The following is a 48,689-nucleotide window of genomic DNA, read 5'->3' as shown; positions in this document are numbered from 1 at the left end:
AGAGATGACCTCAGATCCTCCGGGCAGTGATGATCCGGACTCCGACAGAGACACGATGGTTGATGAGGTCGAGGAATACGTCATCGACACCGGGATGACGTTCTGTGCGATGGTGACGCGGGAAAACGAAAGTGGTGACAACATCAGTTACAAGGTGACGTTTCCGGACGATCTTGAGTTGGCAGGGATCGTCCACAGAGACGATTCCGTGTACTGGTGGTGTGACATGGCGCAGGGACAGGTCTTGATCTCGGATACGAAAGACCCGTGGCGAGACGAGAAATGGCGGGGTGACGACCGATTCGATCAGGTGCAACACACGAATGTCACCGAGCAGCGGGTGACGACTATCCCGAAGCAGTTGTTCGGCAACTATACCAGTCCGTTCACCGACGAGGAAATGAAAGCGGCCGATCGGGTGGATGATCGCCGGTTCTATCTGCGGAATCGGCATCTGTATTACGCGGTCTCGCCGTGGGACTGTCTCGCCGAGCATGCCGCGTTCTTCGTTCCGATCGAAGAGTTCATCGATATGTTCGACGAGGCAGCCCGGGAAGCGGGGATGGATGGTGGCCGAGACCTGGCCGAACGCTTTGTTGACGAGGACGATCTCCAGGAAGACCACGAGACAGATATCGACGAGATCCTTACGAATGCGAAGACGGATCCGCCGTACTGGCCGGATCCGGATGATGATAGTGATCCGGACGATGATCCCGGTGAGCTGGAGGAGGATCTCGGAGGTGAACCGGCATGACGCCGGACACCGAGTTTGATCATGAGCAGGTCAGGCGTCCAGAAGACGTGGATGTGGACCGGGATAAGACGGTGTTTGACCCGGAGACCGGGGAATGGATGACGATTGAGCAGGTCAACGAAATGGCGGAAACATATGCTGAGGATCGCTTCATGGAGCGTTTAGCGACCAGTCCGGTATCGGTCGATCGCAGCCCATCCACTGATTCGACTGACGAACGCAGCGACCCGTTTTGGAAACGGTTCCTGGACCGTCTCAATTGGGACGACGAAAAGGAAGGGACGGACGAAGAGGTGGAAACAGTGTTTGACCCGGAGACCGGCGAATGGATGACGATCGAGGACACGCGACGTCGGGCAGCACTATACGCTTCAGAGGGTGACACAGATACAGGCGTGGGACTTCTCGAAGATGATGTGGGAAAAAAGGTGATCGCGGCCATCCATGATGGGAGAATGATCGGCAGGGTTGTCCGTGTCGAGGAGGGACAGGCGTACGTCAAGATTCGAATGGGTTCACCGAGCATGCGCTTCGGCGATCTTCCGGTGGGAGAACTTCTTTTAGACGATCCTCGAGGCGAGGCGCTTTCCTCTCGTCATTTCCCCGACCATGAAATCTACCGGATTTCACCAGCGTTTGTTTCCCACATTACCGACAACGTGATCCACTTGAAGTCCTTCGAGGCGGATGTCGAGACGTCTCGGAATTAGTCTCGTTCCGAGTCACTGACGGAATTCACACCTCTATTTTAAATAATCTCTGTCACTGTCTGCACATATCTCGATGAATTTTTCACAGGTGACGCCCCCGACGATGACACAGCAGCTCTATACATTTGATGGTCTCGACGAACTCTACGAAACCGCGGAAGATCTGCCGGAGGCGGAGCGGTTCGATGTGTATGCGCACCGCCCGGCAGACGGTGATCCGGACGATGATTCTGGTGACTGGGCGCATCTCGGCTTCCGTGATTCACTGTGGCTTGAGGACAGTGCGGTCGGCGATGTCTCTTCGAAACGTGATTTTTACCGTGTGTTTCAGTACGGTGATATCATGGAGGCGATCGGCTCCGCGTTAGAACCGTACGATGATACGGTGCATCCGAAGGGCCATGTCCGGTTCTCGGACTCTGGGCACAAGATGAGTGCGTACGTCGATTTTGACGGTGTGGAAGCGGAACCTATCGACGGAGATGTAATCGATCTTGGATTGAAGGTCCGCAGTGGTCACACCGGGTACCACGGGTTGAAGTACGATACGGTCGGTGAACGCCAGATCTGTAGCAACGGGGTGATGGCTCCGGTCTCTGAACTCCAGTTTGAGCAAACGCACAGTGAGCCGCTGAACTACGGGTTGGCACAGCACGCGGTGGAGTCGATCATCGACGGGACCGATGTCGTCGAGGAGCGGCTGGAACAGGCGACCGAGTACGAGTTTCTGAGTGATGAGGAGGCACTGCTGGTCCTGTTCGATCTCGGATTGGACGCGTACCTCGATAATCCGACCGATCTCGCTGAGGATGCACTCGAAACAGAGAAAGACCCGGAACAGGATGTGCCGACGCTGTACGATACGTACAATGCGGCCACCCGATTGATCACGCACGAAGCGGATGTTTCGGCGGACGAACGTGATTACGTCCTTGAGCAGGCATCGACGCTGCTCGATCAGTACGGTGCACTACCGGATACGACCGACCTTGGGCAGTCAGCAGTCGAGAATCGGATTGATGATCACGCCCGTGACGATTCGGTGGAGCTGTATTGGGATGGGGAAGAAGAAACACTGCACGATCTCCTACAGCAGTACGGCGACCGGTGAACATGGATCCCGTCGATGACCGTGATCTCCTCGATCGGCTGGCCGACGATGAGGAGCGCAATCCGGACACATACCAGTGTGCACAGTGCGACGGCCCAGTCCAATTCATCCGGAACGATATCTACAACCACATCGAGGTGGAGTATTACCGGTGCCAAGACCAGTACGGATGTCGTGATGGTGGCGAACGCGTCTACGATCGCACAGGCGAGTTGATCCGAACAGCTGGACCGGTGTTCGAGGACCTAGACTGACGATGTTGTAAACGCGACGGTACCGGGGAGCGGAAGGTGAGCCAATAATCGTTGGACGCGATCGTGACTCGAGGATGCCGGACGTGACGCGGTTACGACGGCTCGCGGAGCAGGCGGGGATTGCGGACAATGACCAGGTGCAGAACCTGCTGGCAGTGGCCGCAGCGTCACCGAACGATACCGTTGTGGAGCAGGTGCATAAGGTGCTGCAGGTGGCCGCATCGAAGCACAGGCAACATCCGTTCGAAACTCCGAACATTCAGAGTTTGGCGACGGTGCCGGGCGATCGTCCGGCCGATCTCGATCTCGGGACTGTCCTCGGCTCATCGGCAGCGTTCACCCTCCCCGAAACCGTACTCACCCGGCACGTGCTCGTCGCCGGAGAGACCGGTGCCGGCAAAACCACCTTGTTCTACTCGATCGTCGACCAAGTGCGTGTCCCCGTCTGGCTGTTCGATCTGAAAACGGATTATCGCCACCTGCTCCGTGAAAATCCGGACCTCGTTGTCGTACCGTGGACCACGCTGCGGCTGAATCCGTTACAGCCACCGCCAGGCGTGACGCCACGACGCTGGGCGCAGTCCTTCCACGAACTGTTTGGGGACGCCTACGATTTGCTCGGTCCATCCCAGCACTACCTCCTCCCGAATCTGCTTGATCTCTACGCGGAGCAGGGCCTGCCACTTGACGAATCGGTCTCCACAGCCGAAACCTTCCCGACGCTGCTGGAGCTCGCAACGCAGATCGCGACCAGCGACGCAAAAGGCTACTCCCAATCCGGGTACAAGGAACGGATCACCAGCCGGTTACGGGCGATGACCGCGGCCACCGCCAACCTGTTCGACTGCCGTACCGGGTATCCGCTCGCTGATCTCCTCGAACAGGACGTGGTGTTCGAGTTCGACGGGTTGGCCTCGGACCACCAGGATTTCCTGATGGAGTGGCTGCTGACCTGGACGTACCGATACCGGAGTACGCACCAGCAGCGTGGCGACCAGCTCCGGCACGTCTTCCTCTGCGACGAAGGCAAACGCTTGTTCTCCGCGTACAAGGAACAGAGCGATGCCAAGGGATTACCGAAGATTGACGAGTTGACCGACAAGATGCGAGAGTTCGGTGAGGCACTCATCGTCGGCGATCAGGAGCCGAAGAAACTGACCGACTCATTGCTGGCGAACACCGGGACGAAGATCCTGTTCCCGATCGGTGATGCCGACCAGTTTCGCCGGGTGGCGCGGTCGATGGCACTCAGTGAGCGGCAGCGCCGGTACGCGAACCAGCTCGATGTCGGCCAAGCCACTGTCCAGGTCGCCGGCAGTGATCCGATGGTAGTCCAGTTCCACAACTACGACCTCGAGAAATCAGTGACCGATACCGAACTCCAGCGCGTAATGCAGGAGACGTGGACCCGTCTCTCAAATCACTCTTCTTCGACAGAGTTACCACGGACCGATGAAGCCGACGAACCCGGTGAACCCGGCGAATCCGTGGGTGACACTGCCGACGAAGATCATGCGCTATCCGAAGCGGCGGAACGATTACTCCATGACGTAGCGGACCAGCCATACACGAATCTCTCCGACCGGTACAGCCGATTATTCGCCAGCCGGTACAAGGGCAACAAGGCGAAGAAGGCATTACTGGCCCGAGGTCTCGTTCAGGAACGCGATGTGGAGAAGAAGTTTGGACGACCGATGCTGCTGGAGTTAACCGAGGATGGCCGTCGCCGGCTAGCGGACGACGGTGTCGCTGTACAGCGGACCGGTCGCGGCGGTATCGTCCATCGATACTGGCAGCAGCTGCTCAAGGACCGGTTCAACGAGGCGGGCTATACGGCGGTCCGAGAACAGGATGACGCGGATGTGGCGGTCGAGCTCGGTGATAGCCGGATCGCCGTCGAGGTCGCGATGGAAGCGGTTCCTCGAGAACTAGAACACGTTGAGCGGCGGCTACAGGATGGGTTCGACTCGGTGTGGATCGGGTGCCGGAATACGGCGGTCAAAGCTGACCTCGAGGAGATGCTGGTCGAGACGGATCTCCCTACAGACTGTGTGCATATTCGGCTTCTTCAGGAGCTGCAGACGGCTTCACTGGACCGTTTGTAGCATCGTCGGCTTAGTCGGTTCTGTCGGAATACACACCTTGGCACAGGGCTGTGCCCTAGAGCGTGACTATTCCAGCAGGTATCCAAACACTCGAACACTACTGTCGGTACGTCTCCTCAATCTCATCGACATCCTCGAAAATACGTTGCGACGGTACCATCCGGTATCCGTCCCCGCCGGTGTCCTGCTCCTGTTCCCGTGCAGATAGCTGTTCCTGTTCGGGGTCACGGTTGCGATCACCGCCGGCGACCGGGAGATATACTGTGATGACTGCCGGGAACAACGCAAGATGCGGCACTATCAGCAACAGATGCATCGTGTACACAAACAGGAATACAGCAGGCACCAGCGTCAAAAACCAGGTAGCGACGTACAGCCGTCGCAGTACCTGAAACCGACCGGTTATCAAAACTACCGCGTTCACAGCCAACAAGACTGTTGCAACGTCAACCATGGTTACTGCCGGTACTGGTCCTCGATAGCATCCACATCGCCGAACAGCTCCTCATCCGGCACGACCTCATAGTCGTCTGGCGCCATCTGTTCCGGCCGCGGATCCTGTCCAGCATCTTGGGGCGGTGGACCGTGATTCCGCGGCCCCTGCTGGCGCTGATCGTGTTGTGGGCCGCCGCCGAGGATGGCATCCAGCAAGCCCAGGCGGCCCTGCGAATCCGGGTTCCGTCCGGGCTCTGACTCCGGTTCCGGACCGCCTTGACCGGCATCCTCGATCTCGAGACCGGTCGTCGGCACTGCGAGGAAGACGACCTGTTTCAGCCAGTGCGGCCGATCTCCTTTCTCGACTCCTAGACGGAACATGACGATACACAGCCCGATACTGACCAGTATCAGCCATCCACTCAGCGGTCCACCGACTATCAGCCAGGGCATGCCCAATACCGCCACCGTGGACACGAACATCCACATAAAGACGTGATCCGGGGCGATCAGTGTCAGAACAAGGCAGATCATGACAAACAACGGTATTGATTCCATGCGTTGTCACCTCAGATGTTCCGTGAAGAACGCGGTCACAGCGTCCGGGATGCTGTACGTCGATCCGTCGTCTCTGCTGTGACCGGGCCGGGTATCGGCCAGTGCGTCCACCGTTGCCTCCAGATCGAGGTCATCGATGGTATCGATCGGTCCAGATTCTCCAGTTCCGACAAATCGGCTGCACGTCTCACAGTTCTCACGTTCATGGGTTGGTCCGGCGTCCATCCGTTTCTCGACCGCGTCATACCCGACCGTTGGTTCCGGCGGCCGGTACCCAGTCACGATCCGGCTAAGTGCGTCGACGGCTTCTGCGGCGGCTACCGAGTTCAACGGGTTCACGGCCGGTTCCGGCGTCAACGCAGTGTCAGGGATGTACCCACGGGCAACCTCTTCTTCAAGGACAGGCTGCGGCAGGTTCTCCCGGCGGAGTGCTTCCGTGTTGTCACGGCCGATGCACTCAAAACAGCCGGTACTGGTACCAGGGGCGATGACCTGGACCTCCGTCTGCATCGTAGTGATGCGGCCGTCCTCGTCCACGTCGACGATACTACCGGCATCGATGTACGGGATGAGGTGGCGGGCAGCGAACTCATTGAGCCAGACGCGGGGAGTGATCCGGTCCAGTCCGGCCAGAATCACGTCGACACCAAGGTCGAGCAGGTACTCTGCGGTCTCCTCGACCGGCAGCGAGATGATCGTGGTCTCCGCCCCGGGCACCTGCTGACCATACCATTGTTGCATCACCGCCACTTTGTAGCGGCCGACATCGCTCTCTGAGGCCTGCGGAAGCCGCGGCAGATTACTCTGTTCGACGCGGTCCGGATCGACGAATGTGACCTGCTGGACGCCCTGCCCCGCCAGTTCTTTCACCAGGTCGGCACCGATCCCGCCGCAGCCGACGACCGCGACATGCGTTTCCGCCAGCTGCTGTTGGCCGTGTTCGCCGATCGCACGGATAGCGCGGTCATATCGCTCTGTGTCCACGTCGACCGGTGGAGCCGCTGAAGACGGGACCGGTGTCACCGTGGCGTCGTCTTCGAGCGTCCAGTCACCGATGATCTCTGGTTCGACAGGGGTTCGTGTCCCGTCGCTGTCTACCTCGTCAATCCGGAGTTCATCCTGGCTGAGGACACCGAACAGGACCCGGCAGTCTTTCAATGCATGGATCCATCCGGCCTCGCCTCGCATCTTGGAATCGTCACGACTCGAGAACCATGCCTCGTCGGCGAACGGATGCGAGTGCACAATCAACGGGTGCCGGTCGTTGCCCGTACACCGGTCAACGAAGTCGACATCGTAGTCATCATCCGGCTGGCACTCAGTCGCCCCGATCGTGGTCATCGCCGCATCCGGAACGATTTCGCAGTCCGCGACAACGAGGTCATCACCGCTGTCAGCCAGGTCAAGGACCGCTGCACGTTCCAACCCGTCATCCTGCAGCAGTGCGGTGGTCAACTGGTCGATCGTTGTCGCCGGGATACGAAGTGTACCTGACATGGTTGTGATCGTGGTCGTGGTGAGCGCCGTGGTTAGCCGTGGGTTCGGGCATAGCGCAGTGGCCGGTCTTTATCCGGGTAGCTGAACGATGCCATCATCCACTGCAGGAATTTCGGTAACGTGTACTCCGGGCTGTTCGGCTCCCAGTCAAGGTCGTGGACACACCAGAGCAGCCAGTCGTTGTCCGGCCAGTCCGCCATACTGAACGGGATCTCCCCCTGTTCGGTGGCTTCTTTCGGGTCGATAACGTGTTCCACCCGGTCCTTGGTGTAGTGGAGACCGCGTGGAAGGCAGGCGTACGGCTGGCCGTGCGGATATGTTTTCGGGATCCGGACGAGTAAGGGTGCGACGTACGCTGGTCCCGGCGGTGTATCCGATTTCTGCCTCCATTTCTCCCGGTTCTGCAGTGTCCAGCCGTCCGGGTACCGCCAGTCCCGGAGTTCGACACCGTGCATCGTGTCGTTCCAGGCGACGGTGTACCGTTTCTCGAGCGCACTGATTTCGCTGGAGAGGCGTTGCGTATTCATACTTGATCAGCCGAAGACGGCGTCCGGTTTCAGGGCGAGTGTGTCACCGTCGTCGAGGTAGTCAGCGATCAGGTCGTCGTCGTTCAGCCGCAACGTTTTCCCGGAGCTGGCGGTGTAAAGTGCCCGCGCGTCCGGCATCCCGACGTCACCTTTGATGGGTTTGACTTGGGTGCTGGACGTGACTCGGTACTGGTGTTCGTCGCCGTTGGCGTCAACGATGATCTGGGTGATGTCGCTTTCCGGGTGATCCGCTGGAATCGGCTTCGCTGAACTTGTCTTGTCTTTCGCTTCAACAATGATCTCGTCCTCGCTGTCGTGACCAAACCCCATGTTAGTCCGTAACAGCCGGGAACGGTTAAACTTTTTCCTCCACTTGAGTTCAGAGTTGTGGTTGATGGTCACGGGTATCAACAACCGTCACGGTCCTGACCAGCCTTTGGTTACCGAATGAGTCGGGATGAACCTTTCACTAATCTTAACCAGTTTGCGTCCTTACCGTCAGGCTATGGATGAAGGCAGCGAGGAAGATGCAGATGATCTGGACCGTTGGGAGCGACTGGCCGAGCTGTTCACAGCGGTCTCGCATAAGGTCCGGATAGCGATCCTCGCGTCGTTGTATGCGGATGAGGAGCGGCCGTTGACCGAGGTCGGTGATGCGTTCGATTATTCGCGGTCGGCTATCCAGAAGCATGTCGACACACTGGTTGAAGTGGATGCAGTGTACCGGCCGCAGGATGATGACCGGGCGTATGCGTTGACGCCGCTGGGCCGGTACTTGGCGAAGCTAGTTGTAGAGGACGGTGACGAGCTGTATACTGCGATACGACGTGTCTCCGAGGCAGCGGATGATGCGGTGGAGGAGTTTTCGGATGTGCCGCTCGACGAGTCGTCGATGGAGAAGGCGGTAAACAATCGGAAGTGGGAACTGGTCGGTACCGAGTTGGAGGCGGAGTTATCTGCGTTGTTCCCGGCTTCCGGTGAGTCTGACGACAGACCCTAACCGTACCGCCACTGTCGATATCGCTGCGCGAGCTGTGGTTTGAGGTCTTGCTGCCAGCGAATGCCGAGATAGATCAACGAGACATAGATGAGGAAGCAGAAACTGAGGAGGACTGTGCGAACGGCGTTCTCGTAACCTGGGTTCGGCATCGTCACAGCCTCTACCTCGTGTGTACTCGCAGCGTATTATAAAGATATCAGCGTATTTGGGCTAGTTCCTCCCTCGGTTATATAAACTGGCGTTATTATCAACCATTTTAGGTGATTTATTTGGAACTACGCTCGCAGATGGCTGATGGAGATCTGGGTGAGAGCGTGAAACCGATTCTCGCCCTTCTATTCGGACTTTCCAGCCTTGCCTACCTGGAAATCGGAAACCTGGAAATTGAGGGCTTTTCTCTGACGGATACTATGTTCACTGTAGCTGAACTGGACGTGTCAAATGCGACCGTGATCGCGCTTTCGTCGATCATCATGGGATATGCAGTCTCGAATCGCGATCTCGGTGACTTCACCGATGCACAGAGCTTTTTGGCGTACGCTCTCGGTGGGTCAGTTCTTTTGCTGACAGTCTCACCACCGATCCATGAGGCTGTCGTGTCCCACACGGAACTGGCGTACACGGTGCTGCTGGTTCAGCTGCTCGGGTTCGGTGTCGTGGCCGGAACCCTGGACGTAGGTGCTGATGGTCGGAGTACTGCGGGGTGGTTCAATTGAGATCCCCGCTGAAATCCGGAATGGCCGCCTTTGCGGCCATTTTTCTTCTCATGGTGACGATGGCGCCCGCAGCCGTTGCGGAGACAGATGTAGACCTTAGTCTCGATCAGACCCTCGATGACATGACAGATGAAGCCACAGCCTTTGACTGGAATGAAGATTCCAGTTACTATGCTGTCGGCTCCAGCGACGGTTCAGTGTACGTCTACGACACTTCTGACTGGTCTCTCGATGAAGAAATCACCGAGGAGCACGGCAGTTTCGACGTGGAATTCAGCCCTGACTCTGACTACCTCTATTCATCAGACTCGTTCGGTGCACAAGTAGGGAACCTCAATGTCTACGACACCGAAACCTGGGAGACTGAATTTACGTATGATGGAATCGCCCAGGTAGCGACGTTCAGCCCAGACGGTGACGAATTCGCGTTCGTCAACGAGACCGGAACAGACGAATACACGGTCTACATCTACGACACAGGTGACTGGGAAGAACAGGGCTCATTCGTCTCAAGCTCTACTTCATCTGTCAACGCCATTCAGTACAGTCCTGAAGGAGACCACATTGCGTTGGCTAGCAACGACGACAACACCTACATCCACGGCACGGACGATGGGACAGAAGTCGCCACTCTTGACGAACCAGCGGATGATGTATGGGATGTGTCATGGAACCCATACACTGATGAGCTCGCTGTGGGAACACAGGAAGGCCATTTCCGGGTCTACGACACTGAAGACTGGGTAGAACAGGAAAATATCGATGTAGCGTCCGCCGCAGGTGCAGATATCTCGGTTGACTACAGTAACAGCGGAGATTACCTCGCAGTCGGCTACACAGATGACAGCTGGGAGGAAACCCGACTCTCTGTCTACGGCACAGGAGATTATGAAGTAGAAGACAGCTACTACAGTGACGATGGGTCGTGGGCAGAACGAGTCGGATGGAGTGACGACGATGAAATGGTCGGCATCGCGGACTTCAATAGTTCGTCCTTTGTCCTGTCTACAGGTGTAGAGTACGCCCCTGAAACAGACGAAGAGGACAAGGCAGAGATCGTCCAGCTCCGTAGCGTTCCCGAGGATCTGAGTTTCGCGGACATTGCTGGTCCTGACACGGTGAACGTGACCTACGAGAACGACTCCGTGCTCGCTGAGGCGGAGGATGCGGTCTACCAGACCGAGCTGATCGACAGCAACCAGTTCGTCAATGTGACGGTCGAACTCGGTGAATCCTTTGCCGATGTCCGGATTCTGAACGCATCCGGGGACGTGCTGGAAGAGGAGAACAGTACGGATGCCGTGACGTTCGACCTAGAGGAGTCCAACGCGACGGAGATCCAGGTCGAAGTAGAGCTGACGGAGAACGCGGTCCTGGAGAACCTGACCGTGTACGGTGAGCTTCCGGACGCTAATCCGATTACGGGCGGTGTGGTCCGTGCAGCCGGCGGCATTGTTTCAGTGGTCACCGGCATCTATGATGCAACGGTCGGTGGCGCAGTTGATGTCGTCGGTGGAACGTACGAGGCGGCTGTCGGGATTGCTCATCGCGTCCTCGACATTCCGACCGCGGCACTCGACTGGCTGGGCGAGGTGTGGCCGTCAGAATGAGGCGCCCCCTCTCCCTTTTCCTTATTTTTCTCCTGGTACTGACGATAGCTCCAGCAGGTGCGGCACTTTCCGCTGATTTGACATCCGCAAGCTGTACGAACCTCTTGTTCGCGTTCTCTCCAGCGTGCCTGCTCTATCAGTGGTCGGAGTCGTTTATCGATGATGACGAAGCAGATGTCCTGTTTAACGACATCGCTATCGATGTGGTGACGATGGAGGACGGCCGGACGCATCTCACGCAGGATGTAGAAGCTCTTGCCAATCAGTCGTATGGTATCGGCGTCTCAGAGGCTAAAATAACTGTTATCGAGCAGTTGAACAATGGATCGAACGAGTCTGAAGCGGTAGATGCCGCGATCGAAGACATCGATGAGTTCTACACCCAGCAACAGATCCGGCTCCTCAATCAAGCGAACCGCGAAGTTCTCACGTTCCAGAGCGCATGGGACTCCGTAAATGCCCACAACGAGGTTAACTTCATGGACTGGATTCCTATCGACTACTGTGGGGAAACGGGCGACGACTACCGTGAACCGTTTGTCGGGGAACACAATTTCACGCTGTTTAACGGCTCTGTACGGACCCAGCACTATGCGATGATGGAGGACCAGGACCTTGGATCGGAGACATCTGCAGGGAACTGTAATGATCCGAGCGGGGACGGCCATCTCTACGGCGTAACACCCGGCTTCAAGGAGCTCGACGAGCTGGATTCTGCCTCGTGGAACGGTGATTCCCATATCCCTATCGTCGATGCAGTTGAGAACGGTTCTGAACATGTGATGCTTGATGCGAACTCGTACATCGATGCGTATGCAACTATGACCGATCGTCGTGGGCAGGCCGTGAACAACGTCAATCAGATGGCTCACGATATCTATGCAAACTTTGAGCCAGGTGATCTGGACGTATCTGACGTACTCGGCCCCCTGGAAGCACTGATGCATGCATCCTCGTCCTACAACGATACCGGGTTCTACAGCTACGCGGCGGTCTCCCTGCAGCAAATGGGGCTTGCATCTAACCTGACCTACGGGTTCGAAGTCCAGTGGAATAACACGGACATGGACGAGCCACAGACGGCACATGGTCAGCTGTTCGTGCATGATGAGGACGATCCGCAGTTCAACGGAACTCTGGAAGTCAATACGACCTACGATGCGTCTGATACGACGGTCTGGTTCGCGCACGAGGTTGAGGACGGTGCCGCAGAGCGGACAGAGTTCGACGACGAGTTCAGAATCCTGTCCATGACCGACACTTCGACAGGTGAGACCGTGAACGAGACCTCTATCCAGTCAACCGACTTCTACACGGAGGACACGTCGGAGCTGGAGGCACAGCTGGAGCAGCTCCAGAACTCACAGCAGCAGCTCCTGGATGATATCTCCGGCGGTATCTTGCCTGATGGCTGGCCGAATCCGTTCACCTGGCTCGGGGACCAGCTCGGTATCCCGGACCACGCTGCAGCAGTAGTGGCCGGCGTGGGCATCGTCATCCTGCTCCTCCTGTTACCATTTGGGTGATGCAGAGGTGCGGTATCAGCTCCCTTTGGTCGTCATCTGTGTCGTGTTCCTCACACCAGCCGTAACTGCGAACAATGAGACAGTGTCCGTCAGCCAGTCCGTGATCAGCATCGATGATCAGACTGATGTGGCGAACCACACTTGGGACAGTGACGGTGTGACGATCGTGTTCGATTCGGATATTCCGCGTCGGGCGACCATCACGGATGCGTCTGCGATCATGGATACGGATGACGCGGCCGAGATCCCGTTCCGCCGGGTGAATCTGGACGCGGGACTGACCGAGGTGTCGATGGCCGTCGATCAATCCAGTACGTACCGTGGTGAGCGGATTGTGACCGTGGCGGTCGGGGAGACGATGGTCGCCCTCAGTGACGGCCGGACACCCTTGTTCGATGACGTGGATGCTCCGATGATGTGGATGGCTGGGATAGCTGGTGCAGCTGCTGTCATCATCTTGCAGCTGTTCCTCATCAAACGGCGGGAACGCAAACTGCAGAACAATCTGTACGAGGCGATGTAGAGTGGATGGCGCTGCTGTCTGGATGGCGGTCCTGTACCTGGGATTGAGGTGTGTGCTGGATGTCTGATCCGTTCATCCCGAGGAAATCACGGCTGGAAGTATTGCTGACGTTCATCGCTGACACGAAATATGTGTGGGCGATTGGATTCGTCTCGCTTATTCTTCTCGTAGTAACAGGATATATGAATCTTCCTGAAATCCCGATGTCGAACACGATGAAAGCAGGGGTGATCGTGTTCATCGTCATGTCCGTGATCGCCTACATCCCCACCAAAAAGGTGCTCCACATGTTCTACGAGCCAGATTACGAATTCCTGGCCGAAGTCGACGCCGCCTCCCCGAAACCCATCCAAATCTACGCCACCTCAAAGGACGGCATGAACCAGCTCAACCTCACCAGCGGCGCCACATACACGTACCGCAGTGCCGGTGGCTACCTGGTTCACATCGTCCGGTCCGTCGACACCGAGAACTGGACCGCAGAAGGCACCTGGCTGGGCGAAGCCACCGACGTCGAACTCATCAACGACCGGGAGAAAATCGACGCTAACCGCCGCAAAAACCGGAAATGGGCGATCATCGGCCAGAAATTATTCGCCCGGTTCTCTGCCATCGCGGACAGCGTCGAATCCAAATACTTCACAGAGCTGTCCAAGACCGAAATGGAACTCTCCAGCTTCAAACCCGATGTCCTCCTGGACGAGCTCGAGGACAACATCGACGAGTTCGACATTGACGACATCGATGAACTCGAAGACATCGCACAGGAATTTAACGGAACCGACGAAACAACCGGTGTTCAACCCGAGGAACAGGGAACACAGGTGAACGAAAGTGGGGAGTAAATCCAGTACAGAGTCATGGATAGCGGGGCAGCTCCGCGAAAAACTGGTCTCACCGAACAACGATCTTCCGACCCTGCAGGAGGCAGGCCTCCTTGACAAAGAGGTCATCGACTTCCTAGTCGCGTTCGAGGAGAACTACCAGCCGCAGGATCTGGATGATCCACATTACGCGCACGAGACCGAACGCTACCAGCGCATCGTGAAGAAGAACGTGTCGAAGAACCTCCGCAGAGCCATCCGAGACGGCGACAAGGAAGTTATCGCCCACGCCCTCGGCGTAGTCGAACAGACGACGTCCATTTCGCCCATCAAGCTGATCGAACGCCTCCGGCGCTGGATCGTCCGTGAGGCTGGTGTCACGTACCTGGCCGGACACATGGGGGTCGGCAAGACCGACTTCTCCCTCCTCCTCGGCGAGATCTGGGAATCGAATACGGAGGGCGAGGTCGCATCCAACATCAAGAGCTGCAAGCAGACAAAGACCATTGTCCGGCAGGATGACCTGACGGACTGGCTGGAGAGCGGTAGTGGCGACAAACTGTTCATCTTCGATGAAGCCAGCTCCCATGCCACCGGCTACAGTCACGACGCATCTGTCGTCGTCAAGCAGCTCTCATCCATGATCAAACTGATCCGCAAAAACGATGGCTCCATCATCATCATCGGTCACACCGGGAAGGATCTGCACCCTGACATCCGACGCCTCGCTGACTACGTGGAGAAAGAGAGCAAGAAGGAATTAGCCGTATTCGAGACCGTTGAGGAAGCAGAAGGACAGGATGAGAAGTTCGATCTTGACGGGATACCGCCGACCAGCTGGACGTACGACACAAAAGAAGCCAGCAGCTGGGAGTGGGCAACTGATGAAGAAGACGAGGGACCGGACCTCCTGGAGATCGCCTGCAAGGTCTACATCAACAGCAACATGAACCAGCGTGACGTAGCCGACCTCTTCGAGATGTCCGCCTCACAGATCAGTCAGAACTACCAGCAGTACAAATGAGGTCCGGCGCTAGATAGGATTATTATATAATGTAGAAATTCAAATTCATATCACTACGTGATATGAATTTGGCTGGACGGACAGGATATTTCGGTGATTTCCCGGTCAAGCCGGCGAGAAGCCCTGAAAAATCGTAATATTATGTTAGGGGAGCGGCTATCCTGCCGGACGCGGCAGGACAGGCTTGACGCCTACCTCACGGGGGGACAAACCGCTCCCCATGATTACCCCTTTCCAGGGGGATATCTGAAACACGATATCCCCCGTCCCTCTTTCTCCCCGGGATTTTCGTCCAGAAGACCCGGTTCCTTGCCGGGATTTCGGTGAAATACCCCTGTTTGTCCGACCGGATTTTCGAGGCAGAAATGATTTCTTTTGGAGGTGCTCGGTGTTCCTGGTGTCACATCATCCAGATGCCTCCATGCCAGTTCGGTGCCCTTTCATCATCATAAGGGAGTTCGCTCCGTGTATCAATATCGTATGCACTGATATCGGCCATTGTGAATCGCAGTTTATTCTCCGACAGCGCGTTCCACCGTTTCCTCAAGATTCTCGATGCGTTTGCGGAGTTCGACAAGTTCGCTGTCGTGAGTGACGTCATCATCGTTTTCGACAGCATCCACTATACGACTGTCGTCCACTTCACCGAACAGGTACAGCTTCCGCCGTTCCTCGTCCTTGTAGATGCGGGACAAGCTGGATTTGGGAACGCCAGTGTGTCGTGCTGCCGCACTGATGGACATATCGTCGTCCGTCTCCAGTATTTCCAGCGCGGTCTGCATATTCAGGTATTCTTCAGATTCAACGATGAGATAGCCGTCGTCGTCCGTGGTGAATCCGTAGGGTGGACGTCCGAGCCATTTGCCTTGTGATCGGGCGTTACGGATCCCGGATTTGATGCGTTCGCGGATCATCTCGCGTTCGAATTCCATCATCCATGCGGCGATCTTGCCAACCATTTCTTGCATGATGTCGCTGTCCGCGCGGATTCGGGGGAAGATGTCGTTGAGAGAGTGGAGTTCGACTTCGTTCTCGACGCAGAGCTCGATAAACTGGGCGGTGAATGCGAGGTTTCGGCTGATCCGGGAAATCTCCCAGACGACAACGCAGTCTACGTCTCCGGACTTGATGTCATCTATGAGCCGGTTGATCTCTGGTCGGTCGGGGTCGGCACCGCTCCCAGTTTCGGCATAGACCTCGAACGGCTCGTCGTCGTTGATTTCTGCGCGACACTCCTCAAGTTGCCGGGTACTGTCTTGGCTGTCGGTTGAAACTCGGGCATAGATCGCGGTGTGGCCCATGGTTTGAAACGAAATCTAATTCTTTTAAAACGAGGGGGTTATGGAACAGGTGGCCTAATACAGTTCCTTCTGGGACACATTCCACAAAGACCGATCGAGTGTCGATCGAGAACCCCGTTCTGTAATCCGAACGTTCGCACTCTCGGATCCGTTTCGAGAACCAAAATGCTCGCTGAAGAGTAAGGAGTACGCGGGCTGCCACACTCTTTACTGGGGGACGGTGATAGGTGTGGCAGCGAGCCGCGTTCTACCTCTACTACACCACCGGAAACCGAGATTTAAAACCGTTTATTGGTTCTGAGTTGTTAATATCAGTATTGCTTCCTTACCCGAAAGCAGTAAGATAGCTGCCATAAGGCAAGTTTAATGTTTAGACCGACGGGAGTCTCTCTGCATGGACTATGCGGACCGGCACTCCGATTTCGACCGGTTTGACGCGCAAGTACAAACGCTTCTGGAGGCGATCGTAGCCAACCGGCAGCGCTGGGATGCCAACGATCCGGATCCGACCCGGGTAACGGAAGCTCTTAAGTACCATTCTCGACCGGTTCAACGGCCTGATCGGCATTCCTACGATGGAGACGATGAGTATATCGAGGAGGTTCTGCATGATGTGCTTGGATTTGACGGGTTGACCTACTTTCAGGAACAGTGTTGGACCCGGCTGAATGAGATGCGGCAGGCCCGGACTGATGAGGGTGAAACCCAGGCTGCGATGTTAACCGCGCCAACCGGGTTTGGGAAGACGGAAGGATTCTCTGGCCCCTTGTTCCACGATCTCGCGTTTAACAACGGTGATGGGTTCGGGAAAATCGCGATCGTCTACCCGCGGAACGCGCTGCTCGAAGACCAGCTCGAGCGGTTCCTCGTTACACTGCACGAAATGAACGAGGAGTACGACGCCGGTATTTCGATCGGAATCTATAACGGGAATGTTCGGCGGGATAACAGTGAGGTCGCAGAGAGTGCGCTCGTTGACGATGGTGAATTCACGGTTGCTCAGTGGACAGGTGGAGAGCACGAGAATGACCCTGTTGCGCTGGAATGGGACGATGACGCGTATGAGCTTACAGTGCCGGGAGGTCCAACGTTTGGTGAAGACACGTTGAAACTATCGCGTGCAGCTATGCAGCCGGATAATGGTGGGGAGGTTCCCGATATTTTACTCACGACTATTAACTCATTAGAAAACTTTGCGCTCAAGCCAAATTACCATATCATCGATGAGTTCCGGACGGTCGTGTTTGATGAAGTGCACCTCTATAATGGGATCTATGGGTCGCATGCCTCTCGTATCATCAAGAATACGCGGGAGTCGATTGCACGACGGATGGATGACGATGTTGGGATGCTGTTCATCGGCTCCAGTGCAACGATCGATCAGCCAGAGCAGTTCGGGAGTGATCTGTTCGGGGTGGATTCAGGCAATATCTCCGTTATCCAGACCGGTCCCGAAGATAAACGGGAAACGGAAGACACGGAGCACTTCCACTTTGTAACCTCGGCAGAGGATGTCGGGACGAGTTCCACGTTCATCCAGCAAATCCTGCTGTTTGCGCATGCGCTTCTGGACGAGCACGGTGACCGTGACCGAAAGAAGGCGCTTGCCTTTATTGACAGTGTGAGCCAGGTTAATCAACGGTATTTTCAGATCCAGGATTTCGAAAATGAAGGGCGGTGGCGCCACCATAACACCGGAGAAGACGATTGGGATACGGTCGCCAACAATACCCCGTACAGAACCGCCAGACCGGCTGAGACACGTCTTGGGCATCAGCTCATCCAAGGCGATCTCAACATAGAGCGGACCACATCTGATCTCCGGCTTGGGGCAGACGAGTTCGGGAACACGGATCTTATACTGAGTACCTCTCTACTCGAAGTAGGGATCGATATCCCGGCGATCAAGGTGATCAGCCAGTACCGAGCTCCGTGGGAGATGTCCCAGTTCGTTCAACGGATCGGCCGTGCGTCGCGTCAAGGGGGTAATGACGCTCATTTCCTTGTCACGTTGGATAACGAAGGGGGTGACAGGACACTGTTCCACCGGGCTGATCGGTTCCTCGAGCCAGAAATCACCACGCCCCTTAACGTCGAGAACGAAATCCTGATCTGGATTCATGACCAGCTCTACCGCGCTTTCGAGATTGTCTACGAACTCCGACGCCAGCCGGGATTATCCAACGACGAACAACGGGAACGCTTCCTTGAATCGTTCCTCAACGAGTCGGATGAGGCCTCGTTCCAGGCATTCCTGCATCTGATCCAGAATCCCAGTACCATCCTGCAAAATACGCTTGAACAGCAGGTCCGGGAGCTCGACGGACTGGAGAGCAAGGATGGTCTGCGACGAGCGTATCGGGAGCTGCAGGACATCCAAGACCGTGCCGTCTTCACAGAGATCGCTGGTTTCGTCGGTGAGCCAGCAACGCGGTTCACCCTCCAGCTGGACGAACGGGATGACCTCGATGAGTGGATGGAACAGGGACTGCGTACTCTGCGCGAGGAAACCGAGGAACTGCTGGACAGTGCAGAGCCGGAGACTACTGCTGTCGAGCAGGCAGTCGATGATCTCCTCGATGACCTTGCGCAACTCACTGATCTGCTCACCGACGATGATCTGGATCGCCGGGACTGGTATGACCGCCTCGACCGGCAGCTATACGATATCCAGGATGACCTGGCGTCCCTCGCGCCGTCGTTGGACGGGGTTCCGGAGGCCTTCCCCTATAATCTGGGATATGGGGAGGCCATGGAGGCATTGCAGACAGCCCGTGGAATCCGTAGAGACGAGGAATTGCGGCAGCGGGGACAACGATGGCGGCAAGCCTACTACCTCAAGAAGTCGCTCCAGGAGCTGTACTGCTTTATCGGTCAGGAATACGAGCGAGAGGAGGGCGAAAACACGATCTATGGCCATTTGATGGTACGTGCCTTTAAGGCGTTGCTCCGGGCGGTGTACTTCTTCGATCGCGCCGTGGCGCTGGATGATGTCGGTGAACAGCTCCAGCCACCGCATTACGTCCCTACCTCATACTTTGCCGAGGCAGGGGAGACGTTTTCGATCGTCCCGGAAGAGGAACACGATGCAGATGACGAAGAGGACCGTGTTGACATCTTGTCTGACCGCCGGTTTGTGAACGATGAAGATGAGGACGAGAATGATGCGCAGCGAACGGAGGCACCGCTGACCACGCTCTTCTTCGAATATGCCCCGTTCATGGCAAAATATCTATCAGACCAGTCCCTGCAGATATTTAATCCTCCTGTCCAGGACGCTCCTCCGGAAGACGAGGCGGATTACTACTTCGATGTTGCTGGTCTCAGCACAGAACCTGGGCAGAACGTGATCACGCCAAACACGCTGCCTGTAAAGCGCGTCCGTGATTATTCAGGAAACCGCGCCCAATCAATTGTCCGGTACTGTACCGAGTCACTCTACATAGGACGTGATTTCTGGGATACTGGACCGCATGGCAGTGACACCATGGAGTTTGGGCAGCTTCATTCGGATCCCCAGATCTCTACCGTCTTCAACGAAGACGTGTCAACAGCAGATGGGATCACTGTCACGTATATGTCGCCGGATGTCCGGCTGGACGCTGTTGAGCTGACCATTACACCCGCAGATCCTATGGGTGATCCGACGACCGGTAACAGTACCCCGTTCAATCCGGATCGGAATAACCAACAGGAGGTCACGATCGCGTTCAACCAACCGCTGGGATTCTCTCTCAGAACGCGCGGAGCGGTCTGGGATCTCAGCGAGTTTATCGATGCGTTCCTCGAAGACGAAGAATACCGCGAGTTCCGTGACCGGTTTGACACCCACAACCCGGATGAGGATCTGGAGAATTCGATCCATTACACCGCCGCTCATCTCTTGTTAGAGATCATCGCAGACGTGAGTGGCGTCAATCAGGCCCAGTTACTGTACGGCATCAACCCGGAGACTCAGCAGGTCGCCGTCTTCGAGTACGCTGAAGGCGGACAAGGGATCGTCGATCTCTTTGATGACGTCCGGAACCGGCCGGAACATGAAAAGTTGCTCCGATCGATCAACCGGGTCGCATCGAATCCACAGCTGATCAACGGTTATCTGTGGACCGATCCGGAGTTCGTTGCTGCCGTCCAAAACGACGACTGGGAGGCGGTTCGCGGTATGATCGCGGATCACGTTACCGTCGCCGTGGAGACCGTGGTCGATGACGTCGTGGAGATGGTGCGGAATACGGCTGACCGCGTTGAGGAATTTGCCGGGGACGTCGGTATCGATCCAGCCGATGCATACGACCTCCGGCAGGACGTGGTCCAACGGCAGTTCGTTGCAGGCGATCATGAACCGGCAGAGGATGTCATCGATGACCATGATCTGGATATGACTGTCGAAAAAGTACGGAATCTGCTGGAAGAACCCGATGTCGACGGGTGTATCGAAAACCTTCACCAGGCCTACAGTATCGTCCCCGGGGACCAAAGTGATATCCTGAGCTTTGCCGTGCTGGAACCGCTGTACGAGCATCTGATTACCCGGACGGACGGCGATGCGTGGGGTACCGAAATGCTCGACAATGAGGCGATGCCTGGTGCTCGAATCGATGGCACGAACATTTTCCATTCACTCTGACCTGATCGCCTCCTTTCTCGGGACGGCGTTCCTGAACGCAGAGCGGATCGCGATCGTCTCTCCCTGGGTAAGTGACATCACTGTGCGGTTCCCGGAAACTGACCAACTCTCTGCACGGCAGTTACAGCTGTCTGAAGCGGTCCGGTTCTTCGATACCGATGTCTGGTTCATCGTCGACCCCGCACAAGCCGATCACAACCAGCTCCGTCCCGCTGCATTACTCCCTCGTGTCTCGGACGTGGCCCGTATCAAGGAGGTCGAGAACCTCCATGCGAAAGCGATCGTGACAGATCAGGTCCTGTACCAGGGATCTGCAAACATCACATACCGCGGCTTAAACATCAATGTCGAACTCTGTGATATCCGTGAAAACGAATGTGGAAGCATCAGCGCCTTTCTCGAGGATCGGCTGCAAATTGACCTCTAAAGACGCGGTTACACGAGACGACCTAGTGCCGGATGCGTCAGTGCTGTCTACCTCGCCGCGAGGAGCGACCCAGCTACGTTCCCGGACCCATCCACGTTTATAGGACCGTGGTTCGTTTGAGAACCCAAACGGCTTAACCAACTGGCTGATACTCTCTGCTATGGGAAAACGGCCTGAGATTGGCGCGTTCGCGGAGGAAGTTGAGGACTTCCACGCGAATCCTGATGATCTGGACTATTTTGACCCACATCTGGTCTTAGGGTACTTTCAACGGTTAGAGATGATCTTGGAGAAATGTCCGGTCAACATCTATGCGGCCTCGTCTCTCAAACATCCATGGCCATATCGGCTGCAGAAGGCTGGGGAGTGTGCGCCGGCATCGTTCTGGCGGAGCCAGCACCGTATCCTTGACTCGAACATCACCGATCCCACGGTAACTAACGAGGATATCCTCGCCGAAGCAGTGACGAAAGACGCGACGGCCGTCGTCGCTAAAGACTACCTGCCGTTTCACCTCTACGACCGCAAGTTTGACCTGGAGGAGCTGACAGGGGCAGCAAACCATACGGAGGCGACGACACAAAGTATCCGGGAATTTATCGACCTCCACGATCCGGACCGGCACCCACCGGCATATATCCCGCTGCAGCCACCGTATGTCGATCACATACAGGATATCAGGGAGATCGTTGTGGACAGTCATCTCGAGGAGCGGTACATGCTTGGCGGACTCAAAAATGCGAATCCCAAACGCCGGATCAGCGAAGCTCAGGCCCTCCGGGACGAGATTGGTGACGAGCCCGATCTCCACGGACTGGGCTGGGGGCTGTCAGACTCCCTTGTTGAATCCCTCCGGCACAATCCTGACCTGATCGAGTCCGTCGATAACAGCGGTCCATCACAGGCCATCCTCAACGGCGGCCTGCTCGACAAACACTGGCAAAAGCAGCCATTTGGACTGGTCGAAGGACAGATGCGGAACTCGGTCGCGGGAGCATTCGAATTCGGAATCCTCCTTCAGGCAACACACCGGCTCACCAAGTACAATACCGAGTTTACCACGAAGCAGAAGAGCATCAGCGACTACCAGTAATCCCCGGCCATGACGAAAACCTTGGCACTCGTCGGCTGTGGCAGCGAAAAACGCGACGAGCCAACGGAAGCAAAATCCCTCTACACCTCCACTTACTTCGCGAAGAAACGCCAGTGGGCAGAGGGATGCCACGCCTGGCGGATCCTCTCCGCTGAACACGGTGTCGTCCATCCCACCACTGTCCTCGAACCGTACGATACCGCGATGACCGATCTGAGCGATACCGAAGCCGCCGATTGGGGGACAGAGGTCATCGACGACTTGCGACCACAGATCACCGGCTTCGATGAGGTCGTCATTCTTGCGGGCCATGACTACGTTACCCCAATCCACGATGACCTCCACGAGCTAGTCTCCACCGTCCGGTGGCCGTTCCAAGGCAAACGCCTGTTTGAACAGGTGGAATGGCTCAAACATAATTCCCCGCCCGACCAGTCAACAATTGGCTCCTTCGAATAACCCCCGCCGCTTAGATATCCTCAGAAAACACTCAGAACGAATATATACCTGACTTAAAAGGACTGGCTATGACTCTGCAGTTTGCCTCACAGGTGTTTTCCCAAACCAGCTTGAAAACGCTTGTATTGCCTGTTTTCTGTAGATAACGTGTCTAGGTTAGGATGGGGGAAACTATAAGGTCCAGGGGTCGAAAGAAGCAGCCATGTCGATACTGCTGGTACAGTCCTGCTCAAAGTCCAAAAATCGCCCCGGAAAACCGGTCAAGCCCTTGGAATTATACTCCGGGTACTTCTTCAAAATCATCAAAAAAGCGATACGTGAGGGAGAATTTCAGGACACCATCGATATCTGTGTGCTCTCGGCCGAACACGGTCTCGTGGATGCAACCGACAAGATTGCGTATTACGATCGCCGGATGACCGTGGAGCGGGCTACTGATCTCCGTCCTGATGTTACGGCGGAGCTGCGGTCACGGGTTACGGCACACGAGTACGACCACGTCATTTTCAATCTCGGGGCGGAGTACCGGCACGCAGTCGGTGACCTGTCTGACCTCCGGGCATCGGTCCGATATATCGACGGCGAGGGCATCGGCCAGAAAGGCCACGCGCTCAAGCGCGTCGTCCGGGATGGCGAGTCCGCACTTGAAACGGAGGTGAAGAATGCCACAGTTCAGGCAGACTGATCAGACCACGTTCCAAGTCGCGGCGACGGCCGGTGATGCCCGGGCTGGTACGCTCACGATCAACGGCCAGACCCTCGAGACACCAACGTTCTTCCCTGTCCTGAGTTTCTACGGCGGCGGTACGAAATCCAGCGTCTTCGGTGGTGGTGTCCACCGGACAATCAAGGAGTTCATGATCGGTGATGACGCGATCGGCGGCGGCACGTACGAGGAATATTTCCGCGGAACGATGACCTCCGTCGCAGCTCTCACCGATTACGGAATCAACCGTGAACGGTTTGATGACTACACCGCGGAACGGATCAAGGACCGGGAACCGTTTTCAGAGTATAGCGGTCTCATATTCGTCGACTCCGGCGGGTACAAGTTCTTACACAGCGATGGCCTCGACGGCAGCGATTTCGAGATCGAGATCGATCAACGGGAAGCGTTCCGGATCCAGAACCAGCTCGGCGGCGATATTGTGGTCAACCTCGACCGCCCGATCACGCCCAACGACACCTTCGAGGAGCGGCAGACAAAAGCGGAACGTACCGCCGAAAACGCGGTGGAGTTCGCCCGCCTCACCCAGGACTATCCCGGTGCCCGGTACCTGACCGTCCACGGCTACAATTACTCGATGCTCAACCGGTTTTTCGATACCGTCCAGTCCCAGTTCGGGAATATCGATATCTCCACCCTGTTCGACGGGATCGCGCTCGGTAGCTTGGTCCCGAAGAAGGACAACAAGGAGGCACTGATCACCGCAGTCATGGACTGTGTCGAAATCATGGAGGAACGCGGGTTAGAGGACCTTCCGCTCCACATCCTCGGGATCGGCAGTAGCTCAATACCCCTGCTCGTCGCCGCCGGTGCCGACACGTTCGACGCAACAACCTACATCCTGAACGCGATCAACGAAAAGTACTCGGTGAGCCTGACCGACCACATCCCCTTGGACGAGGTGGACTTCTCCCAATGTGACTGCCCGGTCTGCTCGACACCGATGCTGGTGGACCGGATGCAGGGGAATGCCGAATACCAGAAGGATATCCTCGGCCCGGTCGCCATGCACAACCTCATCATCCACAAACAGGAAGTACAGGAGCTACGGCAGCGGATCAAACAGCACGGAACAGACCCATTGATCAACTACCTCGACGAGACCGTGGGTCGCCGTGACCCGATCCGCAAACAGACGCACCGCGTCGTCAACCAATCACTCGGAGGATATTTCTAACAATGAAACAGCACCCGGAAGTAAACGAAGTACAGGAGTTTCTTGAAATTGCCAGCGACTTTGAGGATCCACTTGAGATCATCCGTGAATCGCTGTCGAACGCCTACGACGCCGGTGCCACGGAGGTCTTGATAACCATCCGTAACACCGCATCAGGGTCCGATATCATTATCGAAGACGACGGCCACGGGATGTCCCGCGACGACCTCAAATCCTTCTTTGACCTCGGGAACTCCCGGAAAACGGACTCGATCGGTCACAAAGGCCATGGCACCAAAATATTCTACAAGAGCGACCGGATCGTCGTTGACACCGCCCATGATGGTACGAACTACCACGCCGTCATGGACCGGCCGTGGGAAAAGCTGAACAACAAGACGCTGCCGGAGTACGAAGTGACCGAAATGGAAACCCGGCCAGACAACACCGGGACCCGGATCCAGATCAGTGGCTTCCGATCCGGCGAAGGGTTCGACCCGGCCTCACTGACATACGACAAAGTCCACCACTACCTGAAGTGGAAAACCATCGCCGGCTCAACCGCCCACTATTTCGATAGCGACCAGCGCGAGATGGACGTGGTGGTCGACCTCGACCAAGAGATCGATGACTCCCGGGACGAACTTGCCACGACCAACCAGCTCACGTTCCCCAGCGAACAGCTCGAACCGGATACCGGTGAATTCCCCGCCACCCGGATGTGCAAGCACTATCCGCCGCGGGAAATTGAATTCGAGCACGATAGTGGAACGTCAACCGTGGAAATCGTCGGCATGATCGGAGGCAAAGAAGCGCGGAACGAACTCCCCACCTACGGTCGGCACTCCGTTCAGTTCGGTGTCTGGCTCGCGAAAGACCACATCAAGGTCGAGCAGGTCAACGAGGTTCTCACCCACGACAACGAGTTCATTCACTTCTTCTTCATCGCCAACTGCCAGGACCTGGAACTCTCGGCGAACCGGGGCAAGGTCCGGAACAAGGCCAGTTCACTGTACAAGGAACTGAAACGGGAGCTCAAACACTACATGACGAAGATTGCCGAAGATCCGTGGTTCAAGGAGGACTACTTGGAGACACGGAAGCGGGCACAGCTGCGGCGACGCGCACAGTCGCAGACAACATCACTCGAGGACCGGCTCGATGCAATCAACCCTGCTGAACCGTTCACGCCGACCAACCGCACCGAGGTCCTGTTAGCCCTCGAACGCTCCAATACCCATGCAGACACAGAGATTACCGTAGAGGAGTACAAAGCAGACCACGAAGTACCCGCTATCCTGCTGGAGGATGGAGACCCCCGGACCAGCCACGTGTACGTCGAACTCACGACTCACTTCGAAAACGACTATCCGCTCGGGTCGGCTGATACAATACTCTGCTGGGACTACGGTGATATTGATGTCCTGCGGGAGTACGAACGGCACGGCTACCACGGCGGTGATGTGGAGATAGATCTCCAGGATGACCGGATCGTCTACCACCATAAGGATCGACATACCGTGGATATCATCACGGTCTGTGATCGGATTGCAGCGCAAGAACATCAGCCGCTCACCTCACTGGATTAGCTCGGCACCCGGTGTATCAAGGAAGCGGAAGCTGTCTGCTACCACAATATTAACGTATAACTGATACCGGTGTAAGGGTATGGAAAGTTCGGACGAAACACCACTTTGTGGGACCCGGGTCTTCTTGTATCCCGGCGATCCAGACGGGACAGGGATCATCGACTATGATCCCACTGATTATCGGGAGATCTATCAGGACCTGGATTTCGTGGATAGCACCCAGTTCATCCGCTCGCTCGAGCAGGATATCGAGCTGAAAAACCGGTCGCTCCTCCGCGTGACAGATGGAGAACGGTTCGAGGTTCCGGAATACCAGCGGAACTTCTCGTGGGAGGAGGAACAACATGAGGAACTGTGGGACACGCTCCTGTCTATTCTCACACTGAAACCAAAATCCGGCGAACTCCCGGTGGACACCTACTTCGGCACCGTGTATATTGCCCGGTCCTCGCAGGGTGAAGTCTATGAGATCATCGACGGCCAGCAACGCCTCTCCACGGTCTCCATCCTCCTGAAGAACATCAAAGACCATCTCGAGGAGAAGCGGGACCAGGTCGACGGCCAGCTCCAAGAGTACGCCGAACACATCTGTGAGGAATATCTCGACGAGCTGCTGTACCGGCGGAAAGGCCCAACCGAAACCCCATTCCTGGAACTCAACGACCACGACGACAAGATCTACGAGCTGCTGTTCCAGGACCCCGAGAAGAAGGTTCAGACGCTCAAGGCGATGGACCAGTACGACGGCCGCAAACAGAACGCCATCCGCCTCCGAGACCTCTTCGATGAGATCGGGATCCCCGAAGAAGTCTACGAAGACGACGAGGAACTGGCCGATACCGACCTGCTGGAGTCGTTCCGGTATTTCGGCGACTCCCACCGCCGATTGGTGCAGACCGACGAATACTACGATGCAAAGGTCGCCGCATTCGCCGACCGGGAAGAGTTCGACACGCCCGAAAAAGAGGTCAAGGCCCTGCTCAACCTTGCACATTTCACCCTCCGGTCACTCCGCGTCTCCGAGTGCATCTTCCAGACCGACAACCAGGAGCTCCGCATCGAAGTCTTCCAGTCGCTGAACGACCGTGGGGTCGAACTCTCCAATATGGACAAGGTCCGGGCTCGTATCGTCGGCCGGTTCCAGGGCGAGTCCGACAGCGACAAACAGATCGCCCGCTGGGAGAACGTGGTACAGATGTTCGGCGGTGACGCGGACGCGGTCGAGGACTTCCTCGCCCACTACCTGGCGGCAACCGAGAAGTCGTTCGAGACTGTGACCGATGCCCGCAGCAACATGCTGGAAGCGTTCCGGCTGAAACAGATCGGCCGCCGCGATATCAAATCCCGGCTGGCCAGCCCCGGACAGGCCCGCGACTTCCTCGAGGAACTGGAAAACTATGCGGGCAGGTACCGGGAGATCGTGACCGCCGACCTGACCGACGACGACACCGAGCTGAAAAAGGAGTACCGGGAAGAGTGCGAAGCCATCCTCCAGCGTCTCAACAAACTCGGGACCAAGCAGTGGCGGCCATTCGTCATGTACGTCTACCAGGCCGTGACGGAAGCCCCCGGGAAGGACGCGTTTCTCCGCGACATCCTGAAAACGGTGGAGAATATCACGTTCCGGGTCGCGATTTCCGATCTCGTGGCGACCGTCGTGGACGACACGTACCCGAAAACCTGTCAAGCGTTCCGCGAACTCGAACAGTCAGGGAACCAGTTCGACGTCGATACGATCAGTGAAACGCTGATCGAGAACATCGATAGCTCAGCGCGCCAGCTCTTCGACGAGTCGTTCATCGACGTCCTCATCACCAGCGAAAACTGGCGGAACAACCAGACGAAGCAGCTGTTCCTGAAACTGGCAGACGAAGACTTCCGGCGACGGAACCAGACCGGGATCACGAAATCCGAACTGAGCGAGGATCCGAGCGAGGTCCACATCGAGCACATTCTCCCCCTATCCTACTTCCTCCCCGGCAAGGAGAACCCGTACGCCTGGCTGGAATGCTTCTTCGATAATGGCGACCGCAACATGATCGAAACGCAGATCGACTATCTGCGGAACCGGGACGCCCACCTCCTCTCCGCGGACGATCCCGGGTACGACGAGATCGAGCAGATCATCGACGGGATCGAGGAACGGTTTGTCCGCGACCTCGGGAACATGATGCTTCTGGACGAGGAGGTGAACACGCCGATCAAGAACCGATTGTTCTCGGTGAAACTCCGCGAGTACCACCTCCGACACAGCAAGGACATGGACAATCTCGTTAACCAGTACTTCTCGACCACAGATAATATCTCGAACGATAAACTCGAGGAACTGGTCGCCCAGGATCTGCCAGAGGATGAAACCCAGTTCTCGGAGGTCCACCCCACAGTCCAGTACTTCAACGAGTGGTGGACCTACGAACAGCTGGTCGACCGGAAAGCGCAGCTCATCACGGCCATACTGGAATCGCTGAAGTTCAGAACGGAACCTGACGAGTTTGAACCGTATATGGACGATATCGAAGACTACGTCAAGGAAGACATCGAAAAACGGCTGGCAGTGCTGACCGCGTAACACTCTCCTGCAATGCGTTTCAGCGGAGATGCCGAGGATGAGTCTCTGTCTGTCTGTGGCGGTGACAGGAAAATAGCGGTGACACGGAGATTCCGTGACCGGCTATTCGACCCAGTCGGAAAGATCGGTGTGAGCTTCCTCAGGTTCGACGCCGAGGAACTCGGAGACGTTCTCGTGGAAAATGCGCTGATGAGCATAGAGCGTTTTCTTGGTCGCATCGCTGTGGCCAGCCAGTTTGATCGTATCGACCATGCGCAGCAGATGCTCAAGTTTCTGCTTTGACCGGTTGTATGGTTCCGACCGAAACGCTCGCTCTTCCTCGGACACCAGCTCGACCGTTCCGTCTGGCTGCTCTATCTCAAGGTCGACGGAACCGCTTGGTGGCGTGATTTCGGCATCAAAGTTGAGATACGGTTGGTACGCGGAGAGTAGTTTCTGTTCAGCCCGGTCCGTCTCAGGCGTTTCCCACCAGTCCACGTAGGCGATATCCCAGATATCCAGTCGGCCATAGCTGACCACGCTGGAGTCCTGTCGGATAAAGTGTTGCCTGAGGCGGCTCCGGAGTTTACTGGTCTGCCCTGCGTAGGCGGCCTTGCCGTCGAGATCAAACATGCAGTAAACGCCGGGAGTCCCGGTTGGAACTGACTTGAGGTTGTCAGAAATCATCCTTCTATGAAAGGTCCCGCGTACTACCGGTTAAATCCTCTACTCCTTCTCCGACCGATTAAGCCACTGCTCCAGCAGATCATACGCCGGGTGCTTGTAGAGGACTTCATCACACGATTTGCAGGCTGTGTATAAGATGCCCTTCTGATCCCAGTAGTCGGTGCGCTGAATCACTGTGCCCTCGTGGTGCCCGTAGTGCCCGCCCTCGTACCGCATATGGTCGAACTCGGTGCCATGGCACTCGGGACACGAATCAAGTAATCCTTCCCAATCGTCTCGAGATACGTATTCGACCTCTAGGGCCTCGTCAGAAGCAAGATGTAACTGGTATGTTTCAGTGAATTCGTTCCTATCGTCGGAGTCGATGGCGTGATCACCCGCTGAGTGAATTTTTATTTAAGGTATTCGCTGCAGATGAGGAAAGGCACTGAAGAACGGGTATCACGAGATACTTTTAACCGTACAACCGGTTTCGAGACAATCGGTGGAATGGAAACTCAACCTTGGCTGGGTGCGTTTAGATATCCTACCAGTCATCGAACCCTTATCCTAAGAGAAGGGGTTAGTATACGCTTCGTTCGGCGTAATCCGGGTACTCTGAATACACGAACTCAATGAGATCTGAGAGCAGCATATCATTGTACTCCTCCTTGATTTCCTGCGCTACCTGTACAACCTCAGCGACGCTCTCCCGGTTCTCCGATTCTGTCTCAACTAACGTTTGTCCGTCGTCTTCGATCTCGTAGACGTACTTCACTTTCCCCGAACGCAACGGCTCCTCGGTATCATCCACAAACTGCTGGTTGATCATCGCATCCAGATCATCGTAGAGATCCTTTGAAAACGGACCATAGTCATATGGAATGAATTCGTACGCTGATCCGACCATCCCCGACTGCTCACGCTGCTCGAGTTCCTTTTGCATCAGAAACACCAGTTTCTGTAGCCGTGTCCGTCCTTCAATCGGCTCTCCATCGTCGGCGTACATCAACGCCAACGGCAGCAGTTTTCTATGCATCGGGAGTGGTCACCTCGTGTGCCGCGTTATATGTATTCTCGAATTCTGTCGTCAAAACAGTTGCTATGGTGGCATCCCGGAACATCACCCCTGTATCTCCCCGGCCAATGTTCAGAATCACCCGGTCATCGTCGATCAGATAGAACGATGTAGTCACATCCGTGGAATGCCGCACGCTAACCGGGGAATCCACAAACGGTTCGAGAGCATCTTCTGCGCCTGCCCGGCCAACGATGCGGACATCACATCCGTTTTCTGAGACCGACTGTAGGAGATCAACGTCGTCGTCCCCGTACCACGGTTCCGGTTCAAGCGCGTCAATTCGCTGATCCGCAAATTCAAGCTGCTCCCGGACCTGATCGACCACGCCGGATCGGCCGGCCACCACCCAGGCCGGGTTCCGTCCGAGATCTTCGTTAAAGTTGACCTCGTACGTCTGGAACAGCCGTTGCTTCGCTTCCGTCGCTTTCTCCACAAACTCGGCCTCCTTCCGATCGATGATTTTCTCCGGGTGCTGGGCCACGTAGATCGTAGGGTTGACGCTCTGCGTTTTGACCGCACCCTCTCGGTACAGGTCGTCCAGAATATCGTAGACACGGCCCTGCGGGACGTCAGACCACGTGGAGACATCGGTCGGTTCGAGCGCACCGCGTTCCACCAGTGTCCGGTACACCGCGGCGTGGTACTGACCCCATTCCATCACTTCCTGGAGAATATCGTCGAGATCAGCCATTGACCACAACTATCATTGTTGTACCGTAAACGTTTCGAGTTGAAACACATTCTCACCACAGCCAGTTGTTCAGCTAGGCATTCATATTCTTTCCAACCATACCCAGACACGATCACATACGACCCATGCAAAGCCGCTATCATTCCCCGATTCTCGACCAGGTTGCTTCCGAGCAGGTGGATCAGTAGATGGAACTTACTGGTCCAATCCCCCGGCTCGAACCAAAGGCTGCACAGGTCGCTGTAGCGCAGCAAACCGATGCCATCCCGACTGTCATGATTGACGAGCGGTACGTTCACCGCTTCCAGCAGAAGGGCTGGACACCTGCCGACCTTGACGCCGACGTCGTGCTCTCCTCGACCTTCGACGACGAGGAACTCGAACTCTGGTTCCCGGACCGGGAGCTCGCGGTCGCCACCGAATACGGCGCGAGCGGCATCGTCCCATGTGATACGCCGGTGTACCGTGATGACCCGCAATCGTTCCGGGTGGAGACGATACGCACGTACGCAGAGACCTTGGCGGACGTCATCCCACAGTTCCGTGACCACGGGATCGAGCCGATTCCCCTGGTGAAAGGCGAGACCCCGTACGAGCGCGATATCTGTTACGAGGTGTTCGATCACTACGGGATCGACCGCGTCGCCTACTACTGCGCCCAATACTTCTCATATGGAAACCGGTTCCCCGACCTGCTGCGGCGGCTGCAGGAAATCGCGATCGAATACGAACCGGACGATATCCTCGCGATCGGCCTGCAGTCCGAGAACTTGTTACCACAGCTTCCACCCGCTGTGTCGGGCGCTGCAGGTCAGCGCTGGCTCCGCGTCACGGACGTCGGATCGGAACCAGCCGCGGTAGCCGTCCGCCAGTACGAACAGTGGGCCGCCTCGATCCACTCCGCGCTCCAGATCGGACAGGCACCGCTTGACGCGTACTTCCCGGTTCGGGGGTGGTCGTAGCATGGGTAGCGGTATTTCACCCCGGAGTCGATCCGGTGGTACTGGTCCAGGTGGCGGCAGTGCCGAACCGTCTGCTGCGGACTCAGACGATGAGCAGACTTCCATCGACGAGTACGCGGACGAGGCCGCGATCACGGACCACCAGGGAGAGACGATCGACGAACGCCGGCAACGTCTCGTCGACATCATGGACGAGGAGCTGGACGTGGAAGACAGCCACCAGATCGGCTCTCATACACGGGGAACCATGGTCGGGCCACTGGACGAAGAGTCCGATTCGGACGTGATGGTCGTGCTTGACGAGGCGCAACATGGGCAATGGCTCCAAGGTGAGAACGGGTCGAAGAACTGCTTGCAGGCCGTGAAACGAGCGTTGGAACGACGGTATCCGAACTCCAAGGTCAGTATCGATCGGAATGTGGTTGCCGTCCAGTTCCACGATTTCACGGTCGAAGTCGCGCCGGCGTTCCGCAGTGGTGACGGATACGTGATACCGGACACGTACAGCGGGGGCCGGTCGTGGGTGCAGACGAACCCTCGGCAGTACAAAAACCAGTTCGACGCCGTTGACCGGGCGCGCGGTGGACAGCTGCAGCGAGTGGCCCGGATCGCTAAGAAGTTCAACGACAACACCGGGTCCCCGGTCTCGTCCTATCACATGGAGGTCATGGCGTACCACTACGTCCGCACGCACCCGGATAAGAACGCGTCGACAGAAGAGCTGGTGGAGGGCTTCTTCGAGCAGTTACCGCAGCGGATCTCGAACGGCACGCGAGAACCCGTGTACGGCCAGCGGATTGATGGAGAGATGGATCCGGCGGACCGCCGCGAAGCTATTCAAACGGCACGAGAGGCGCGTGAGCATGTACGCCGAGCAAACCGGCTTCGACGACAAGGGAACACTGCGGCAGCGGACGAAGCGTACGGTGACGCGATCGGTGACGAGGTGAACCGATGACCGGTGACCAGGACCCTGCGTTCCGAGACCGGATCCGGAAGAACGCGGTGATTAAAGCCGATTCCGCGTGCAACACGTATAATCAGCATTTCTTGGCGGCGAACTTCTACCGGTGGCTGAACCGGTTTCTTGACACGGTGCTGTTCACTGCAAGCCTGTTGCTCGTCTCTCAAGCGGTATGGACGGCGTGGCCTCGGTGGACGACAATCGTGCTGCCGCTGGGGATGGCAGTGATCACCGGCTACCGGCGAGCCGCAAAGCCGGATAACCGTGCGGAACGGTTCCGGAAATCGGCGAAACAGCACCATGCATTGTTTGATGACTACCGTGATTTCTTGATGGTCACGTTACCGTCCAACAGGGTAACTGACGCGGAGATCGAGGAGACGTCCGAGGAGCTGTCTGAGCGGCGGAAAGAGCTGAACCTGGAGTGTCCGGATGCGAGCAGTCTCTGGTACTACTGGATCAAATACGTCCGCGGCGAGGAAAAGCTGCAAGAACAGATCTCTACAACGCCGGAAATGCGTGAAGCGATCGTCGGCCGTTCGACGGATCCCTCTCAAGAACCATTGGACTGACTTCGATAACGTTCCATGAAGCGGATGGCCAACCCCCTCTATTTCCTGTGTGGGATGTGATATGACTCTGGTGTATCGTGCTTTTACATTGAATTCGTATGTGCCAGTGGTCGTGTGATCACCGATCCTGGTCCAGTGAATTATCGGTGAGATGGTCGCCGCGAATGATTCGTTCTATGGAGGCGCTGTGAGCGTTGTGAGCGGTATGGATCTGTTGGGCAGCGGCCAGCAGCATCGTGATCTGAAGTGGGGAGAAGTCCTGCTGCAGTTCGGTGAGAAGCGTTGTTGCTTCCTCTGCGAGATTGGGACGTTCGTCCACAGTGGATCTCCCGCAGAACCCGTTCCACCGAACGTTCTTAACGCGCTATGCGATTTCGAGCCAGCAGAAGCGATGGAAACAGGCCGCTCTATTTCGTGTCACGGTCGGGAAGCAGCCACAGACTGATCCTGAAACACATCAATGTGAATAAAATTGCTGCAGCGAGTTCGATCATTGTTCTCCCAGTTCTTCTCCGACCTGTTTGATGAACCGCGGGAGTTCCGCCTGCAGATACAGATTGAAATCGGATGCCCGGTTCCCGTAGCCGTGCTCTTGCTGGTAGGCGTATCCGGCCTTCTTCACGGCCTCAGCCAGTGTCTCCTCGTCTACGATGAATACGTCACCCATCCTGATCGGCCCCCTTATCCTGTCACCCTTCATCGCCTTCGTTCAAATCGAATATTGAATCCCTGCTCTTCCAGCGAGTAGAGCCGCTGGCCATGTTTCTCGTACTCCTCGTCGGTCATCATCACGATATGCTCGCCCTTGCCGTCGCTATGCATCACGCGGCCAACGCGCTGGGCTTCCTGCCGCCGTGATCCACCGTGGAAATCGTACTCGACCACGGTATCCAGTTCGTCGAGCGAGACGCCTTCGTCCGCGACACGACTCCCGATGACCACACGGTTCTCCCGGAACGTCTCCATCCGGTCCGACGTGTCGCCGTGGACGAACGGCACATCCAGCTCCTGTGAGAGCCGCTTCCCTTTCTGGATCGCGTCGCAGAAGATGAGGATCTTCCCGGCGCGCTCGGCGACAATGTTCGCCACGTCCTTGCGCTTCCGATGTTGTGTGGAATACAGGTAGACGGTGACGTCCGGCTCTTGGACCGCTCCCAGTTCGATCAGTTCCTGCCACTTCAACCCGATCGGGTACCCGGTCAACGCGAAGATGTAGTCGGTGCGGCCGTCTTCCCGGTACGGTGAAGCGCTGAGCCCCATTCGGTACGTCGTGTCGATCGTTGCTAGCTTCGAGAACGTGTTTGCCGGCAGGCGGTGGCATTCGTCGAAAATCGTCAGCGTCACCGCATCGTTCTGGTAGTCCTCGAGGTTGTTCCGGTGGGTCAGATACTGATAGGTCTGGATCTCCCACTCACCGGGATCGACCGCGCCGGGATATTTCTCTTTCCGGCCGTGAATCGCGTCCTCCCACTGCTCCTTTAGCGTCCGTGAGGGGACCACGACGAGCTTCTTGCCGTTGATGCGGTCACCGATGTACAGGGAGATGAATGTCTTCCCGGCGCCGGGACACCAGTAGATACCGACCATCCCGGTCTCTCTGAATTTCTCCCACGCCCGTTCCTGGTACGGCCGCAGCTGAATTCCACTCCGGTCATCGCGGAGGTCCTCGTCAGCGACCGGTTGCGGCGTAAAGGGTAGGTTGCCCTGTTCGATGAGTTCGGCGATAATCTCGAACTCTTTCCCGTTCTTGATCTTGATCTCGGTGTCGCCTTTCCGCCGGTAGAGGCCACCGTCCCGGCCACCAAGGTCGTCCCATGCCTGGTCGCGTTCGTCCTCGCTGCTGAACTCGACGGTATCGTCGTGGACCTGCGCCTCCTCGTATTGCTGTTCGATGCCGACCCGGTCCCGGATGTCGTCCGGGAGTTCGGTGATCCAGTCAACGTACTTGTTGACGACGAACACGTTCCACGCGTCGTTCTGTTCGTGCAGCCACCCTACGTTGAACGGCACGAACCGCGGCACAACAACGAACGCCTCATCCTGCGACTTGGGAACGATCTTATACGGTTTCTCGGCGAACGCATCCAAATATTCCTCGCGTATCCCGTCGATAGTCAGTTCCTCGACGACCGTATCCGTTGCCTCGGCTTTTTGCTGTTCCAGGTCGTCTTCGAGCTCCGATCGCAGCTGGTCAACCTGTTCGACGCGCTGCTGAAGCTGTTCGATCTTCTGCTGTAGGTTTTGGTCGATTAGTTATCACCCTGCGTCTTCTGTCCGAACTCTCGTAGCGTATCCCGGACCTGAACCAGCTGCTCGCGTTTCATGTGGCCGTTTCCACGATACTCCGTATCATCACATCCTGCCAGTTCACAGATCTCCGCAACCAGTTCACGTTTGTTCTGGCGACTCATGCGAACGCACCGAGATTCGACTGTTCAACAGTTTGTTCGTCAATCTGTTTCCGTAACCATCCCATCTCATTGTTCACCTTCTCCCGCTCCGATCTCTACCATCGTTCTGCACCTTCCAGTTCGTATACCCACTTTCGCCGTGTATAGTCGTCCCACGATTTCCGGCCATCGCGTGTTTGCCATCCAACCCCTGTAGCGTTCGTTACTTCGACCTCCTCGAAACCTGCACCGTCATATAATGTTCCACGGTTCCCGGCTACTCCAGCGTACGCGATTAGTTTCTCATGTCCTTCAAGCGCAGCCCAGTCACGAGCACGGGAAATCAGCCACGTCCCCATGTTGCTCGGTCGATCCGGTCGGGACGCATACCGCGTGATCTCACAATACTTCTCATCATCGAGCATACGAGCTGTCGGCCGGTCAACGATACATACACCGACGAGTCTACCACGATACCGGGCACCAAAACACGCCCTCCATTTGACGACACCACCGAGTTTGTGGTCCACGTCCTTTCTCTCCAGGAAGGTGTTCACTTCTTTCCGACTGGTCTCCCTCGTCAGCTGCAGACTATCCAGTGTCGGTGGTGTTGGTGCCTTCGCTATCGTCTCCTGCTTGACCGCTTGAATTACGCATCACCTTCTCCAGCGTTCTCTGCGATGTCTGTGAGTTCGGCGTAGTGCTCCCAGAACTTGTTCCGATTGTCCGTCCTTCGGAACCGAGCATATAGTCGTTTCTTGCCGTCGTCTCCTTCCCAGAGCTTTGCCTTGATGCACTCGTCCGTCCCAAAGTATTGGTAGGAGTCCGTCAGGCAGTCCACATTTGTCGTGATCTGTTTGAACATGTTTTCTCGTGGACCGTGCCGAGTGAGTTCTACCACGCCGTCAACGACATCAATCTGAGTTGTGACGTAGCCATCCGGTGTCTCGTGTGATTCTGTACTGTTGCCGTTCACTCGTTACCACCTTTCTCGCGGATATTTACGACGCGTCTCGCTATCGCCTCTGGCAGCGTTTGTGCATCGCCATACCATATCGTGTCATCCGGCAGTCGGTCATCATCTGCCTTCTGGATGACCTCAGCGATCTCTTGAACTAGTTCGTGCTCATCAAGCTCCATCGTCGTCACCAGTGTTGTTCCGGTATCTTACAGGGGGATTTCGCAATCCCACCACATGGTGAGCCGGTTGTTCAGTTCCGTCCTGTACGCCGCGCCCTCGTCGTGGAGTTCTTCGAGGTCGTCTCGGGCTGTGTGCCATGCGACGCTCGCTCGGGCGGCGACCTCGTTCGTGGATAGCGGTTTGTCTGCCCGTTCGAGGACGCGTTTGATCCGTGTTTTCCGGCTCACCCCATCACCTGCTACGAACGTTCGTATCAAAATTTATATATTAAACCCTTCTCTTACCTCTCAGCTATATTCCGAGCTGTGACAAAACAGCTCCAGTGGCGAAAAACCGCCTACTAGAATACACGCAAGAACACTAGGGGAGCCTAATTTCACCACTTTTCACTTTCACTCCGCTATTGAAAGACTTATTGGCATATCGGCCGTACCCGCCTAGTACCCGCTACCGAACCACGAACATCCCTCCCCCAAAGCGGACCCCCTTGATCCAATCAATGAGCGTTATCCAAGCGGTTGTGGACGAATTCCACACCTACGAGCCTCGCGTACTACACCTCAACCGACAGTCGCGAATGAACACCGGCACGTGGGGAATCGACGACCAAATCCCGACGGACGAAATCCTCGCCAGCTTCAAACAATACTCCGAACTCCGCCAAGACAACCAGCAGCTGTGGATCCCACTCCACGAAGAAGACAGTGCCGAACTGACCGGCGAATACGTCATTCTCCGGAATCACCACGGTCGTCCAACAATCTTCTACTTCGATGTCGCCCGCGAGAAACTCACACCGGTCCAAACGAACACGCTCGGCCGAGTATATATCGGGTACCGACTCCGATTCTGGCACCCGGACTACACCCCGCCAGAAACACCGTCATTCCTGGCCGATGTCGAAACGACGGACACCGGTCTCGGTGGCTCAGCAACCGAGATCGCTGCTGAAAGCCCGGCCAGTGAAGACGAAATGGATCAACTCTACGACGATCTCGTGGAACTGGTCGAAACCAACGACGACAGCGAACGAGAGGAACGCCGAGAGGAGATCCACGACACCCCGATCCAACAACTGGAACGGCAACGCATCGCGGTCTCCGAACTCACCGCTCGCGGTGCCGTATCGGCAGAACGCGATAAAATCACCCTTCGAATCGACGCCGACGCAAAAGAGGACCCGGACCTCGATCTCAGAACCGACTCCGACCTCCGATACAATGTGGAAGTAGTGGTCGGGAGGGACCGTGAAGAGGACGGATTCCCGTTCGACGCCAGAATCACCGATGTCTTCGATGACGGGTTCCGGATCCAACCGGACTGGGACACATCTGATGCCCCCGAGTTCGCAGCGCTCCACCTCAAAGAGGAGGTCCCGGTCTCGATCGTCGAACTTCATGACCCGCTCGCGAACGAACGCAAACGAGACGCGATCGACGAGGTCTGGCAGGACACCCAAAAACGAGAGATCATCGGCGGCAGAGCACTGTTGAACTTCGATTCGGCGCTCGCCGTCGACTTCGACCGAGACCAGCTCAATCGGTACCAGCAACAGGCAGCGGAAGCCGCACTCCGTTCGGAAGACGTGTTCTGTATCCATGGCCCGCCAGGCACCGGGAAGACACGGACGCTAGCCACCATCATCCGCGAGGCTGTAAAGGACGGGAAACGGGTTCTGGCCTGCGCCCACTCGAACCAGGCCGTTGACAACCTGCTGGCGACCGATCAGCTGTACCAGGCGGACCTCGAGGGCGAACTCCGAATCGCTCGCGACGGCCATCGGATCACCGATGAAACGGTCCGCTCACAGTATACCGGACGCAGCAAGTACCACGCCGATGTCGTCGGAGCCACCACCAACCGCGCCGCCAACTTCACCAAGAACGAGTTCGATCTCTGTGTGATCGACGAAGCCACGCAGGCAGATATCCCGTCGACGCTCATCCCGTTCTATCGGTCAGAGCAATTGATCCTGGCAGGAGATCACAAACAGCTGCCACCGCACTGCTCGGACGAGACCATGCGGCGGGAGAATATGCACCGGCCGTTGTTCGAGCGGCTGTTGGATCTGTACGACGAGAACATCTCTGTCACGCTCCGCCGCCAGTACCGCATGAACGAAACAATCGCTGGCTTCTCGAATCAGGCGTTCTACAACGGCAAGCTCGAGGATGCCGAGCAAAACGCGGAATGGACGATCAACGAGATGCCGCCGTTGGTCGGAATCGATATCCGTGATGAGGACGCCGATCACGGAACGAGCAAGAAAAACCACGAAGAGGCACAGGCAGCCGTTGGACAGGCACAGCGCCTGTTGAACAACGGTGTTGATGCGGACGATGTCGGGATCATCGCGATGTACGCGGGCCAATGCACGACAATCAAGACGGAGCTCCAGCGGCACGAAATCTACGGGGTGAAGGTGAGCACGGTCGACTCCTTCCAGGGCAGCGAGAAGGAAGCGATCATCGTCTCGTTCGTCCGCAGTAATCCGGATATGGACGCCGGCTTCTTGGAGTTCAAGAACGAGGGACCGCGTCGTCTCAACGTGGCGCTGACACGGGCAAAGAAGCGGTGTGTCCTGATCGGAAACTGGGAGACGCTGACCACACCGAAGAAGGGACAGGACCCGGCGAAAAGCTGTGCAGACGTGTATCTCGACCTATACACGTATATCCAGGATCACGGCCGACTCGTTTCATCACCCGGGACAGAAGTGCTCACACACTGAGTCGGATCTGACGTATCACCTGGTTATGGTGAATTGTATAGTGCGGAGCAGTGTGTGGCGGCAGGGAGGTCCGAAGTGTCTGCCCACCGTCAGTCTGTTAGGCTGCCGCGGTGTCGTACCCCGTCGGTCTGACGCAAACGCAGGGCGAATCCCCGTGCCCCGGGTACACTCAATTTCCTGATGCCGCCACCTGTTGCTCCGCAAAAAATATTGGTTATCGAACCGAGGATTGTATCCTCAGTTCCGTGTACGCCGAACCAGATCGCCGATCCATGATAGTATTCGCTGAAGAGCGGGACCGCTCCCGCATTTCGGGCAGTACAGTGGCGTATATGACCGTCGGTAAATGAAAAATGAAGCACCGCACGCCCGGCACTGATGATGCTCCGCCGGATACGGGTTGATACCGCTTCCCTGCTGCTCGATGACCATCTGGATCAAACCTCCTCCGTCCCGATCTCGATCCAACAGGTACCGTCAACCGAACAGTGGATCGGCGGCTCGACCGATTTGTCGTAGGTTTCCTGCACCCGTTCCGCGAACACGTTCGGTAAGGTCACTGGAGATCACCGTCTTCGTCGAACGGGTAGCCGCGGCGCTCGAACACGATCAGTATCCGAGTCGAATCCCGGTCGTGGGAGATCGCTGTGTCGACGGGCTGATACCCCTCGTCGTCCATCTCTTCCAGCACCTGATTTGCCTCGCTCTCGGTCTCCACGACCCGTACCCTGTGCATGTCGCTCACGTGTGATCACCTCCGTAGTCTTCATATTCGCCGTTACCAGCCTGTTCGTCTTCGCGATCGGCGTCTTGGATAATTTCGTCTCGCACACGATCAACCGTGATCGCTGCCGCTTTCGCGTCCTCTGCAACCTGCTCGGGGTCAGCAATAAGACAGCCTTGCAGATCGGTGTTCACCTTCATCCCCATCAATCCGTTCTCACCTTCTGTCAGACCGGCGTAGATGTGCGTCCCCATCTGAAAGAGGCCGTTATCCAGGATCTCGAACGTCAGCGTCTCTTCAGCGTGGGTGCCGATCAGAATATACGGCTTCTCGTCGTCTGCCATCTGATCGCGTTCGTGCTTCAAAAGCTCGATAAGTGCGTCGATAGTCCAGACTTCAGTTCCCATCTGCTTCACCCTCTCCAGTGTTCTGTCCGATCTTTTTTTCCAGCCGCTGTTTCTTGAGGACACCGAGCACCCGGACCGTGACTGTGTCGTCTTCCGACAGCGACAGGAGGTCCACGAGGAATTTTGGAAACGTGAACTGGGTGCTAACCGCCCGGTGCAGTGTCATCGGAACGTCCTCGATCTCGACCACAGCCGCTGAAACCTGGGAACCCGGTAAGTGCTTCTTCGGGATCTTCAGGTAGTAGCCGCGGCCCTTCCCACAGACCTCGACCTCGAGTTCGACCTGTTCCGGGTCGGCCACCGGAATCTTCCGGACATTGCTCACCGCGTATCACCCTCTCTTTCGTCTTCGTCGCCCCAGGTATCGCCGTAGGACGGTTGCTCTCGCCACGGCCGATGCACCTTGTACTGCAGACTGCTCATGATGTCGAGAGCGACGTCGAACCGTTCCATCGGTGTCAGCCCGAGGTCGTCCATCAGCTTGTTCACGCGGCGGACCGCAAGCTCGCGGCCACAGGCGTTTCCGAACTCCCGCTGTATCTTCTCCGCCTTCGTTTCCATATCGGCGGTCTCCTTGAGGATCGTCTCTAGGTCCTGGTCACGGTCGAACTCCTCGCCCTCGACCCGGACAAACCCGTCACCGACCTCCAGTTCAAGCGTATGGTACTCACTCATGGTTCGCTGACACCGTTTCCCGCAACTCGCGGAGTTCGTTTTCGTCCGTCAACCACAGCAAATCCGTCGGAACAGCGCCGTTGAAATGCTTCCGCAGATCGAAACTGTACTTCTCTGCGTTCTCACGGAGCTCTGCGATATTCCCGAGGCAGTAGTACACCCACTTCTCGTCTGCTGACGGCTTCGGCAAGTCCTCATGTTCGCGGATGTCTTCCTCGGAATTGCCGCGATAATACTTCCAGTGGTCCTTGTACCGGCCGTCGTCCGTTGTCTTCACGAACACATAGACCGACGTGATCGGGTCCTGTTTGGCCGTGATATCGTTGTACCACCGCTTCCGGTCCTCATCCTCAAGGTCACCCATGTCAATGATCTCCGCCTCCAGGCCGTCGAGCATAGTGTCGTGGAGCGCCTGCTTCGACCGATACGCTCGCTTTCGGAAGGAACGTGGGACATAGAGCGCATAGATGTCTTCTCCCTGTGACTCGAAGGCGTACATCGCGTCGATCGTGATCTCTTTCGAGATGCTGCCCTCGATGGTGAATCGGATGAGTTTGTCGTGGTCCGCGGTGATCGCTTCGATCATCCGCATAATATCTTCGTTCCGCTGGTCCTCAGCACCGGGTAGCTTCAGTTTCATCGTTACTCCCCCTCTGCGTCCTTCCGCAACTCTTCTACGCGTTGTTTCGCATCCTCCTGCTCGACCACACGAATCTTCCGTCTGCGGTCGTTGAAGCCATAGAAGTGGATATGGTCTTCATCTACCTTGATGCGGCCAACCGGTTCATCGTCGATGATGATTCGCGTGTTGAACCGGTAGATCGTCCGAGCCTTTATCGCATCCCAGTCGATTTCGTCAGCTATATTCGCAATTGCCTCGGCCGTAGCATAGGCTGCTGCATCTTCGAACGATTCGAACACTCGAGTCTCACTCAGCGCTATCACCCTCTGGATACAGTAGTGTCGAGAAGGCGTTTGCGAGCTCCGAGTCGCTGTTGAGCGTCCAGTACTGGTGGCCGGACACGACCTCGGCCGGTTCGATTATTCGCCGATCACGGAGTTCGTCGAACCGGTCGTAGAATGCTGGACGAGACACGTCAGCGGCCTTGGTGAGCTGTGACTTGTTGTAGAATACGGCCGGGTTCTCTAGCAGTACCCGCATGATGCGAGCGGTCACATCATCAAGGAACACCGATTCCTCACTCATGGAAATGTTAGCAGAGGATAACATTTATATAATTAATCCATGACATTCCAACCGCATTATACAGGACTTCCTACTCCATCACGTCCTCGACAAAGAACAGTAACGCCAGAGTTTTTACCGGCGCTCCGTCCGACTACTCCGGTTTGAACCGGTCCACGATCTCCTGATCAAACGCGGTCAACATATCGTCCTCCGTCAGGACACGGCATGCATCGTTCCGCAGCTCCTCCGCATCCGCGACGAAGAACACGGTCTCCCCTGTCTCAAACAACTCGAAGCGCTCAAACAGCTCACGTGGAACCGTCACCATCCGATTCTCAGTCACCATCTTCATACCGATCACGTCGCCTCGGTCCCCGAGCCAATCCTGGTCCCGGCCAATCAGGGCCTCGTCCCGCTCCTCATCAACCGCCCAGACTATTTGTTCACCCGGTGCTACCACCTCAACGGTCACCAGTTGCTGTGGGAACGTGAACCGGGTCCGCTCCGGTCGAATCGCGGCCGCCCCCAGCACGAAACGGTTTCCTGACACCATACACTGCTGTATACACCGCCCACACCTTAACCTATTAATCGGTCGGCGGTACCTGTCCAGATCGGCCACACGTGTGACGTCCGGTCAGAGGTCTTAGTGTCATCAGCTCCAACGTCATGAAAAAAGAAAGGCTGGCGGCCGCCTATTCTTCGATGACACGGTGGTTTTTGACCGCTCCACGCGGCCGGGCCGGCGGCTCCTCACCTTCTGGTTTCACTACATAGCCTTCGAACTCGTTATGCTGGAACCAGTCCACGTGCGTTATCGGATCCTGCTCGTTGTCCCACTTCGGTCGCCCTGTGTTCTCCACTGCGTCCAGGTCGAACACCGCATCACATTCGATGCACTTCACGTACCGGACCACGTCGTTCGCCCGGCACTCGTGCAGGGAGCCAACGACCTCCGGTTCCTGCGTCTCCGGGAGGCCATTAGTCACCGACGACACATACGATTGGGTTGCGCCGACGAGCTCCATGATCTCTTCCTGTGACCGGTCTGTCCGGTAGTGTAGCAGTTTGATCAGGTGTGCTTTGGACAGGTCCTCGATCGAAATATCGTCGGGGAGAACATCCGTGATGTCGTCAGTGACCTCGTCTTCCACCGACGTCTCCGAGGGGTCTTCCTCGATCGTTGTGAAGACGGTGTCGTTGAGCTGTTCGTCTTCGGCCGAGACCGGTGCAATCTCGTCGATCGCATCCTCGTCATCGGTGTCAGGGACTCCGCCGTCGTCACTGTGGCCGGTCGGAGCGTCCCCCATCCGACTTTTTCCTGTATCATCCTCGGCGGCGCTGTCTTCGCCGCCGGATGAGTCGGGCGGCGACCCCGCCAAAGGGGCATCATGCTCCTGGTCCTCTGTCGCCACTTCGTCTGGATGCTCGTCCAACAGGTGGGTATCGAGGGCAACAGCTGCCTCATCCGTGTCCTGAAACGCTTCGCTGTAATCGCAGTGCGGGCAGTCCGCCACGTAATCCGGGTGGACGGCACCAGCTCCCTCGGCGGTCTCGTCACTCCGTTCGGTATCGCTGTCAGTGTCCGTCTCCGGCCCGATATCCGGTTGTTCTCCATGGTAGTACAGATTCCGGTCAGACGTGCTGTTTGGATCCGGCATCGTCTCCAGTTCGAGATCTGCCTCTGGCAGGATTTGGTAGAGGTACGCCTTGTTACTGTCCGTGACCTCGTCCACATCTTTGTCGAACGCGATTGCCACAATCTCCTCTCGGGTGTACGCCGTGTTTTCCGCGACTTCTTCATCCAAGCGGGCGGCACGCCGCTCTAGTGCAGACAGCTCGTCGTCTCCACTCTTGTCGGCTTCCTCATTTGTGTCCCCGCTTTCCTGATCGGCTTCTACCGTGTCTTCGACCTCCTGCTCTCTGTTCTCGTCCTCACTCTCTCCGTTTGTTAGCGTCTCGCGCAGCTCTGTCGTGAGCGACTTGCCTAGACCGTTCAGAACATCGATCAGCAGGTCCAGAACATCCAGATCTGACACGGCTTCGCCCTTGTGGACCTGGTGGCCGTCGTATTCGTTGATCTCTGCATCACGATGTAAGAGGAGAACACAGTTGTCCGGCACCTCGACATCCGGCCCGTCCTCTGTGTCGACACGCTCTATGTGCTCAGTCATCGCTTTCAGCCTGCGAGGCCAGAACTGCCGCGTTTTCCACGGTTTTGCTTGGCCCGTTTCTTCGCCCGTTTGAGCTGCTCTGCTTTACTGAGCTGTTCCTTCGCGGTTTCTTCGTCCAGCTGTGCCGAGACTGCGCCATCCTCGACGGCTTCCTCGAGCGCTTCTGCGAACCAGTTCCCGAACTTGACAATGTCTTCGTCTTCGAGACACGACAGCTCCAGGAGGTGGGAGAACGCGATGAAATAGATTGTTTGCATGTTGTTGATCCCGCGTTTGGCCGCGAGCCGGCTCAGATCCTGCCCAAATCGTTGAACTGCCAGCAAGAGATCCTCGTGGAACTCGTCGTCGTCAAGGATCTCCTCCGGTAGTGCCTCGGTCTCATCCGGATCAATAACGTCCTCACTCATTAGTCTCGCCCCCAGCAGGTCGGATGTCGGTGACAGCACCGCCGCGTTGGAAGAACCGGCCGACGTCTTCCTGTTGCTGTGTATCGGTTTCGTTCTGGTAGACGGTGGCGTCGGTTAGGATCAGGTTGATGTGTTGGTCGAACGTGTGCAGCTTGCCCACGATGACACTGCCGTTGCGGCGGACGACTCTGACTGTGTCCCCGACGAATTCCCTGAGGAGATCGAATGGCTTATCGTATTTCTCAGTCATCGCTCTCTTCCTCATGGCCGAATTCCTCGAGAATCGCGTCGTGCCAGGATCGGTCGCCTTTTACTTGTTTGAGAAACTTGAACTCCTCATCCTCGAACGTCTCGCGTAAGTCTTTCACTGCGGGGTCTCCCCTCCAAACACCCTCTTCTCAACGAAATTTAAAACACTCACTCTGTGCGTGCCTCACGCACCTCCGACATATACCGCGATACGGTGTTCAGCAGCAAGGTAAGTCTGATTTCTATCCAAAATAGTTTAGCGCTTCTAGACCATACACTGTAGTAAGAAGTATAGATGAACGATTTCGTGCAGCTGCTTGGCTGGCTGTTAATTGGCCTCACCTTTATCGGGAGCTACCGGCTTGCTGCCTACCTTGCGCGGCCACGCTCCAGCCTCTACCCGCTCCTGATCGCCACTACGTTGACCGCCGTGTTCATCGTCATCGTCGACGTCGTCATCCTCGTCACCGGTCTTCTCGTCATCACGCTCCCAACCGTGTGGATACTCCGGAAACTCGGTGTCCACAACTACACCCTCCTCCCATCCCTCGACCGATTCCGAGACCGTGGCCTGGAGCTGCCACGGCCCAGCCTGCCCGGTACCAGCGATCGGGGTACCGCGATCAGCAACCGGGTTACCACAGTCCTGGACCGCGTCGACCGACTGCTCCACCGCCTCGAACACCTCGCCTTGGATCGATCACCAGAACCGGAGGACGACACCGTCTCCATCGAATTCGACGACGACCACTGGAACGACCATGGCTGACGCATCCACAGCCGGAGTCACCGGTCAGCAGATCATCGACCTCGTCGGCGGCATCATCCTGCTGGCCGCCGCCTACTTCGCAGTGATGTCGCGGCGAGCGGACCAACCGGAGTACCGACGAGCGTACAGCCGGGCCGTCTTCCAGTACACAGCGGTGTTCCTCGTGTTCGCGTACGCCATGTTCGTCCTGTTCCCCGGCAGCCGGGCGTGGCCCGTCCGGACCGGCGAACACCTGTGGCTGTTCTTCCAGCACATGGAGACCGTGCCAGGCCGGGCGAACGAGCAGCTGACCGATTACTATCGTGTCTTGCTTCGGCAGATCGGGTACGCGACCGGTGCAGGAACCGTGGTCATGCCCGGCCCGCTCGGCACGATCGAGGGAATGGTGCGGACCGTCGGCCTTGTCGTCTACACCGTCGTGTTCACCGTCGTCTCGCTGAGTGTGCAGATCCCGGCACGGATCACAGCCGCTGTCCACGACGCAGTCGGGTCCGCGGAGAATCAGTAGCTCCCGGCGGTGGGGTGAGTTAGTTGTGGAGCTGGCGATACGCCGGAACCGTGAGGAAGAGCGCCAGCACACTGACCGCCACGACCGCCCGGTATGTCTGCGCCGTCGGATGCCACGACTGGTACAGCATCAAGATCCACGCCGCTGCGCCAAGCGCCAACACTGCAGCTCCCGTCGCCACCACCACCCCGACACGACGCCTAGTCAACGTCACCACTGCTCCCAGCACCGCTGCGACACCTGCCACCACTGACACCGATGCCGCCCCGAGATCCTCCCAGAGCACGGAAGACGTTTCCCCGATCAGCAACCACCGCGACACAAGCTCCCAGCCCCGCGTCACACCCCAGTCCAACACCATCACGCCCAGTGTGATGCCGACGATCCCGTACAGCACCACCGGCAGTGACGGCACCACGCGGCCGGACACCGACACAACGCTGTTCTCCGCGTCCCCGTCCACGATTTCACCATACGATTTCCACGTCGCCGTGGCTGCGGCCGCCGCTACAGTCAGCAGGACGGCGGCGTCACCGAGGTCGCCGATGATTACGCCAGCGACCGCTGCAAACACGAGGAGGACGCTGAGGGTGACGGCCGGATCAACCACGTAGCCTTCCACCTGGTTGATGGCGGCCGCGAACGCGGCCCAGGCGGCCACGGCCAAGACAACCGCTATGAGCAGGTCGAAGACTCCGTCCCAGAACAACAGGATCCCTCCGGCTGCGATTAGGAAGACGCCGCCGAGCAAGAAGGACAGGATGGCGTACAGAATAGTCCATGGCCCCGGCTGATCTCGTGACCCGGTTCGGGGGGAGACCGGGATACGGTACCGCTGCTGGGTCCGTCCACGGTGTCCGTGCTCTCGCGCCATGTTACTTCTTCACACGCTAGTACCCTAGTTCTTGCGGGAATGGTTACGACCGTGACTGGTCGATTTGACTCGCCGGTCAAATATCGAACACCGGGTCGGCCACGCACCTACGTCCCAGAAACCGCACAGATCGTGTCGGAACCAGGATAACCGCTGTATCTCTCAGATGGGCTGAATGACGGGTCCCGATATACGCTCGAGAACTGGGTGGAGCCTACGAATCCGCTTCGACGTGTTCTTGGAACGCCTCCAGGGCATCGGACAGCGATCGATACTCCTCATCTCCTGTCAGTTCATCCCGATACAGTAGGTCGACGTCCTCGAGGAGGTCGACGGTAAACTCCATCGTCCCGGTCGACTCCGTGACGCGATACTCCATCGAGTGCAGCTGGAAGAACGTACCGTTTATCA

The 48,689-nt window shown here is 56.9% G+C and carries 56 protein-coding genes and 1 pseudogene (1 of these 57 only partly in view); 26 read left to right on the top strand and 31 right to left on the bottom strand.

The window, feature by feature from the left end:
• From HTZ84_RS21240 to HTZ84_RS21220, 5 genes and pseudogenes are all read left to right on the top strand, one after another.
• A pseudogene (locus tag HTZ84_RS21240) lies at window positions 1-757 on the top strand (hypothetical protein); the annotation flags it as partial.
• Window positions 754-1,467, top strand: a complete 714-nt coding sequence (locus tag HTZ84_RS21235) for a hypothetical protein (RefSeq protein ID WP_174682500.1) — start codon at window positions 754-756, stop codon at window positions 1,465-1,467. The pseudogene HTZ84_RS21240 and the gene HTZ84_RS21235, both read left to right, overlap by 4 nt.
• Before the next feature lie 103 nt (window positions 1,468-1,570).
• A complete protein-coding gene (locus tag HTZ84_RS21230; protein ID WP_174682499.1) occupies window positions 1,571-2,578 on the top strand; it encodes a hypothetical protein in 1,008 nt (335 codons plus the stop codon).
• Between the two features lie 2 nt (window positions 2,579-2,580).
• Window positions 2,581-2,832 (top strand): hypothetical protein, encoded by a 252-nt coding sequence (locus HTZ84_RS21225; protein ID WP_174682498.1) that lies wholly within the window; start codon window positions 2,581-2,583, stop codon window positions 2,830-2,832.
• Between the two features lie 74 nt (window positions 2,833-2,906).
• On the top strand, window positions 2,907-4,937 hold the full coding sequence (locus HTZ84_RS21220; RefSeq protein ID WP_174682497.1) for an ATP-binding protein: 2,031 nt from the start codon (window positions 2,907-2,909) through the stop codon (window positions 4,935-4,937).
• Between the two features lie 97 nt (window positions 4,938-5,034).
• On the opposite strand, the gene HTZ84_RS21215 is transcribed toward HTZ84_RS21220, so the two are convergent.
• The 5 genes from HTZ84_RS21215 to HTZ84_RS21195 are packed head-to-tail and all read right to left on the bottom strand — an operon-like array spanning window position 5,035 to window position 8,284.
• Window positions 5,035-5,391: a hypothetical protein gene (locus tag HTZ84_RS21215; RefSeq protein WP_174682496.1), complete on the bottom strand. Its 357-nt coding sequence runs from the start codon at window positions 5,389-5,391 to the stop codon at window positions 5,035-5,037.
• 2 nt (window positions 5,392-5,393) lie between these two features.
• Window positions 5,394-5,930: a single stranded DNA-binding domain-containing protein gene (locus HTZ84_RS21210; RefSeq protein ID WP_174682495.1), complete on the bottom strand. Its 537-nt coding sequence runs from the start codon at window positions 5,928-5,930 to the stop codon at window positions 5,394-5,396.
• Between the two features lie 6 nt (window positions 5,931-5,936).
• Window positions 5,937-7,427, bottom strand: coding sequence for a HesA/MoeB/ThiF family protein (locus HTZ84_RS21205; RefSeq protein WP_174682494.1), 1,491 nt, complete (start codon window positions 7,425-7,427; stop codon window positions 5,937-5,939).
• Between the two features lie 32 nt (window positions 7,428-7,459).
• Window positions 7,460-7,954: a hypothetical protein gene (locus HTZ84_RS21200; RefSeq protein ID WP_174682493.1), complete on the bottom strand. Its 495-nt coding sequence runs from the start codon at window positions 7,952-7,954 to the stop codon at window positions 7,460-7,462.
• Between the two features lie 6 nt (window positions 7,955-7,960).
• Entirely contained in the window at window positions 7,961-8,284 is a 324-nt protein-coding gene (locus HTZ84_RS21195; protein WP_174682492.1) for a hypothetical protein, read from the bottom strand.
• A gap of 175 nt (window positions 8,285-8,459) precedes the next feature.
• On the opposite strand from HTZ84_RS21195, the gene HTZ84_RS21190 reads away from it, so the two are divergent.
• The 7 genes from HTZ84_RS21190 to HTZ84_RS21160 all read left to right on the top strand — a co-directional run bounded on the left by HTZ84_RS21190 (window position 8,460) and on the right by HTZ84_RS21160 (window position 15,177).
• Window positions 8,460-8,954, top strand: a complete 495-nt coding sequence (locus HTZ84_RS21190; RefSeq protein ID WP_174682491.1) for a winged helix-turn-helix domain-containing protein — start codon at window positions 8,460-8,462, stop codon at window positions 8,952-8,954.
• 287 nt (window positions 8,955-9,241) lie between these two features.
• Window positions 9,242-9,670, top strand: a complete 429-nt coding sequence (locus tag HTZ84_RS21185; protein WP_174682490.1) for a hypothetical protein — start codon at window positions 9,242-9,244, stop codon at window positions 9,668-9,670.
• A 20-nt stretch (window positions 9,671-9,690) separates the two neighbouring features.
• A complete protein-coding gene (locus HTZ84_RS21180) occupies window positions 9,691-11,280 on the top strand; it encodes a WD40 repeat domain-containing protein (RefSeq protein WP_174682489.1) in 1,590 nt (529 codons plus the stop codon).
• Complete coding sequence (locus HTZ84_RS21175; RefSeq protein WP_174682488.1) at window positions 11,265-12,806, top strand: hypothetical protein; 1,542 nt, start codon at window positions 11,265-11,267, stop codon at window positions 12,804-12,806. The genes HTZ84_RS21180 and HTZ84_RS21175 overlap by 16 nt, the downstream gene beginning before the upstream one ends.
• A gap of 7 nt (window positions 12,807-12,813) precedes the next feature.
• Window positions 12,814-13,329, top strand: coding sequence for a hypothetical protein (locus tag HTZ84_RS21170; protein WP_174682487.1), 516 nt, complete (start codon window positions 12,814-12,816; stop codon window positions 13,327-13,329).
• Window positions 13,330-13,388: 59 nt separating this feature from the next.
• Window positions 13,389-14,174, top strand: a complete 786-nt coding sequence (locus tag HTZ84_RS21165) for a hypothetical protein (RefSeq protein ID WP_174682486.1) — start codon at window positions 13,389-13,391, stop codon at window positions 14,172-14,174.
• The gene (locus HTZ84_RS21160; RefSeq protein WP_174682485.1) at window positions 14,164-15,177 is read left to right on the top strand and encodes an AAA family ATPase; all 1,014 of its coding nucleotides are present in this window, start codon (window positions 14,164-14,166) and stop codon (window positions 15,175-15,177) included. The genes HTZ84_RS21165 and HTZ84_RS21160 overlap by 11 nt, the downstream gene beginning before the upstream one ends.
• Before the next feature lie 512 nt (window positions 15,178-15,689).
• Here the strand turns inward: HTZ84_RS21160 and HTZ84_RS21155 are convergent.
• Entirely contained in the window at window positions 15,690-16,478 is a 789-nt protein-coding gene (locus HTZ84_RS21155) for a recombinase family protein (protein ID WP_174682484.1), read from the bottom strand.
• Window positions 16,479-16,872: 394 nt separating this feature from the next.
• On the opposite strand from HTZ84_RS21155, the gene HTZ84_RS21150 reads away from it, so the two are divergent.
• The 8 genes from HTZ84_RS21150 (at window position 16,873) to HTZ84_RS21115 (ending at window position 29,125) form a co-directional block, all read left to right on the top strand.
• Complete coding sequence (locus HTZ84_RS21150; protein WP_174682483.1) at window positions 16,873-21,105, top strand: helicase-related protein; 4,233 nt, start codon at window positions 16,873-16,875, stop codon at window positions 21,103-21,105.
• Window positions 21,077-21,532, top strand: a complete 456-nt coding sequence (locus tag HTZ84_RS21145; protein WP_174682482.1) for a phospholipase D-like domain-containing protein — start codon at window positions 21,077-21,079, stop codon at window positions 21,530-21,532. Before HTZ84_RS21150 ends, HTZ84_RS21145 begins: the two co-directional genes overlap by 29 nt.
• Before the next feature lie 160 nt (window positions 21,533-21,692).
• Window positions 21,693-22,625: a hypothetical protein gene (locus HTZ84_RS21140; protein WP_174682481.1), complete on the top strand. Its 933-nt coding sequence runs from the start codon at window positions 21,693-21,695 to the stop codon at window positions 22,623-22,625.
• A gap of 9 nt (window positions 22,626-22,634) precedes the next feature.
• Window positions 22,635-23,084 (top strand): DUF6884 domain-containing protein, encoded by a 450-nt coding sequence (locus HTZ84_RS21135; protein ID WP_174682480.1) that lies wholly within the window; start codon window positions 22,635-22,637, stop codon window positions 23,082-23,084.
• A gap of 202 nt (window positions 23,085-23,286) precedes the next feature.
• Window positions 23,287-23,769, top strand: coding sequence for a DUF6884 domain-containing protein (locus tag HTZ84_RS21130; protein ID WP_174682479.1), 483 nt, complete (start codon window positions 23,287-23,289; stop codon window positions 23,767-23,769).
• Window positions 23,747-24,988, top strand: coding sequence for a tRNA-guanine transglycosylase (locus HTZ84_RS21125; RefSeq protein ID WP_174682478.1), 1,242 nt, complete (start codon window positions 23,747-23,749; stop codon window positions 24,986-24,988). The genes HTZ84_RS21130 and HTZ84_RS21125 overlap by 23 nt, the downstream gene beginning before the upstream one ends.
• Before the next feature lie 2 nt (window positions 24,989-24,990).
• Window positions 24,991-26,556, top strand: a complete 1,566-nt coding sequence (locus tag HTZ84_RS21120; RefSeq protein ID WP_217468254.1) for an ATP-binding protein — start codon at window positions 24,991-24,993, stop codon at window positions 26,554-26,556.
• A 79-nt stretch (window positions 26,557-26,635) separates the two neighbouring features.
• Entirely contained in the window at window positions 26,636-29,125 is a 2,490-nt protein-coding gene (locus HTZ84_RS21115; protein ID WP_174682477.1) for a DUF262 domain-containing protein, read from the top strand.
• 102 nt (window positions 29,126-29,227) lie between these two features.
• On the opposite strand, the gene HTZ84_RS21110 is transcribed toward HTZ84_RS21115, so the two are convergent.
• From HTZ84_RS21110 to HTZ84_RS21095, 4 genes are all read right to left on the bottom strand, one after another.
• Window positions 29,228-29,791, bottom strand: coding sequence for a GIY-YIG nuclease family protein (locus tag HTZ84_RS21110; protein ID WP_174682476.1), 564 nt, complete (start codon window positions 29,789-29,791; stop codon window positions 29,228-29,230).
• A 39-nt stretch (window positions 29,792-29,830) separates the two neighbouring features.
• The gene (locus tag HTZ84_RS21105) at window positions 29,831-30,007 is read right to left on the bottom strand and encodes a hypothetical protein (RefSeq protein ID WP_174682475.1); all 177 of its coding nucleotides are present in this window, start codon (window positions 30,005-30,007) and stop codon (window positions 29,831-29,833) included.
• Between the two features lie 346 nt (window positions 30,008-30,353).
• Complete coding sequence (locus HTZ84_RS21100) at window positions 30,354-30,809, bottom strand: type II toxin-antitoxin system antitoxin SocA domain-containing protein (RefSeq protein WP_174682474.1); 456 nt, start codon at window positions 30,807-30,809, stop codon at window positions 30,354-30,356.
• A complete protein-coding gene (locus tag HTZ84_RS21095; protein ID WP_174682473.1) occupies window positions 30,802-31,542 on the bottom strand; it encodes a TrmB family transcriptional regulator in 741 nt (246 codons plus the stop codon). The genes HTZ84_RS21100 and HTZ84_RS21095 overlap by 8 nt, the downstream gene beginning before the upstream one ends.
• Before the next feature lie 275 nt (window positions 31,543-31,817).
• On the opposite strand from HTZ84_RS21095, the gene HTZ84_RS21090 reads away from it, so the two are divergent.
• The 3 genes from HTZ84_RS21090 to HTZ84_RS21080 are packed head-to-tail and all read left to right on the top strand — an operon-like array spanning window position 31,818 to window position 34,040.
• Window positions 31,818-32,504 (top strand): hypothetical protein, encoded by a 687-nt coding sequence (locus HTZ84_RS21090; RefSeq protein ID WP_174682472.1) that lies wholly within the window; start codon window positions 31,818-31,820, stop codon window positions 32,502-32,504.
• 1 nt (window position 32,505) lies between these two features.
• Window positions 32,506-33,462, top strand: coding sequence for a CBASS oligonucleotide cyclase (locus HTZ84_RS21085; protein WP_174682471.1), 957 nt, complete (start codon window positions 32,506-32,508; stop codon window positions 33,460-33,462).
• Window positions 33,459-34,040 carry a hypothetical protein gene (locus tag HTZ84_RS21080; RefSeq protein WP_174682470.1) on the top strand — a complete coding sequence of 194 codons (582 nt, stop codon included), beginning with the start codon at window positions 33,459-33,461 and terminating at the stop codon, window positions 34,038-34,040. The genes HTZ84_RS21085 and HTZ84_RS21080 overlap by 4 nt, the downstream gene beginning before the upstream one ends.
• Window positions 34,041-34,158: 118 nt before the next feature.
• Here HTZ84_RS21080 and HTZ84_RS21075 read toward each other — a convergent pair whose 3' ends face one another.
• From HTZ84_RS21075 to HTZ84_RS21050, 7 genes are all read right to left on the bottom strand, one after another.
• Window positions 34,159-34,359, bottom strand: coding sequence for a hypothetical protein (locus tag HTZ84_RS21075; protein WP_174682469.1), 201 nt, complete (start codon window positions 34,357-34,359; stop codon window positions 34,159-34,161).
• Between the two features lie 171 nt (window positions 34,360-34,530).
• Window positions 34,531-34,740: a hypothetical protein gene (locus tag HTZ84_RS21070; protein WP_174682468.1), complete on the bottom strand. Its 210-nt coding sequence runs from the start codon at window positions 34,738-34,740 to the stop codon at window positions 34,531-34,533.
• A complete protein-coding gene (locus HTZ84_RS21065; RefSeq protein WP_174682467.1) occupies window positions 34,737-36,128 on the bottom strand; it encodes a DEAD/DEAH box helicase in 1,392 nt (463 codons plus the stop codon). Before HTZ84_RS21065 ends, HTZ84_RS21070 begins: the two co-directional genes overlap by 4 nt.
• 418 nt (window positions 36,129-36,546) lie before the next feature.
• The gene (locus tag HTZ84_RS23230; protein WP_394353291.1) at window positions 36,547-36,987 is read right to left on the bottom strand and encodes an XF1762 family protein; all 441 of its coding nucleotides are present in this window, start codon (window positions 36,985-36,987) and stop codon (window positions 36,547-36,549) included.
• 92 nt (window positions 36,988-37,079) lie between these two features.
• Window positions 37,080-37,406 (bottom strand): hypothetical protein, encoded by a 327-nt coding sequence (locus tag HTZ84_RS21060; RefSeq protein ID WP_174682466.1) that lies wholly within the window; start codon window positions 37,404-37,406, stop codon window positions 37,080-37,082.
• Complete coding sequence (locus HTZ84_RS21055) at window positions 37,403-37,570, bottom strand: hypothetical protein (protein WP_174682465.1); 168 nt, start codon at window positions 37,568-37,570, stop codon at window positions 37,403-37,405. Before HTZ84_RS21055 ends, HTZ84_RS21060 begins: the two co-directional genes overlap by 4 nt.
• 27 nt (window positions 37,571-37,597) lie before the next feature.
• Window positions 37,598-37,798, bottom strand: a complete 201-nt coding sequence (locus HTZ84_RS21050; protein ID WP_174682464.1) for a DUF7342 family protein — start codon at window positions 37,796-37,798, stop codon at window positions 37,598-37,600.
• Between the two features lie 272 nt (window positions 37,799-38,070).
• Here HTZ84_RS21050 and HTZ84_RS21045 point away from each other — a divergent pair, with 272 nt between their 5' ends.
• Window positions 38,071-40,302 (top strand): DEAD/DEAH box helicase, encoded by a 2,232-nt coding sequence (locus HTZ84_RS21045; protein WP_174682463.1) that lies wholly within the window; start codon window positions 38,071-38,073, stop codon window positions 40,300-40,302.
• Window positions 40,303-40,858: 556 nt separating this feature from the next.
• On the opposite strand, the gene HTZ84_RS21040 is transcribed toward HTZ84_RS21045, so the two are convergent.
• The 12 genes from HTZ84_RS21040 to HTZ84_RS23075 form a co-directional block, all read right to left on the bottom strand.
• The gene (locus tag HTZ84_RS21040; RefSeq protein ID WP_174682462.1) at window positions 40,859-41,047 is read right to left on the bottom strand and encodes a hypothetical protein; all 189 of its coding nucleotides are present in this window, start codon (window positions 41,045-41,047) and stop codon (window positions 40,859-40,861) included.
• On the bottom strand, window positions 41,044-41,433 hold the full coding sequence (locus HTZ84_RS21035; RefSeq protein WP_174682461.1) for a hypothetical protein: 390 nt from the start codon (window positions 41,431-41,433) through the stop codon (window positions 41,044-41,046). Before HTZ84_RS21035 ends, HTZ84_RS21040 begins: the two co-directional genes overlap by 4 nt.
• A complete protein-coding gene (locus HTZ84_RS21030) occupies window positions 41,423-41,758 on the bottom strand; it encodes a hypothetical protein (protein ID WP_174682460.1) in 336 nt (111 codons plus the stop codon). The genes HTZ84_RS21035 and HTZ84_RS21030 overlap by 11 nt, the downstream gene beginning before the upstream one ends.
• Window positions 41,755-42,108, bottom strand: a complete 354-nt coding sequence (locus HTZ84_RS21025; protein WP_174682459.1) for a hypothetical protein — start codon at window positions 42,106-42,108, stop codon at window positions 41,755-41,757. The genes HTZ84_RS21030 and HTZ84_RS21025 overlap by 4 nt, the downstream gene beginning before the upstream one ends.
• Window positions 42,101-42,748, bottom strand: coding sequence for a hypothetical protein (locus tag HTZ84_RS21020; RefSeq protein WP_174682458.1), 648 nt, complete (start codon window positions 42,746-42,748; stop codon window positions 42,101-42,103). Before HTZ84_RS21020 ends, HTZ84_RS21025 begins: the two co-directional genes overlap by 8 nt.
• A gap of 2 nt (window positions 42,749-42,750) precedes the next feature.
• On the bottom strand, window positions 42,751-43,029 hold the full coding sequence (locus HTZ84_RS21015) for a hypothetical protein (RefSeq protein WP_174682457.1): 279 nt from the start codon (window positions 43,027-43,029) through the stop codon (window positions 42,751-42,753).
• Between the two features lie 7 nt (window positions 43,030-43,036).
• Complete coding sequence (locus tag HTZ84_RS21010) at window positions 43,037-43,315, bottom strand: helix-turn-helix domain-containing protein (protein WP_174682456.1); 279 nt, start codon at window positions 43,313-43,315, stop codon at window positions 43,037-43,039.
• Between the two features lie 133 nt (window positions 43,316-43,448).
• A complete protein-coding gene (locus HTZ84_RS21005) occupies window positions 43,449-43,919 on the bottom strand; it encodes a hypothetical protein (RefSeq protein ID WP_174682455.1) in 471 nt (156 codons plus the stop codon).
• A gap of 73 nt (window positions 43,920-43,992) precedes the next feature.
• Complete coding sequence (locus HTZ84_RS21000; RefSeq protein ID WP_174682454.1) at window positions 43,993-45,471, bottom strand: hypothetical protein; 1,479 nt, start codon at window positions 45,469-45,471, stop codon at window positions 43,993-43,995.
• A 5-nt stretch (window positions 45,472-45,476) separates the two neighbouring features.
• A complete protein-coding gene (locus HTZ84_RS20995) occupies window positions 45,477-45,878 on the bottom strand; it encodes a hypothetical protein (protein ID WP_174682453.1) in 402 nt (133 codons plus the stop codon).
• Entirely contained in the window at window positions 45,871-46,128 is a 258-nt protein-coding gene (locus tag HTZ84_RS20990) for an LSM domain-containing protein (protein WP_174682452.1), read from the bottom strand. The genes HTZ84_RS20995 and HTZ84_RS20990 overlap by 8 nt, the downstream gene beginning before the upstream one ends.
• On the bottom strand, window positions 46,121-46,246 hold the full coding sequence (locus HTZ84_RS23075) for a hypothetical protein (RefSeq protein WP_256403278.1): 126 nt from the start codon (window positions 46,244-46,246) through the stop codon (window positions 46,121-46,123). Before HTZ84_RS23075 ends, HTZ84_RS20990 begins: the two co-directional genes overlap by 8 nt.
• A 176-nt stretch (window positions 46,247-46,422) precedes the next feature.
• Here HTZ84_RS23075 and HTZ84_RS20985 point away from each other — a divergent pair, with 176 nt between their 5' ends.
• Window positions 46,423-46,896, top strand: a complete 474-nt coding sequence (locus HTZ84_RS20985) for a hypothetical protein (protein WP_174682451.1) — start codon at window positions 46,423-46,425, stop codon at window positions 46,894-46,896.
• Window positions 46,889-47,404, top strand: a complete 516-nt coding sequence (locus tag HTZ84_RS20980; protein ID WP_174682450.1) for a hypothetical protein — start codon at window positions 46,889-46,891, stop codon at window positions 47,402-47,404. Before HTZ84_RS20985 ends, HTZ84_RS20980 begins: the two co-directional genes overlap by 8 nt.
• A 19-nt stretch (window positions 47,405-47,423) precedes the next feature.
• Here the strand turns inward: HTZ84_RS20980 and HTZ84_RS20975 are convergent, their stop codons facing one another.
• Both HTZ84_RS20975 and HTZ84_RS20970 read right to left on the bottom strand, forming a co-directional pair.
• On the bottom strand, window positions 47,424-48,113 hold the full coding sequence (locus tag HTZ84_RS20975; RefSeq protein WP_174682449.1) for a hypothetical protein: 690 nt from the start codon (window positions 48,111-48,113) through the stop codon (window positions 47,424-47,426).
• Window positions 48,114-48,492: 379 nt separating this feature from the next.
• Window positions 48,493-48,689: the end of a restriction endonuclease gene (locus tag HTZ84_RS20970; RefSeq protein WP_174682448.1), read on the bottom strand. 649 nt of this gene lie beyond the right edge of the window; 197 of the gene's 846 nt are visible here — the last part of the coding sequence; the start codon falls outside the window, past its right edge — the gene reads right to left on this strand; its stop codon occupies window positions 48,493-48,495.

It is taken from the genome of Haloterrigena gelatinilytica (genome assembly GCF_013342145.1).
Lineage (GTDB): Archaea > Halobacteriota > Halobacteria > Halobacteriales > Natrialbaceae > Haloterrigena > Haloterrigena gelatinilytica.
This window is presented reverse-complemented; position numbering and strand designations above follow the sequence as displayed.

Coding starts and splice junctions, on each gene's coding strand:
- HTZ84_RS20995 (WP_174682453.1), bottom strand. CDS start 45,878: ATGAGTGAGGACGTTATTGATCCGGATGAGACCGAGGCACTACCGGAG.
- HTZ84_RS21155 (WP_174682484.1), bottom strand. CDS start 16,478: ATGGGCCACACCGCGATCTATGCCCGAGTTTCAACCGACAGCCAAGAC.
- HTZ84_RS21010 (WP_174682456.1), bottom strand. CDS start 43,315: ATGAGTGAGGAATCGGTGTTCCTTGATGATGTGACCGCTCGCATCATG.
- HTZ84_RS21145 (WP_174682482.1), top strand. CDS start 21,077: ATGGCACGAACATTTTCCATTCACTCTGACCTGATCGCCTCCTTTCTC.
- HTZ84_RS21230 (WP_174682499.1), top strand. CDS start 1,571: ATGACACAGCAGCTCTATACATTTGATGGTCTCGACGAACTCTACGAA.
- HTZ84_RS21020 (WP_174682458.1), bottom strand. CDS start 42,748: ATGAAACTGAAGCTACCCGGTGCTGAGGACCAGCGGAACGAAGATATT.
- HTZ84_RS21185 (WP_174682490.1), top strand. CDS start 9,242: ATGGCTGATGGAGATCTGGGTGAGAGCGTGAAACCGATTCTCGCCCTT.
- HTZ84_RS21070 (WP_174682468.1), bottom strand. CDS start 34,740: ATGAAGGGTGACAGGATAAGGGGGCCGATCAGGATGGGTGACGTATTC.
- HTZ84_RS21125 (WP_174682478.1), top strand. CDS start 23,747: ATGCCACAGTTCAGGCAGACTGATCAGACCACGTTCCAAGTCGCGGCG.
- HTZ84_RS21045 (WP_174682463.1), top strand. CDS start 38,071: ATGAGCGTTATCCAAGCGGTTGTGGACGAATTCCACACCTACGAGCCT.
- HTZ84_RS21120 (WP_217468254.1), top strand. CDS start 24,991: ATGAAACAGCACCCGGAAGTAAACGAAGTACAGGAGTTTCTTGAAATT.
- HTZ84_RS21130 (WP_174682479.1), top strand. CDS start 23,287: ATGTCGATACTGCTGGTACAGTCCTGCTCAAAGTCCAAAAATCGCCCC.
- HTZ84_RS21025 (WP_174682459.1), bottom strand. CDS start 42,108: ATGAGTGAGTACCATACGCTTGAACTGGAGGTCGGTGACGGGTTTGTC.
- HTZ84_RS21195 (WP_174682492.1), bottom strand. CDS start 8,284: ATGGGGTTTGGTCACGACAGCGAGGACGAGATCATTGTTGAAGCGAAA.
- HTZ84_RS21035 (WP_174682461.1), bottom strand. CDS start 41,433: ATGGGAACTGAAGTCTGGACTATCGACGCACTTATCGAGCTTTTGAAG.
- HTZ84_RS21215 (WP_174682496.1), bottom strand. CDS start 5,391: ATGGTTGACGTTGCAACAGTCTTGTTGGCTGTGAACGCGGTAGTTTTG.
- HTZ84_RS21100 (WP_174682474.1), bottom strand. CDS start 30,809: ATGCATAGAAAACTGCTGCCGTTGGCGTTGATGTACGCCGACGATGGA.
- HTZ84_RS20990 (WP_174682452.1), bottom strand. CDS start 46,128: ATGACTGAGAAATACGATAAGCCATTCGATCTCCTCAGGGAATTCGTC.
- HTZ84_RS21115 (WP_174682477.1), top strand. CDS start 26,636: ATGGAAAGTTCGGACGAAACACCACTTTGTGGGACCCGGGTCTTCTTG.
- HTZ84_RS21200 (WP_174682493.1), bottom strand. CDS start 7,954: ATGAATACGCAACGCCTCTCCAGCGAAATCAGTGCGCTCGAGAAACGG.
- HTZ84_RS21085 (WP_174682471.1), top strand. CDS start 32,506: ATGGGTAGCGGTATTTCACCCCGGAGTCGATCCGGTGGTACTGGTCCA.
- HTZ84_RS21110 (WP_174682476.1), bottom strand. CDS start 29,791: ATGATTTCTGACAACCTCAAGTCAGTTCCAACCGGGACTCCCGGCGTT.
- HTZ84_RS21000 (WP_174682454.1), bottom strand. CDS start 45,471: ATGACTGAGCACATAGAGCGTGTCGACACAGAGGACGGGCCGGATGTC.
- HTZ84_RS21135 (WP_174682480.1), top strand. CDS start 22,635: ATGACGAAAACCTTGGCACTCGTCGGCTGTGGCAGCGAAAAACGCGAC.
- HTZ84_RS21105 (WP_174682475.1), bottom strand. CDS start 30,007: ATGCGGTACGAGGGCGGGCACTACGGGCACCACGAGGGCACAGTGATT.
- HTZ84_RS20980 (WP_174682450.1), top strand. CDS start 46,889: ATGGCTGACGCATCCACAGCCGGAGTCACCGGTCAGCAGATCATCGAC.
- HTZ84_RS21080 (WP_174682470.1), top strand. CDS start 33,459: ATGACCGGTGACCAGGACCCTGCGTTCCGAGACCGGATCCGGAAGAAC.
- HTZ84_RS21095 (WP_174682473.1), bottom strand. CDS start 31,542: ATGGCTGATCTCGACGATATTCTCCAGGAAGTGATGGAATGGGGTCAG.
- HTZ84_RS21150 (WP_174682483.1), top strand. CDS start 16,873: ATGGACTATGCGGACCGGCACTCCGATTTCGACCGGTTTGACGCGCAA.
- HTZ84_RS21235 (WP_174682500.1), top strand. CDS start 754: ATGACGCCGGACACCGAGTTTGATCATGAGCAGGTCAGGCGTCCAGAA.
- HTZ84_RS20985 (WP_174682451.1), top strand. CDS start 46,423: ATGAACGATTTCGTGCAGCTGCTTGGCTGGCTGTTAATTGGCCTCACC.
- HTZ84_RS21180 (WP_174682489.1), top strand. CDS start 9,691: ATGGCCGCCTTTGCGGCCATTTTTCTTCTCATGGTGACGATGGCGCCC.
- HTZ84_RS21140 (WP_174682481.1), top strand. CDS start 21,693: ATGGGAAAACGGCCTGAGATTGGCGCGTTCGCGGAGGAAGTTGAGGAC.
- HTZ84_RS21220 (WP_174682497.1), top strand. CDS start 2,907: ATGCCGGACGTGACGCGGTTACGACGGCTCGCGGAGCAGGCGGGGATT.
- HTZ84_RS21205 (WP_174682494.1), bottom strand. CDS start 7,427: ATGTCAGGTACACTTCGTATCCCGGCGACAACGATCGACCAGTTGACC.
- HTZ84_RS21210 (WP_174682495.1), bottom strand. CDS start 5,930: ATGGAATCAATACCGTTGTTTGTCATGATCTGCCTTGTTCTGACACTG.
- HTZ84_RS21055 (WP_174682465.1), bottom strand. CDS start 37,570: ATGGAGCTTGATGAGCACGAACTAGTTCAAGAGATCGCTGAGGTCATC.
- HTZ84_RS21165 (WP_174682486.1), top strand. CDS start 13,389: ATGTCTGATCCGTTCATCCCGAGGAAATCACGGCTGGAAGTATTGCTG.
- HTZ84_RS21190 (WP_174682491.1), top strand. CDS start 8,460: ATGGATGAAGGCAGCGAGGAAGATGCAGATGATCTGGACCGTTGGGAG.
- HTZ84_RS21090 (WP_174682472.1), top strand. CDS start 31,818: ATGATTGACGAGCGGTACGTTCACCGCTTCCAGCAGAAGGGCTGGACA.
- HTZ84_RS21225 (WP_174682498.1), top strand. CDS start 2,581: ATGGATCCCGTCGATGACCGTGATCTCCTCGATCGGCTGGCCGACGAT.